Source organism: Bacillus sp. C28GYM-DRY-1 (assembly GCF_030519405.1).
Classification (GTDB): Bacteria; Bacillota; Bacilli; order Bacillales; family Bacillaceae; genus Bacillus; species Bacillus spizizenii_A.
Window position 1 is genome coordinate 1 of sequence record NZ_JAUMKF010000023.1, and the last position, 55,486, is coordinate 55,486.

Annotated in this window: 59 protein-coding genes, 2 tRNA genes and 2 rRNA genes; 1 reads left to right on the top strand and 62 read right to left on the bottom strand. The window is 42.6% G+C overall.

Annotated features, from left to right (window positions below):
- The 48 genes from Q3W56_RS17515 to metG all read right to left on the bottom strand — a co-directional run.
- A 16S ribosomal RNA gene (locus tag Q3W56_RS17515) occupies positions 1–92 on the bottom strand; the annotation flags it as partial.
- A 377-nt stretch (positions 93–469) separates the two neighbouring features.
- Positions 470–1,969: a lysine--tRNA ligase gene (gene lysS, locus Q3W56_RS17520; RefSeq protein WP_019713039.1), complete on the bottom strand. Its 1,500-nt coding sequence runs from the start codon at positions 1,967–1,969 to the stop codon at positions 470–472.
- Positions 1,970–2,060: 91 nt separating this feature from the next.
- Positions 2,061–3,062 carry a tRNA dihydrouridine synthase DusB gene (gene dusB / locus Q3W56_RS17525; RefSeq protein ID WP_302896322.1) on the bottom strand — a complete coding sequence of 334 codons (1,002 nt, stop codon included), beginning with the start codon at positions 3,060–3,062 and terminating at the stop codon, positions 2,061–2,063.
- Between the two features lie 13 nt (positions 3,063–3,075).
- Positions 3,076–3,294 carry a helix-turn-helix domain-containing protein gene (locus tag Q3W56_RS17530; RefSeq protein ID WP_003218406.1) on the bottom strand — a complete coding sequence of 73 codons (219 nt, stop codon included), beginning with the start codon at positions 3,292–3,294 and terminating at the stop codon, positions 3,076–3,078.
- On the bottom strand, positions 3,246–3,749 hold the full coding sequence (gene folK / locus Q3W56_RS17535; RefSeq protein ID WP_302896323.1) for a 2-amino-4-hydroxy-6-hydroxymethyldihydropteridine diphosphokinase: 504 nt from the start codon (positions 3,747–3,749) through the stop codon (positions 3,246–3,248). Before folK ends, Q3W56_RS17530 begins: the two co-directional genes overlap by 49 nt.
- Positions 3,746–4,108, bottom strand: a complete 363-nt coding sequence (gene folB / locus Q3W56_RS17540) for a dihydroneopterin aldolase (RefSeq protein ID WP_166854513.1) — start codon at positions 4,106–4,108, stop codon at positions 3,746–3,748. The genes folK and folB overlap by 4 nt, the downstream gene beginning before the upstream one ends.
- On the bottom strand, positions 4,101–4,958 hold the full coding sequence (gene folP / locus Q3W56_RS17545) for a dihydropteroate synthase (protein ID WP_302896324.1): 858 nt from the start codon (positions 4,956–4,958) through the stop codon (positions 4,101–4,103). The genes folB and folP overlap by 8 nt, the downstream gene beginning before the upstream one ends.
- Positions 4,940–5,830: an aminodeoxychorismate lyase gene (gene pabC / locus Q3W56_RS17550; protein ID WP_302896346.1), complete on the bottom strand. Its 891-nt coding sequence runs from the start codon at positions 5,828–5,830 to the stop codon at positions 4,940–4,942. Before pabC ends, folP begins: the two co-directional genes overlap by 19 nt.
- The gene (pabA, locus tag Q3W56_RS17555) at positions 5,830–6,414 is read right to left on the bottom strand and encodes an aminodeoxychorismate/anthranilate synthase component II (RefSeq protein ID WP_302896325.1); all 585 of its coding nucleotides are present in this window, start codon (positions 6,412–6,414) and stop codon (positions 5,830–5,832) included. The genes pabC and pabA overlap by 1 nt, the downstream gene beginning before the upstream one ends.
- Before the next feature lie 13 nt (positions 6,415–6,427).
- Positions 6,428–7,837: an anthranilate synthase component I family protein gene (locus Q3W56_RS17560; protein ID WP_019713031.1), complete on the bottom strand. Its 1,410-nt coding sequence runs from the start codon at positions 7,835–7,837 to the stop codon at positions 6,428–6,430.
- 160 nt (positions 7,838–7,997) lie between these two features.
- Positions 7,998–8,924 (bottom strand): cysteine synthase A, encoded by a 927-nt coding sequence (gene cysK, locus Q3W56_RS17565; RefSeq protein ID WP_019713030.1) that lies wholly within the window; start codon positions 8,922–8,924, stop codon positions 7,998–8,000.
- Between the two features lie 75 nt (positions 8,925–8,999).
- Positions 9,000–9,893, bottom strand: coding sequence for a peptidyl-prolyl cis-trans isomerase (locus Q3W56_RS17570; protein WP_302896326.1), 894 nt, complete (start codon positions 9,891–9,893; stop codon positions 9,000–9,002).
- A 48-nt stretch (positions 9,894–9,941) separates the two neighbouring features.
- Positions 9,942–10,817, bottom strand: coding sequence for a redox-regulated molecular chaperone HslO (hslO, locus tag Q3W56_RS17575; protein WP_019713028.1), 876 nt, complete (start codon positions 10,815–10,817; stop codon positions 9,942–9,944).
- Between the two features lie 11 nt (positions 10,818–10,828).
- Complete coding sequence (locus Q3W56_RS17580) at positions 10,829–11,605, bottom strand: type III pantothenate kinase (RefSeq protein ID WP_019713027.1); 777 nt, start codon at positions 11,603–11,605, stop codon at positions 10,829–10,831.
- A gap of 192 nt (positions 11,606–11,797) precedes the next feature.
- Positions 11,798–13,711: an ATP-dependent zinc metalloprotease FtsH gene (gene ftsH / locus Q3W56_RS17585; RefSeq protein WP_019713026.1), complete on the bottom strand. Its 1,914-nt coding sequence runs from the start codon at positions 13,709–13,711 to the stop codon at positions 11,798–11,800.
- Positions 13,712–13,808: 97 nt separating this feature from the next.
- Entirely contained in the window at positions 13,809–14,351 is a 543-nt protein-coding gene (hpt, locus tag Q3W56_RS17590) for a hypoxanthine phosphoribosyltransferase (protein WP_019713025.1), read from the bottom strand.
- Entirely contained in the window at positions 14,348–15,766 is a 1,419-nt protein-coding gene (tilS, locus tag Q3W56_RS17595; RefSeq protein WP_019713024.1) for a tRNA lysidine(34) synthetase TilS, read from the bottom strand. The genes hpt and tilS overlap by 4 nt, the downstream gene beginning before the upstream one ends.
- Before the next feature lie 103 nt (positions 15,767–15,869).
- Positions 15,870–16,886 (bottom strand): serine/threonine protein kinase PrkT, encoded by a 1,017-nt coding sequence (prkT, locus tag Q3W56_RS17600; protein WP_302896327.1) that lies wholly within the window; start codon positions 16,884–16,886, stop codon positions 15,870–15,872.
- Positions 16,852–17,589: a vWA domain-containing protein gene (locus Q3W56_RS17605; RefSeq protein WP_019713022.1), complete on the bottom strand. Its 738-nt coding sequence runs from the start codon at positions 17,587–17,589 to the stop codon at positions 16,852–16,854. Before Q3W56_RS17605 ends, prkT begins: the two co-directional genes overlap by 35 nt.
- An 84-nt stretch (positions 17,590–17,673) precedes the next feature.
- A complete protein-coding gene (gene spoIIE / locus Q3W56_RS17610) occupies positions 17,674–20,157 on the bottom strand; it encodes a stage II sporulation protein E (RefSeq protein WP_302896328.1) in 2,484 nt (827 codons plus the stop codon).
- A gap of 200 nt (positions 20,158–20,357) precedes the next feature.
- Positions 20,358–20,429, bottom strand: a tRNA-Glu gene (locus tag Q3W56_RS17615).
- A 9-nt stretch (positions 20,430–20,438) separates the two neighbouring features.
- Positions 20,439–20,515 (bottom strand) — tRNA-Met (locus Q3W56_RS17620).
- A gap of 170 nt (positions 20,516–20,685) precedes the next feature.
- On the bottom strand, positions 20,686–21,072 hold the full coding sequence (locus Q3W56_RS17625; protein ID WP_003218379.1) for a S1 domain-containing RNA-binding protein: 387 nt from the start codon (positions 21,070–21,072) through the stop codon (positions 20,686–20,688).
- Between the two features lie 80 nt (positions 21,073–21,152).
- Positions 21,153–21,530: a cell division protein DivIC gene (divIC, locus tag Q3W56_RS17630; RefSeq protein WP_302896329.1), complete on the bottom strand. Its 378-nt coding sequence runs from the start codon at positions 21,528–21,530 to the stop codon at positions 21,153–21,155.
- Positions 21,531–21,547: 17 nt separating this feature from the next.
- Positions 21,548–22,183, bottom strand: a complete 636-nt coding sequence (yabQ, locus tag Q3W56_RS17635) for a spore cortex biosynthesis protein YabQ (RefSeq protein WP_302896330.1) — start codon at positions 22,181–22,183, stop codon at positions 21,548–21,550.
- A complete protein-coding gene (gene yabP, locus Q3W56_RS17640; protein ID WP_302896331.1) occupies positions 22,180–22,482 on the bottom strand; it encodes a sporulation protein YabP in 303 nt (100 codons plus the stop codon). Before yabP ends, yabQ begins: the two co-directional genes overlap by 4 nt.
- 78 nt (positions 22,483–22,560) lie before the next feature.
- Entirely contained in the window at positions 22,561–22,821 is a 261-nt protein-coding gene (locus Q3W56_RS17645) for an RNA-binding S4 domain-containing protein (RefSeq protein WP_003218370.1), read from the bottom strand.
- 2 nt (positions 22,822–22,823) lie between these two features.
- Positions 22,824–24,293, bottom strand: a complete 1,470-nt coding sequence (gene yabN / locus Q3W56_RS17650) for a bifunctional methyltransferase/pyrophosphohydrolase YabN (protein ID WP_302896332.1) — start codon at positions 24,291–24,293, stop codon at positions 22,824–22,826.
- Complete coding sequence (locus tag Q3W56_RS17655) at positions 24,283–25,881, bottom strand: putative polysaccharide biosynthesis protein (protein ID WP_302896333.1); 1,599 nt, start codon at positions 25,879–25,881, stop codon at positions 24,283–24,285. The genes yabN and Q3W56_RS17655 overlap by 11 nt, the downstream gene beginning before the upstream one ends.
- A 180-nt stretch (positions 25,882–26,061) precedes the next feature.
- The gene (gene spoVT / locus Q3W56_RS17660; RefSeq protein ID WP_302896334.1) at positions 26,062–26,598 is read right to left on the bottom strand and encodes a stage V sporulation protein T; all 537 of its coding nucleotides are present in this window, start codon (positions 26,596–26,598) and stop codon (positions 26,062–26,064) included.
- A 135-nt stretch (positions 26,599–26,733) separates the two neighbouring features.
- On the bottom strand, positions 26,734–30,267 hold the full coding sequence (gene mfd, locus Q3W56_RS17665) for a transcription-repair coupling factor (RefSeq protein WP_302896335.1): 3,534 nt from the start codon (positions 30,265–30,267) through the stop codon (positions 26,734–26,736).
- Positions 30,268–30,336: 69 nt separating this feature from the next.
- Positions 30,337–30,567, bottom strand: coding sequence for an anti-sigma-F factor Fin (fin, locus tag Q3W56_RS17670; RefSeq protein ID WP_003218360.1), 231 nt, complete (start codon positions 30,565–30,567; stop codon positions 30,337–30,339).
- Positions 30,568–30,626: 59 nt separating this feature from the next.
- Positions 30,627–31,193 carry an aminoacyl-tRNA hydrolase gene (gene pth / locus Q3W56_RS17675; protein ID WP_014112304.1) on the bottom strand — a complete coding sequence of 189 codons (567 nt, stop codon included), beginning with the start codon at positions 31,191–31,193 and terminating at the stop codon, positions 30,627–30,629.
- A gap of 107 nt (positions 31,194–31,300) precedes the next feature.
- Complete coding sequence (locus tag Q3W56_RS17680) at positions 31,301–31,918, bottom strand: 50S ribosomal protein L25/general stress protein Ctc (RefSeq protein ID WP_302896336.1); 618 nt, start codon at positions 31,916–31,918, stop codon at positions 31,301–31,303.
- Between the two features lie 84 nt (positions 31,919–32,002).
- Positions 32,003–32,956, bottom strand: a complete 954-nt coding sequence (locus Q3W56_RS17685) for a ribose-phosphate diphosphokinase (RefSeq protein WP_064814082.1) — start codon at positions 32,954–32,956, stop codon at positions 32,003–32,005.
- Between the two features lie 23 nt (positions 32,957–32,979).
- Positions 32,980–34,350 (bottom strand): bifunctional UDP-N-acetylglucosamine diphosphorylase/glucosamine-1-phosphate N-acetyltransferase GlmU, encoded by a 1,371-nt coding sequence (glmU, locus tag Q3W56_RS17690; protein WP_019713012.1) that lies wholly within the window; start codon positions 34,348–34,350, stop codon positions 32,980–32,982.
- A 192-nt stretch (positions 34,351–34,542) separates the two neighbouring features.
- Entirely contained in the window at positions 34,543–34,836 is a 294-nt protein-coding gene (gene spoVG, locus Q3W56_RS17695; RefSeq protein ID WP_003218346.1) for a septation regulator SpoVG, read from the bottom strand.
- Between the two features lie 196 nt (positions 34,837–35,032).
- Entirely contained in the window at positions 35,033–35,410 is a 378-nt protein-coding gene (ridA, locus tag Q3W56_RS17700) for a 2-iminobutanoate/2-iminopropanoate deaminase (RefSeq protein WP_019713010.1), read from the bottom strand.
- Positions 35,407–36,264, bottom strand: coding sequence for a pur operon repressor (gene purR / locus Q3W56_RS17705; RefSeq protein ID WP_019713009.1), 858 nt, complete (start codon positions 36,262–36,264; stop codon positions 35,407–35,409). The genes ridA and purR overlap by 4 nt, the downstream gene beginning before the upstream one ends.
- Positions 36,265–36,319: 55 nt before the next feature.
- Positions 36,320–37,189: a 4-(cytidine 5'-diphospho)-2-C-methyl-D-erythritol kinase gene (ispE, locus tag Q3W56_RS17710; protein WP_029316960.1), complete on the bottom strand. Its 870-nt coding sequence runs from the start codon at positions 37,187–37,189 to the stop codon at positions 36,320–36,322.
- Between the two features lie 147 nt (positions 37,190–37,336).
- Positions 37,337–37,522, bottom strand: coding sequence for a small, acid-soluble spore protein, alpha/beta type (locus Q3W56_RS17715; RefSeq protein WP_003218333.1), 186 nt, complete (start codon positions 37,520–37,522; stop codon positions 37,337–37,339).
- Between the two features lie 160 nt (positions 37,523–37,682).
- A complete protein-coding gene (gene veg / locus Q3W56_RS17720; RefSeq protein ID WP_003218330.1) occupies positions 37,683–37,943 on the bottom strand; it encodes a biofilm formation stimulator Veg in 261 nt (86 codons plus the stop codon).
- Between the two features lie 210 nt (positions 37,944–38,153).
- Positions 38,154–39,026, bottom strand: coding sequence for a sporulation-specific protease PrtG (gene prtG, locus Q3W56_RS17725; RefSeq protein WP_019713007.1), 873 nt, complete (start codon positions 39,024–39,026; stop codon positions 38,154–38,156).
- 160 nt (positions 39,027–39,186) lie between these two features.
- Complete coding sequence (gene rsmA, locus Q3W56_RS17730) at positions 39,187–40,065, bottom strand: 16S rRNA (adenine(1518)-N(6)/adenine(1519)-N(6))-dimethyltransferase RsmA (protein ID WP_019713006.1); 879 nt, start codon at positions 40,063–40,065, stop codon at positions 39,187–39,189.
- Entirely contained in the window at positions 40,058–40,618 is a 561-nt protein-coding gene (gene rnmV / locus Q3W56_RS17735; RefSeq protein WP_302896337.1) for a ribonuclease M5, read from the bottom strand. The genes rsmA and rnmV overlap by 8 nt, the downstream gene beginning before the upstream one ends.
- A 144-nt stretch (positions 40,619–40,762) precedes the next feature.
- Positions 40,763–41,986, bottom strand: coding sequence for a G5 and 3D domain-containing protein (locus Q3W56_RS17740; protein ID WP_302896338.1), 1,224 nt, complete (start codon positions 41,984–41,986; stop codon positions 40,763–40,765).
- Between the two features lie 245 nt (positions 41,987–42,231).
- A complete protein-coding gene (locus tag Q3W56_RS17745; protein WP_302896339.1) occupies positions 42,232–42,999 on the bottom strand; it encodes a TatD family hydrolase in 768 nt (255 codons plus the stop codon).
- A 78-nt stretch (positions 43,000–43,077) separates the two neighbouring features.
- Positions 43,078–45,072 (bottom strand): methionine--tRNA ligase, encoded by a 1,995-nt coding sequence (gene metG / locus Q3W56_RS17750; RefSeq protein WP_302896340.1) that lies wholly within the window; start codon positions 45,070–45,072, stop codon positions 43,078–43,080.
- 500 nt (positions 45,073–45,572) lie between these two features.
- Here metG and abrB point away from each other — a divergent pair, with 500 nt between their 5' ends.
- Positions 45,573–45,857, top strand: a complete 285-nt coding sequence (gene abrB, locus Q3W56_RS17755; RefSeq protein WP_003218316.1) for a transition state genes transcriptional regulator AbrB — start codon at positions 45,573–45,575, stop codon at positions 45,855–45,857.
- A gap of 48 nt (positions 45,858–45,905) precedes the next feature.
- Here the strand turns inward: abrB and rsmI are convergent, their stop codons facing one another.
- The 14 genes from rsmI to rrf form a co-directional block, all read right to left on the bottom strand.
- Positions 45,906–46,784 (bottom strand): 16S rRNA (cytidine(1402)-2'-O)-methyltransferase, encoded by an 879-nt coding sequence (gene rsmI / locus Q3W56_RS17760; protein ID WP_302896341.1) that lies wholly within the window; start codon positions 46,782–46,784, stop codon positions 45,906–45,908.
- Positions 46,759–47,058 carry a GIY-YIG nuclease family protein gene (locus tag Q3W56_RS17765; protein WP_268399231.1) on the bottom strand — a complete coding sequence of 100 codons (300 nt, stop codon included), beginning with the start codon at positions 47,056–47,058 and terminating at the stop codon, positions 46,759–46,761. Before Q3W56_RS17765 ends, rsmI begins: the two co-directional genes overlap by 26 nt.
- Positions 47,045–47,788, bottom strand: a complete 744-nt coding sequence (locus tag Q3W56_RS17770) for a tRNA1(Val) (adenine(37)-N6)-methyltransferase (RefSeq protein WP_268399232.1) — start codon at positions 47,786–47,788, stop codon at positions 47,045–47,047. Before Q3W56_RS17770 ends, Q3W56_RS17765 begins: the two co-directional genes overlap by 14 nt.
- Before the next feature lie 59 nt (positions 47,789–47,847).
- Positions 47,848–48,207: a replication initiation-control protein YabA gene (gene yabA, locus Q3W56_RS17775; protein ID WP_003218308.1), complete on the bottom strand. Its 360-nt coding sequence runs from the start codon at positions 48,205–48,207 to the stop codon at positions 47,848–47,850.
- A gap of 14 nt (positions 48,208–48,221) precedes the next feature.
- On the bottom strand, positions 48,222–49,049 hold the full coding sequence (gene ricT, locus Q3W56_RS17780; RefSeq protein WP_019712998.1) for a competence/sporulation regulator complex protein RicT: 828 nt from the start codon (positions 49,047–49,049) through the stop codon (positions 48,222–48,224).
- 2 nt (positions 49,050–49,051) lie between these two features.
- On the bottom strand, positions 49,052–50,041 hold the full coding sequence (gene holB, locus Q3W56_RS17785) for a DNA polymerase III subunit delta' (RefSeq protein WP_019712997.1): 990 nt from the start codon (positions 50,039–50,041) through the stop codon (positions 49,052–49,054).
- 11 nt (positions 50,042–50,052) lie between these two features.
- Positions 50,053–50,493 carry a YaaR family protein gene (locus Q3W56_RS17790; RefSeq protein ID WP_302896342.1) on the bottom strand — a complete coding sequence of 147 codons (441 nt, stop codon included), beginning with the start codon at positions 50,491–50,493 and terminating at the stop codon, positions 50,053–50,055.
- A gap of 12 nt (positions 50,494–50,505) precedes the next feature.
- Positions 50,506–50,835: a cyclic di-AMP receptor DarA gene (gene darA, locus Q3W56_RS17795; protein ID WP_019712995.1), complete on the bottom strand. Its 330-nt coding sequence runs from the start codon at positions 50,833–50,835 to the stop codon at positions 50,506–50,508.
- A 74-nt stretch (positions 50,836–50,909) separates the two neighbouring features.
- Complete coding sequence (gene tmk, locus Q3W56_RS17800; protein ID WP_268399236.1) at positions 50,910–51,548, bottom strand: dTMP kinase; 639 nt, start codon at positions 51,546–51,548, stop codon at positions 50,910–50,912.
- Entirely contained in the window at positions 51,545–52,984 is a 1,440-nt protein-coding gene (locus tag Q3W56_RS17805) for an aminotransferase class I/II-fold pyridoxal phosphate-dependent enzyme (protein WP_302896343.1), read from the bottom strand. The genes tmk and Q3W56_RS17805 overlap by 4 nt, the downstream gene beginning before the upstream one ends.
- Positions 52,985–53,065: 81 nt before the next feature.
- Entirely contained in the window at positions 53,066–54,223 is a 1,158-nt protein-coding gene (locus tag Q3W56_RS17810) for a toxic anion resistance protein (RefSeq protein ID WP_302896344.1), read from the bottom strand.
- A gap of 18 nt (positions 54,224–54,241) precedes the next feature.
- Positions 54,242–54,856, bottom strand: coding sequence for a 5-bromo-4-chloroindolyl phosphate hydrolysis family protein (locus Q3W56_RS17815; protein ID WP_302896345.1), 615 nt, complete (start codon positions 54,854–54,856; stop codon positions 54,242–54,244).
- Between the two features lie 132 nt (positions 54,857–54,988).
- Positions 54,989–55,183 (bottom strand): anti-sigma-G factor, encoded by a 195-nt coding sequence (csfB, locus tag Q3W56_RS17820; protein ID WP_003218290.1) that lies wholly within the window; start codon positions 55,181–55,183, stop codon positions 54,989–54,991.
- 178 nt (positions 55,184–55,361) lie between these two features.
- Positions 55,362–55,477: ribosomal RNA gene (gene rrf / locus Q3W56_RS17825) — 5S ribosomal RNA — on the bottom strand.
- Positions 55,478–55,486 lie beyond the last annotated feature (9 nt).

Genomic DNA, 55,486 nt, shown 5'->3' on the forward strand with positions numbered 1-55,486 from the left:
TCAGGGAGCAAGCTCCCATCTGTCCGCTCGACTTGCATGTATTAGGCACGCCGCCAGCGTTCGTCCTGAGCCAGGATCAAACTCTCCGATAAAATGGATCACAGGTTAAGTTCACCGCATCCTGCGGCGACACCTGTGTGACCTGCGTCATGCAGGCCTTAGTTTGACTGACTACGCACATCGCTGTGCGATTTTTATAAAAAATGAATTAACAGGTACGTTTTGTCTTGTTTAGTTTTCAAAGATCATTTTATCCACTTCGTTCAAGCGACTTTATTATTATAACTCGTTGACTCAGTGAAGTCAATAACTTTTTTTGAAGTTCTTTTTTCGTTATCGCCTTGTTTAGCGGCAACGAATAATAATATACCACCTTGCAAATAATAGTGCAATAGTTTTTTTGAAGAAATACTTAGGAATTTAAAAAGAGCGGCATCCCTTCATAGAGAAAGGATGCCGCTCTTCTTTATTAGCGTTGTCTCATCTGTGGGAATAACAATACATCGCGAATAGAAGGAGCATTGGTCAGCAGCATAACAAGACGGTCGATACCGATGCCTAAACCTCCTGTTGGCGGCATACCGTACTCCAAAGCTTCAACAAAGTCTTCATCCATTAGATGAGCTTCATCGTTACCAGCTTCACGCTCTTTTAATTGCGCTTCAAAGCGTTCTCTTTGATCAATTGGATCATTTAGCTCTGTAAACGCGTTTGCATGTTCACGGCCTACGATAAACAGTTCAAAACGATCTGTAAAGCGCGGGTCCTCTGGGTTTTTCTTAGCTAGAGGAGAGATTTCTACAGGATGTCCGTAAATAAACGTTGGCTGAATAAGAGTTTCTTCAATTTTTTGTTCGAAGAATTCGTTGATGATATGGCCTACTGTCATGGAATCTTTAATTTCTACGCCATGTTCTTTTGCATATTCACGAGCCTGCTCAACAGTAACCTCTTCCCAGAAATCAACGCCAGTCGCTTCTTTGACCGCGTCAACCATATGGATTCTTTTCCACTCAGGTTTAAGGTCGATTTGTTCTTCGCCGTATTGGATCGTAGTTGTTCCAAGCACTTCTTGAGCGATATGAGCGACAAGGTTTTCAGTTAAGCTCATGATATCTTTATAGTCCGCATACGCTTCATATAACTCAATCATCGTGAATTCAGGATTATGGCGTGTAGAGACACCTTCATTACGGAACACACGGCCAATTTCATATACTTTTTCTAATCCGCCGACAATTAGGCGTTTTAGGTGCAATTCGATTGCAATACGCATGTAAAGTGGAATATCTAACGCATTGTGGTGAGTGATAAACGGACGTGCAGAAGCTCCTCCAGGAATGCTGTGCATTGTCGGTGTTTCTACTTCTAAGTATCCGTGATCATCAAGGTATCTTCTCATAGCTTGAATGATCTTGCTTCGTGCGATGAACGTATGTTTGCTGTCTGGATTTACGATAAGATCCAGGTAGCGCTGGCGGTAGCGCTGCTCAACATCTTTCAAACCATGGTATTTGTCAGGAAGCGGACGAAGCGCTTTTGTCAGCAATTCAAAAGAAGTTGCTTTAACAGACAATTCGCCTACATTTGTTTTGAAGACTTTACCGGTTACACCGATAAGATCACCGAGGTCAGAAGACTTGAAGATTTCATATTGGGCGTCACCGACACTGTCTTTTCTTACGTAGATTTGGATTTGGCCTTCTAAGTCCTGAAGATGTGCAAATCCGGCTTTTCCTTTGCCGCGTTTTGTCATCATACGGCCTGCAATTGTGACTTCAATCGCTTTTTCTTCTAACTCTTCTTTGGTTAGATCTTGATATGCTGAAATAACTTCCTGAGACTGATGAGTTCTTTCAAACCGTGCGCCGAACGGATCGATGCCGTTATCTCTCAACTGGTTCATTTTATCGCGTCTGACTTGCAGCTGGTCGTTTAATTCTTCATGGTTATGCTCTTCTTGACTCATTGTTATCACTCCATTACAGATATTGTTTCATGAAAAAAGCAGAAAAACTGCCAGCGCAAAACTGGCAGTGAGCAGCAAATAGAGGTGAGTATTATCCTACTTTTGCGTTTTGAAGCTCTTTTGCCTCAACTTCAACAGTAAATGCATCTAAAAGCTGCACAAACTCTTCTCTTGTCTCGCAATGATTGATTTCATTACGAACATTCGCATTGCCTCTTACGCCTTTCAGATACCATGCAGCGTGCTTTCTCATTTCTCTTACCGCTACGTTTTCACCTTTTAAGTTAATCAGGCGGTCAAGATGCAGTTTGCATACCGCCATTTTTTCACGTACTTGCGGCTCTTCTTTTAATTCACCTGTTTCAAGGTACTGAACAGTACGGTAAATCATCCACGGATTGCCCAATGCAGCGCGTCCGATCATCACACCGTCTACTCCTGTTTCATCGAGCATACGCTTAGCATCCTGTGGCGTCTTAACATCGCCGTTTCCGATAACCGGAATCGAAACTGATTGTTTTACTTCTTTGATGATGTCCCAGTTTGCCGTTCCTTCGTACATCTGCACTCTTGTACGGCCGTGAAGCGCAACTGCTTTTCCGCCCGCACGCTCTACAGCCTTTGCATTTTCCACTGCAAAAATGTGGTCTTCATCCCAGCCCATTCTCATTTTCACTGTGACTGGTTTTTCAACGTAATCCACTACTGCAGAAACCATTTCGTAAATCTTATCAGGATCGAGAAGCCATTTGGCGCCCGCATCACACTTTGTAATCTTTGGTACAGGACATCCCATATTTATATCAATAATATCCGCAGTTGTGTTTTGATCTACAAACTTCGCCGCTTCCACAAGGGTTTCCTTTTTCCCTCCAAAGATTTGAAGGCTGAGCGGTTTTTCACGTTCATCAATGTAAAGCATACCCATGGTTCTTGCATTGTTGTAAAGGATCGCTTTGTCACTGACCATTTCAGCACATACCAATCCAGCTCCGAATTCCTTTACAGTCAATCTGAATGCTGAGTTGCAGACGCCAGCCATAGGAGCAAGAACAACCCTGTTTTTCAGTTGAATATCACCGATTTTAAACATTTTTGACCTCCCTTCATTCGTTATCTTTTTCTGGCGGCGCCAATTCGTCCGCGCTTATATTTAAAACATCTGCTGCACCTTGAATGATGGCAGCTGACGGCAATCGGTTTCCGCGTTCAATTTCGCCGAGAATAGAAACTGATATACCTAACGCTTTTGCAAATCCTTCTTGAGTATAACCTTTCAGCTTTCTGAATGCACGAATTCGTCTACCCCAGATTTCTGCTTCCATACTCTTACACCTTCTTGGTCTGTTTCCGCGCTTGTTGCCCCTTTTTCAACCTGCGGGCAAATCTCCGCAAGCGGCGCAAGGACAAACAAACGCTCATACATTCTCGGATGCGGAACAATTAGTTGCTCTGTTTCAATATTTTCACGATTAAACAGCAAAATGTCAAGGTCTGCCGTCCGCGGTCCCCATCTTACTTCCCTTGTTCTTCCTAATTCATTTTCTATATGCTGCGTCAGCTCAAGGAGTTCAAAAGGGTTCAGCGACGTCTTGATTTCCACAGCCATATTCAAAAATTCATCTTGATCTTCGTACCCGACTGGGGCAGTCTCGTAAATGGACGACACTTTCGTAACTGTCACCCCATCATGCTGATGCAGCAATGCCACAGCTTGCCTTAAATATGTTTCTCTATCTCCAATGTTGGATCCAAGTGCGATATAAGCTATGTTGTTCATGACTTTTTTCTCGTGATTTCAATTGCTACTGATTTATAGTGTCCGGGAATTGGCGGATCTGGCTTAATCACTTTCACAGTACATTGCTGCACCGGCTGAAATTTCTTGAGTACAGTGTCGGCAATACGTTCCGCCAGCGTTTCCACCAATTTCACGGGCTCGCCTTCTACGATATCTTTACATACATGATAGAGCTCAGCATAGTTAATCGTGTGCTCAAGGTCATCTGTTTGTCCGGCTTTGCTTAAATCCAGCTCAGCGGTTAAATCAACTTTAAAGCGCTGCCCCAGCTTGTTTTCTTCTTTAAACACACCGTGGTATCCGTAAAACTCCATTCCTTCTACAAAGACTTTATCCATAGTGAACCCCTCCCTTATTCAACATCGCATCCATCATTTTCGCCATTCTGGCAATTTGTTTCACGTCATGGACCCTGACAATGTCACAGCCTTTTTGAATGCCGAGACACACGGTCGCCCCTGTGCCCTCAGCCCGCTCCTCAGGCGGAAGATCCAGAACTCGCCCGATAAATCTTTTTCGGGAGGTAGCCAGAAGAACCGGATACCCCAGCCCGCTCAAAATCTCGAGTTTGTTCATCACTGCCAAATTATCATGATAGGTTTTCGCAAAACCGATACCTGGATCAAGGATAATATTCCTCTCCTCTACTCCGGCCTCAACAGCGATTTTTACACTTTCCATTAAGTCCGACAGCATATCCGGCAATAAGTCATTGTAATTTCTCTCAGGGCGGTTATGCATGAGAACAATTGGAACATTGTGTTCGGCTGCAACGGAAGCCATCTTCAGATCATGTTTCGCTCCCCAAATATCATTGATGATGGATGCGCCGGCTTTAACAGCTTCATCTGCGACAGAAGCCTTGTACGTATCTATAGAAATCGCCACGCCCAGTTCTTTTGTGATCCGCTCAATCACCGGAATCACTCTGGACATTTCCTCATCCTCTGAGACATATTCAGCGCCAGGCCTTGTCGATTCTCCTCCGATGTCAATGATATGGGCACCGTCATTGATCATCTCTCTCGCGTGCAGGAGCGCCTTGTCCAAGCTGTCATATTTTCCGCCGTCCGAGAAAGAGTCAGGCGTTACGTTTAAAATCCCCATCACCAATGTCTTCTCTTTATACGATAAAGCGCTGGGCTTGGTGTGGATTACTTGTGTTTGGTCTATCGTTTGTTGCGCCATTCTCTTCCTCCCTTTTCATGTTTTTCATGAATCATGTTCTTTATTTCTTTTTTGTATAGCGATTGAAGAGCAGAGGCTGCTTCTCCGCTTCGGCCCGCATAGTCTACTTCTTCTATTTTAGTAAACGGGATGATCTCAAGAACCGAGTTCGTCATCCACGCCTCGTCAGCTGTCAAAAGAGCTTCCAGCTCATATCGGCCCGTTTTGAGTTCAAGTCCCATCTTCTTCGCATTTTCTAAGACAAAACGTCTCGTGACACCGTCGAGAATACCGGTATCAAGCGATGGAGTATAGATGCAGCTGTCTTTTCTCCAGAAAACATTTGATATGATGCCCTCCGCTACAGCTCCATCCTCCGTTAAGAAAATCCCTTCAACAAGGGGATCATTACCGATTTCCCGCTTCGCATACATATTATTTAAATAATGATGAGATTTTAACCGGAACGACCCCTCTGGTGTGTTTCTCCGAACCGATAAAACCTTTCCTGTTTTTTGCAAAGGAAGGCTTTCTGGTTTCAGTTCGTTCATATAGCATAAAACAGTTGGCTTATCGTAAGCTTGGGCAGCAAATCCTTTATCGCTGATTCCGGCTGATATGTCCAGCCTGACGCGGGCATTGCCATCCTTGATCTTATTCAGCCGAAGCAGCTTGTCCAGCATCTCAAGAATCTCATGCTTTGAAACAGTATATTCGATTTGCAGATCCTTAAGTGCGCGTTTAAGCCTTTCTATATGCCAATCAAGCAAAAATGGATAGCCTTCGTAGAGCCTGAAGGTTTCAAAAACACCGATCCCATATAAAAATCCATGGTCAAAAGGAGAAAGAACTGCATCTTTCTCCTCTATATACCGACCGTTAACATATATCATCACGCAATAACTTCCTTGCGGTATGTCTCAATGAAATTTCTGAGCATTTCTTTCCCAAAGGAGGTCATAATAGACTCTGGGTGAAATTGCACGCCCTCAATCGGGAGGTCATTGTGGCGAATGGCCATGATTTCTCCTTCTTTCGTTTGTGCTGTTACTGTAAAACAACTTGGCAGCGTCTCAGATTTTACGATCAGCGAGTGGTAACGAGTCGCGACAAGGGGATTTTTCAAGCCTTCGAAGATTGTCTTGCCGTCATGCTCGATATCCGAAGTTTTCCCGTGCATAAGCCGTTCAGCCCTAATCACGTCGCCGCCAAACACTTGTGCGATGGACTGATGTCCGAGGCATACACCAAAAATGGGGACTTTTCCTGCGAAATGTTTAATTGCTTCAAGGCTGATCCCTGCCTCATCAGGACTGCACGGTCCAGGTGAAATCATCAAAAAATCCGGGGACATCTCTTCGATTTCTTCGATCGTGATGTCGTCATTGCGTTTCACAATCAGTTCTTCCCCAAGCTCACCCAAATACTGAACCAAGTTATACGTGAATGAATCGTAGTTATCAATCATTAAAATCATTTCTCCGCTCACCTCATCTAATTTTTGTCTCTTCTTTGCTCAGCTCTAACGCCTTTTGCATCGCAAAAGCTTTTTTGAATGATTCCCTGTACTCGTGCTTTGGAACGGAATCAATCACAACTCCTGCGCCGGACTGCATAAATGCCTGCCCTCCGGTTGCATAGATGGTACGAATGACGATATTAAACTGCAGATCTTGATTGTATCCAAACCATCCTATAGATCCAGTATAAAGCCCGCGGCGTGTCGGCTCAAGTTCTTCTATAATTTCCATCGTTCTGACTTTGGGAGCACCTGTAATGGTTCCTCCGGGAAATACAGCATGGATAATATCTACGGCATCATACCCATCCTGCAGTTCACCTTGGACGTTAGACACAATATGCATCACATGCGAGTATTTTTCAATCTCCATGAATTCGTTCACACGCACAGACCCGTACCGTGATACTCTTCCTAAATCATTTCGCTCAAGATCAACCAGCATGACATGTTCAGCGCGTTCTTTTTCATTGTGGATTAATTCGTTTGCGAGTGCTTCGTCTTCTTCGTCCGTTTTCCCTCTGGAACGGGTGCCCGCAATCGGTCTCGTCTCTAATAGCTTGCCCTTTTTGCTAACAAGCAGTTCAGGCGATCCGCAAATGATTTGGAAATCAGGTGTTTCTAAATAGGCCATATACGGCGAAGGATTTACTTCCCTCAGGGTCTTGTAAATTTGAAAAGGGTGAACTGACAGCGACTGTGACTGCCTAATTGATAGATTGACTTGAAACACATCTCCGCTGGCAATGTATTGTTTGATTTTCTCTACAGCTTGTGAGAATCCATCCTCGGTAAATGGCGCCGCGAAGGAACCGTCTGTTTCATGCTTCATCTCTCGAGGGACAGCAGGAAGCTCAGTCAGCCACATGCGCTCCAACTCGGATAGCTTCACATCAGCAGAATCGTTATCAGTGTCATGAACATGAGTAATCAGCCACAGAGACTCTTCTTGATGGTCATAAACTGCTATATCATCAAAAACAAGAAAATAAATATCGGGTGTTTCCAGATCATCTAATGAGAGCATTTTAAAATTTTCAATGTAACGTGCGTAATCATAGCTGAGAAACCCGATTGCCCCACCTTGAAAATCCGGGAGCTCGTGATCTGTTTCTGTTTCCAGCGTTTTAAACCAGCTGTGGAAGGCACGTAATGGATCGCCTTCTTTAAACAGCATCTCATCCCCATGCTTAATTGTTGTAATTCCGTCTTTTCCTTTTACAGTCGCAATTGGATCAAGACCGGCTATACTGTATCTGCCGCCTCTTGCACTTTCAAGAAGTACATGCTGTTTTCTGGATTGCGCAAGTTTCTCAAATTGTTGTAAGAATGAGACTTTATGAAAAGGTACTTTTTTGCCTGCCGGTCTGCGTTGTGCCATTTATATCATTCCTCTATTTTCTTTTTTGCTTGTTTTTATTGTAAAGCAATCTTGTTAGTGAAAAAAGTGAATTTCTCTTCCAAGAATAACATTCGTCGCAGACATGGCATATATGATGCATAGACATAAAAAAACTCCCGGCGGACCGAGAGTTTGGTTTTTAATCGAATTGATACAGCGGCGTGCTCAGATAACGTTCGCCGTTACTTGGAATGATGGCCAATACTTTTTTGCCTTTTCCGAGTTTTTTCGCTACTTGAAGAGCCGCATAAATTGCCGCGCCTGATGAGATGCCTCCGAGAATTCCTTCTTCACGTGCAGCTCTACGCGCATATTCGAATGCATCTTCATTCTTCACAGGGAAGATTTCATCATATACTTCAGTATTTAAGATGTCCGGTACAAATCCAGCTCCGATTCCCTGAATTTTATGGGGGCCTGGTTTTCCTCCTGATAGCACTGGAGAATCTGACGGTTCAACAGCGTAAATTTTGATGGAAGGGTATGCTTCCTTCAGAACTTCACCCGCTCCAGTAATCGTTCCGCCTGTACCGATTCCGGCTACAAATGCATCAAGCTGATCATCACCGAATTGCTCAACGATTTCTTTACCCGTTGTTTGGCGGTGAATTTCTGGGTTTGAAGGGTTATTAAACTGCTGCGGCACAAAGTATCCGTGCTTCTCGGCAAGCTCTTCAGCTTTCTTAATGGCGCCTTTCATGCCTTCCGCACCAGGAGTCAGCACTAGCTCAGCACCGTATGCGCGAAGAAGGTTGCGGCGCTCCATGCTCATTGTATCAGGCATAACCAAAATAGCTTTTAACCCTTTAGCAGCAGCAACCATCGCAAGCCCGATTCCAGTATTTCCGCTTGTCGGTTCAATGATTGTATCACCGGCTTTTAATTTTCCTTCTTTTTCAGCGGCTTCAATCATGGCTAAACCGATACGGTCTTTTACACTGCTTCCAGGGTTCATGTATTCAAGCTTTAGATATACATCCGCACTGTTTTCATCTGCAAGGCGATTTAATTTAACGATTGGCGTATTCCCAATTAATTCAGTAATGGAGTTTGCTACACGTACCATTCACGACACCTCAATTTCCGACTATTTGTATTGGTATTATGTATATAATCTATCAATTTCAAAATTTTTTGTCAATCACTTAGTACTTTTTCCCCCATAAAACCAAGATACATCGGCTTCTTCCCAAAGCGTTTTGACTGTGGCTTTTTCACCCAGCTGATCCATTGCGATTTGACGTCTGATTTGATCCTTTACTTCATCATATGAGAATGTTCTTGCCTTCAGTTTTTCTTTCAGCTGGATAACGGCAAAACCGTTACTGACCTTAATTGGTTCGTCCGACCATTCATCCTCTTTTAGTGTTTGTGCTTCTTCAATATATGATGACGGAATGTTGTCTGATGCTTCTGTGACAAAACCTAAATCTCCGCCGTATGGTGATGTATATCTGTCTGTAGACCTTTCGGCCGCGACAGCTTCAAAGCTTGAGCCGCCTTCAAGTTCTTTCAGAACTTTTCTCGCTTCTTCTTCATCTTTTACAACGATATGCCGAATTCGATACGAATCATCAAACTGATACAGTTCTTTATTTTTATCATAGAATGATTTCAGTTCTTTGCTTGGGATATCAATATCCCTGGTTAACAATTCTTCAAGAAGGATATTATAACGAATTTGATCTTTCCACTCTTTCTCAGTTGTATGTTCGTCTTCGTAAAAGGAATTGTTGACCGCTTTAATCAACAAAAACTCACGATCAATTTCGTTTTTAGACACTTTGAGGTTGTTCTTTTTGGCTAGCTGCTCAACGACTCGGACATTGATCATATCTTCAAGTGTCGACTTTCCATATCGGTCTTCCATTTCTTTCAGCCATTCTTCTCTTATCACGCTTTTGCCACCGATGGTCGCAATAGACTCACCGGACGGCGATGCGCCTACTTGGGATTTCGTCAGCGTATACGCAACAGAAATACAGCAAACCAACAGCCCTCCTAAAATAATGGTCCAGATTGTTCTTGATTTCAAATCTGTTTTCAGCCCCTTTTTTCAAATTCAAAAAACCCGCTAAAGAGCTTAGCGGGTAGTTTGGTCACGAAGCCCTTCCAGCTCTTCTTTTGTAAATAAGTACTTTTCATTACAAAAATGGCATACTGCTTCGGCTTGTCCATCTTCTTCTATCATATCTTGAATTTCTTTTTTGCCTAGACCTAAAATGGCTGTTTCGAAACGTTCTTTTGAACAAGGACAATGGAATTTAACAGGCATCGTTTCCAAAATCTCAGGTTTCTCGCCTAGGACTTCTTCTAATATTTCTTCTGGTGTCAAACCTTTTTGAATGAGCTTAGAAATTGGCTCTACTTGAGATAGACGCTGTTCAATTTTTGTGATGGTTTCATCATCTGTTCCCGGCATCAGCTGAATAATAAAACCTCCTGCCGCAAGAATGGTATTGTCAGGATTCACGAGCACACCAACGCCCACTGATGAAGGAACCTGTTCAGATGACACAAGATAGTAAGTGAAATCATCACCTAATTCTCCTGAAACAATTTCTACTTGTCCTGTGAAGAACTCGCGCAAACCTAAATCTTTTACAACACTTAACGTTCCGCTAGTTCCAACTGCACGTCTGACATCAAGCTTGCCTTGTTCATTTAAATCAAAATGAACTTGCGGGTTAGAGACGTATGCTCTGACTTCCCCTTTTGCATTGGCATCAGCTACAATTGCTCCGATCGGGCCTCCACCCTCTACTTTCACTGTCAGCTTATCATCGCCCTTCAGCATAGCGCCGAGCATAAGTGAAGCTGTCATTGTACGGCCCAGTGCAGCGGATGCTGTCGGCCACGTACCATGGCGTCTTTGCCCTTCATTTACCATATCAGTTGTTCTGGCTGCATAAGCGCGAACTTTTCCATCATACGCAAGTGCTTTTACTAAATAATCCATTACAAAACCTCCTATACACTTCCTACGCGGTTTCGTTCATAAATCAATTCCAGCCCTTTTAGGGTTAGGAATGGATCAACGATATCTATACAATCTGATTCATTTGCAATGAGCGGCGCAAGGCCTCCTGTCGCAATGACCTTTGGTTCCTGTTTCGCCTGCCATTTCATTCTCTTGACAATTCCTTCCACTTGACCGACATAGCCAAATAAAATCCCAGATTGCATCGCGCTTACAGTGTTTTTTCCGATAATATTGTCAGGCCGGGTGATTTCGATACGCGGAAGCTTTGCCGCACGCGAATAAAGCGCCTCTGTCGAAATCGTGATGCCAGGAGCAATTGCCCCGCCCATGTATTGTTTGTTTTCATCAATATAGCAGTACGTTGTGGCAGTTCCGAAATCAACAACTATTAATGGATTGCCGTATAAGTGTATCGCAGCAACAGCATTTACGATCCTGTCTGCTCCTACTTCTTTCGGATTGTCATATTTTATATTTAAACCCGTTTTCATACCCGGACCGACAATTTGCGGTTCGATATGAAAGTATTTTGTGCACATTCTTTCTAACGCAAACATGATTGGCGGCACTACTGAAGAAATAATAATGCCATCTATCTGTTCAAACATAAGCCCGGAATGCTCAAATAAGGAGCGTAAAACCATCCCAAACTCATCTTCTGTTTTATGCCTGCTTGTTTCTATACGCCAGTGATATTCTAATTTTCCATCATGATATACACCAAGTACAGTATTGGTGTTCCCCACATCGATAACCAGTAACAACCTCTATCACCACTCTTGAATAGTTTCTCTACTTTACTTTTTACAAACATTCTACAATACCATACACGATCAGCGGCGCATTTGTAAACAAATCGATACCAGAATTGGATGATCGTAAAAGCCGCAGCCGGGCCCCTGATTTACATAAAAAAACTGCCAGCATCAGCCGGCAGTTTTTAGAGAGAAAGCGAACTACTCTTTTGTATCGTCTTGCTTTTCTTCTGTTTTTGTCAGAATGTTTACTTTCACATCATCGTTCTTTTCATCATCAGAGAAATTGCGCTCAGGCAATGTTCCATGATCGACGAGATGTTTGATTTGTTCAGCGTCAAGCGTTTCTACTTTCAGAAGCGTTTGAGCAATCAATTCAAGCTTGTCACGATTTTCAGTCAGAATTTGTTTCGCGCGCTCATAACATTCTTTGATGATGCGCTGAATTTCCTGATCAATTTCGTAAGCGATTTGATCACTGTAGTTCTGTTCGTTGTTGAAGTCACGTCCTAAGAATACTTGACCGCCCTGAGACTGTCCAAATTGTAACGGTCCCAGTTTTTCTGACATACCGAATTCTGTAACCATGCGTCTTGCGATATTCGTCGCACGCTGGAAGTCATTGTGCGCTCCTGTGCTGACTTCGCCGAAAATAATTTCTTCAGCTACACGTCCGCCCAAGAGGCCGACAATTTTATCAAGCAGCTCCGGCTTTGTCTGGAAGTAACGGTCTTCTCTTGGAAGCATAACTGCATAACCGCCAGCCTGGCCCCGGGGAACAATCGTTACTTTATGGACCATATCAGCCTCATCTAAAACGAGTCCGATAACTGTGTGTCCGCCTTCGTGATAAGCCACGATATTGCGTTCTTTCTTGGAGATGACACGGCTCTTCTTAGCAGGTCCGGCAATTACACGGTCCGTCGCTTCGTCAATATCACGCGCATCGATTTTTTTCTTGTTTTGACGAGCCGCCACAAGTGCAGCTTCATTCAATAGATTTTCTAAGTCGGCGCCTGAGAAACCTGGCGTTCTCATAGCAATTGATTTCAGGTTAACCGTTTCATCCAGCGGCTTGTTTCTCGCATGGACTTTCAATACAGCTTCACGGCCAATGACATCTGGGCGGTCCACTGTGATTTGACGGTCAAAACGTCCCGGACGAAGTAAGGCTGGGTCCAAGATGTCCGCACGGTTCGTCGCAGCAATGATGATGATTCCTTCATTGGCGCTGAACCCGTCCATTTCAACAAGCAATTGGTTAAGCGTCTGTTCACGTTCATCGTGTCCTCCGCCGAGACCAGCTCCACGCTGGCGTCCGACTGCGTCAATTTCATCGATGAAGATCAAACAAGGCGCATTCTTTTTCGCATTTTCAAACAAGTCACGCACACGGGAAGCACCGACACCTACAAACATTTCAACGAAATCAGATCCGCTGATGCTAAAGAAAGGTACGCCGGCTTCACCCGCACAAGCTTTTGCCAGCAATGTTTTACCGGTTCCCGGAGGCCCGACTAAAAGCACGCCTTTTGGTATTCTCGCACCAAGCTCAGCAAACTTGCGGGGATCCTTCAGAAATTCAACAACTTCAACGAGTTCTTGCTTTTCTTCGTCAGCCCCTGCAACGTCTTTAAATTTGACGCGTTTCTTTTCCTCTGTATACAACTTCGCCTTGCTCTTACCAAAGTTCATGACACGGCTGCCGCCGCCTTGAGCCTGATTGAGCAGGAAGAAAAACAGAATAAAGATAATGACAAACGGGATGATGGTCGTCAGAAATGTCACCCATCCGCTTGTTTCTTGAGCGGGCTCAACCTTCACATCTGTCTTTTTCAAAGCATTAAATATCTGGTCTGCTCCCTTTCCTTCAGGAACATGAGACAAAAAGTATTGATCTTTGTCGTAGTTTTTCAGCTGCCCTTTTACCTCATAAACACCTCTGACAGGCTGAACCGATACGCTATCAACTTTCCCGTCATCCAGGTTTTTGATAAACGTACTGTACGACATATTTTCTGTTTTCGGATTTGAGGTCTGGAAGTAGCTCACAACCCCGATGACTACTAATAAAATAAGTAAATAAAAAATGGTATTACGGAAGACCCGATTCATTCCTTACCTCCTCCCACAGTAAGCACAACTATGTTCAATAGTACCATAGAAAATCATTCCAATACAAACAATAACCACCTCGGAAGCAGGCTGCCGATCAGCTTTCATAAACTGCCGGTTTTAACACTCCGATGTAAGGCAGATTGCGATAGCGCTCAGCATAATCAAGTCCGTAACCCACTACAAACGCGTCAGGAACTTCGAAGCCTACAAAGTCTGCTTTGATGTCCGCTTTTCTTCCGCTTGGTTTATCCAAAAGGGTAACAATCTTTATTGATTTTGCTTTACGGTATCGGAAGAGCTCTACTAGATAACTTAAGGTTAACCCACTGTCGATAATATCTTCAATAATTAAGATGTCCCGGCCCTCTACAGATGTATCCAAATCTTTAATGATTTTTACTTCTCCAGAAGAAACCGTAGAATTTCCGTAGCTTGATACATCCATGAAATCCATTTCCAAATATGTATCAATATGTTTGATAAGATCCGCCATAAAAGGAAGTGCCCCTTTTAACACACCGATTGCCAACGGAAACGTATCTTGATACTCGCTCGTTAATTCTGCGCCTAACTCTTTTACTTTCTCTTGTATCTCTTCCTCTGAGATCAGTACTTTCTCGATATCATGTTTCATCATGACTTTGCTTGCCCCCTACACTTTTCATGCTGTCTATATTGTAATACAATGCGGTCGCTGTTTGGAATCACAAGATCTTCAAAAATTGATTTTTTCAAGCCCGGTATCCAGATAATTTCACCGCTTGCGTCAGTTACAATCGGCCAGTTGTCTCTTTCTCGGAGAGGCAGTTTCTTATCAATAAATATATCCTTTACCTTTTTCGAGCCATTCATCCCTTTTAGTTTGATCCGGTCTCCAGCTTTTCTCGTCCGAATCGTTAAGGGAAATCGCACTTTTTTTTCACTTGTAATAAAAACAGCATTCCCATGTTCTTCAGGCGAATCCGCACAATGCTTTGCCTCTATCAGAAATCCATTTGGAAGCACTGCCGTTTCATCAGCAGCTCCGCTTATTTGGTATTCAAAGGGAACATTTTTGCACTGCCATTGTTCAAATGTAAACAAACATGTCTGATATGATTTGACCACCTTCAGCCCTTTCGGAAAGTCTAATACTCCTGAAGGACCGCTCTTTTCCACCCAATCAAGAAACTGCTGAATGTGATGAGCTGAAAAGGATGATGGAACGTTTTCATAAAGATAGTTTAATATTAGTTGAACTCCTCTTCTTTGTAAAGGCATCGGGAGGGCAAGCAATTGAGAGGAATTGATTTCAACTGATGTATTAGACTGGCTTGTGATTACTTTATTCATTTCATCTTTCGTTAATGACTGTAGGAATTGCTCATCTTCCGTCAGTGCCTCACTCACTTTCTGAAACCTTTTATGCACATCCGGCGACTCCTGTTTCAAGAACGGGAGCACTGTTTTTCTGAATCTGTTTCTTGTGTAGTCATCTGTGGCGTTGCTTGCATCCGTCCGGTAGCTCAAGCTGTTTTCACGGCAGTAATGAAGGATCTCTTCCTTTGTAATGGTTAAGAACGGCCTGATGATCCGCCCCGTCCCAAAACGTCTGGCCGGTTGCATTCCCGCAAGTCCAGCGCCAAGCGTGCCCTGGGCCAGTTTCATAAGCATCGTTTCAATTTGGTCATCACCATGATGCGCAAGTGCCAGATAGTCCGCTTGATGCTTCAACATGATGTCCTCAAAAAACTGGTAGCGGCAATCACGCGCCGCAGCCTGCTTATTAAGCCCTTTTTCCCGCGCATATGCGGTTACATTGATTTGAGCCGTTTCGCACGCGAGCTGTTCAGCTTTACAATAAGCTTGAACAAAACGCATGTCTTCCTCAGATTCTGCGCCCCTGAACCGATGGTCGACATGAGCTGCTATAATTTTTGCTGAACGGCCGCATAACGTATGCAGTACGTGAAGAAGAGCCATTGAGTCCGGACCGCCGGAAACGCCTACAATGATTGTCGCCCCTTTTAACGTAAGATTGTGTTTGTTTAAAAAATCTTTGACACTTTTCACACTGTCCTCCTCACAATGAGCAGGTTTTTTAAAGATATTCATATCCTATCACTTTCAATCCTTCCAAGCAAAGAAGAAGCATAGGCTTTGCAGTTTGTGCCATTCAGATTAAGAAAAAGATAATATAGGCGAAGTAAAGCGCCAAAACGCTGATCACGATAAGCGTTGTTTCAAATAATCCCCCCGACTTAACCGGCTTCTGTTTAGGAGTATATCGCGTCTTCGTTACTCTTCCTTGGCGCGGTTTTTGCTGTCCTTGACTTGGGGCAGGCTGCGGCGACGCTTTTACAGCTTGTTTTCTCTGTACTGCTTTTTGCCCCGCATCGAGCATATCCTTCTTCATTTCATCTGCGGTTTGATAATCACCGTTTAATGCTGAAAAAAGCACTTTTTTATACTTTTTCAGCAGAGGGTGCCCTTCGATTAGAGACCTAAGCTGTTCCTTGGGCTGGTTTGTTTTCTTGAATTCTTTTTTATGCACACTGTTGATCATAATCATGGCAACTGCAAACAAATCGTAGGATGGTTCTGCTTTTCTTGTTCCATACCCCCAATACCCTCTGTCGTAAAACTCGGTATACTCTTTTATCGCCCGGCCTTCCTTTGTTGTGCCGCCTACATCAATGCAGCGGATTCTTGCGGGCGGACCGGTTACGATCAGATTATCAGGTTTAAGATCGCCGAATATCCATCCTTGCTGGTGAAGCACCGATAAGCTGGATAACAATTGAATCATCAATACCGGTATCCATTCCGCTCCTTTATCACTGACATAATTCAATAGCAGCGGGCCTTTTATGTATTCCATTGCATAAAACGAAACTCTCATATTGGCACTGGGGATATAGGTATCATCCGTATCAAAAAAAGAAGGCCCCATCATAACGGACTGGGCCTTTGAGAAAGATTTTAAGACATTCACTTCAGAAGTAATAGACAAGCTGTCATCGCTCACCTTTAAGGCAACATGTCCATCTGATGCTTCTGCCAAATACACAATTCCATTGGCCCCTTTTCCAAGCTGTTTACGCAATGTATAAGTGTTTCCGTTCCACTTGCCTTTGATTGTTGTACCCGGCTTAAGGTTACATGCCAAACTCGTCAAAGCGTCGTTCATCATCTGCCAGCATGCTCCTTCTTGAGCGGATTTTTTCAAATTGCTGCGTCGCTTCCCGTATCGCCGGACCTGTCGGCGTAATGCCGCCTGTCGAAAGCTTTGCAAAGAGTGTGGAGAGAGATTGCAGCTTTGGTGTCCAGTTCAGCACAAGCTCGGCCTCTTGTTTTTTCCCGGGAAATATACACATCGCAAATTCGTTATTCCCGATTCGGGAATTGAGGCTGACAGACAAATCAATCAGCGCCTCTTTTACTGTAGGAAGCTTAGGCGTCATACTTGCGCTTGTATCAACAAGAACCAAAACCTGAAGATGCACCGTTTCTCCAAGCTCGTCTACCACTTCCATGACTTCGCCGCGTTTTTCGGGAGAAAGCTCCTCCATTTCCACATTCTTTCCGAGAATTTGTTTCAGCTCTTGATTGACTACACCTTGTAAGGTTTGCGTCATTGCTTTTTTTGTTACCATTTGAACGGTTTGTGAAAGCTGAGATGCATAAACGACCTGATGTACGCCGCCTCCGGCAAGCGCAATCCCTTCGACTTCCTTCATTGCCTCAGGGTCAATTTGATTTTCTTCCATTATACCTATGACATTTACCGTAATCCCCTGCTCTTTAGCAAAAGCAGCCATTGCAAGAGGGTCTTCCCCATGATTCGAGCAGCCATCCGTTATCAGCAAAATTTGATTTAAATGTCCGTTATTCACATTCATTCCTCCTGGAGAATACGAGGATTCTCAGATTCATATATTCCCATCTTCGCCAGAAGAAATTTGATTTATACGGAAGCGTTATGAAATTTCTTGTTTGTTTTGAAAGATGGCCGGAACAGGGATGGATGCCCACTTCGGTGTATTGTGGTCAATCCGGACGACAACAACTGTCATATCGTCCTCAATTTGGCCGGATCTCGTGCGGATGACTTCCTCCATGAGCAAATCGGCAATCTCCTGCGGGTCATTTGTTTTTAACCCTTTCATTTTGCGTTTCATCCATAAATCGTGATTTTCTACATGCTTAGGGCCCTCAAATATGCCGTCACTCATCATAATCAAGAGATCACCCGCTTTCAACTGCTCACTCACAACCTCCACATCGAATTCATTAATAATACCGATTGGCAGATTGCTCGCTTGCACTTTCATTACCTGGTCGCCCCGTTTGATAAAGCTAGGCGTCGATCCGACCTTCAAGAATTTACAGCTGGCATCTTGAAGATCGATAATAGAAAGGTCAAGCGTGGAGTATATCTCGTCAGTGGTCCTCAAGGACAGGATGCTGTTGATCGTTTTAATTGCTATTTTTTCATCAATGCCGGATTCAAGGATTTTCTCAAGTAGCTTGATCGTTTCATTGCTTTCGAAGTGCGCCCTTGCGCCATTGCCCATTCCGTCACTGATTGCCGCCGCATATTTTCTGGCTCCTAGCTCCATCATGCTGTAGCTGTCGCCGGAGACAAGACCGCCGCCCTTCGCAGCGTGAGCCGCTCCTGTAGACACCCTGAATGACTTTGTTGATCCAAAGGCGACATGACTGTATCCATTCGGATGCGGAGAGTGCTGTTCGGCTTTCACAAGTATTTGTTCTTCCAGAATGTCAGAAAGCATAGGAGCAATGATTTTTTCACTTTCTCCATGTCCGCTGAAAGGAATGGTCATTTCGATATCGATATTCCCTTGTTCAAGACTATAGATCTCCACATGCTGAATTTCGATTCCAAAATGCTGAAGCGCCTCTATGATTTGCTCTTCCTGCAGAAAGTGCTGTTCCCGCTCTCTTTTTATTTCCCGAGAAAAGTCTGCCATGACCTCAGAAACACCTAAAAGCTGTTCAGCTACAAGGCGCCTGCTGTCCTGCACTTTTTTCTTAAGCGTCAAATGGGCATGATGATAAGCGAGTTCATCCTCAATCAGCTCTTCAACCTGCTTTGATTTAGAGCAATACTGATGAAACTCTTTTTTCAGCCTTCGGTTTGACGCATATTCTTTTTCTTCTGTTTCAAGCATAACTTGTTTCATTAAGTCATATGTTTTATCAAAGTTCTGTACCCAGCACCTGTTTTTCTTGTAGCACGTTTGACAGGAATGCTCCGTGATCTTGCTTAAAAACAAATCAACTTCGCTGTCATCTGTCTGTTCGTCAGATGCTTGGTAAAAGGTTGCAAAGCTTTCGGACAGCGCGTGGAATACATTGGAGAATTGGTCTACCTTTTGAGCAGTGACATCTCTGATTTTCCTGGCATATTGCTGCTGCTCTTGAAGATGCTCCACAGTTCCCGGAATATATCTCGCCACTTTCTTTGTAATCGATTGAGGTGTAAGCAAAAACAGGCCGACTGCAATTAATGACTCATAGAGCGTTGTCATCAGACCAGCAGAGCCTTCACCATATAAAGAAATAAGAAGTGATCCAACGATCAGCCCGATTGCTGCGCCTGCCTTTTTTCCTTCCTTCAGCAAACCGCCTAATAAACCGGAGAAAGCAAGCAGACTCATTTGATAGAGGTTTCCGATATTCGCCAAGCCAAGAATCAGACCGGTCACGACACCAACCGTACAGCCAATGCTAGCTCCGCCAATAAAGGAAAAACTCAATACGACATAACGAGCCAGTATATGTTCTGCCTGCATCCCTTGGTAGGACAAGCCGGCAAGCCCCGTCAAGACGGAAGCAATGAGTATCATAAAGCAAATGATTTCTTCTATTTTTAATGATTGTTTTACTTTTTTTACAGTGAAAACCGGAAGGCTCTGAAGGAAGATCAGCGTCAAAATAAAGGATAGTCCAGCTTCAACGACAGCCATCACATAATCATAGGTTGTAAATGCGCCATTTTGAGCGTAAACGAAACCGGCTCTTGCTGCAGTCATGGAGAAAAACACGACGATCGGGAGTGCTTTCACGCGATCATCGGTGATGAAGGAGGCTACTTTAGAAAATACGAAGAATGCCAGCAATGCTGCTAGTATGAGCAATGAGTGCTTCGGAGAAATGGTCAGCGCACCTGCAAGCACAGCCAGCACCGCATAAAGCGCCTTGTCTCTTCTGATAAGAAGCATCGCTCCAAAGAAAGGAAGTGCGAAAGGAAGCACCTCGGATAATATGAAAGCCCGTCCAAGCAAAAATCCGATGACGACATAAATGAATCCTTTATAGAAAAACAGTGAATGCAAATGATGGGTCACCAGCTTCGTGCCCCTGTTAAAAAAAGATTGGAGTTTCTCCAAGGCTTGTCCCATCATTGGCCCGTTCACTCTTCTTTCTGCTTTTTCCATTCCTCTCATCTCCCACCTGTTATATTCGTTGCCTGTCATTATAGCGAAAGCACAGATAGGATTTTGTCAAAAGAAGGTAACAATACCAAAGAAATCTTCGACGGTTTCTGCCTTGATATTCGTTTATCAAAAGAATTTCTGGAATGTTGTCTAAAAATGAAAAAAATCGGCTTCTGCAAGAGAAACCGATTTTTTTAGGATGACCCGTACGGGATTCGAACCCGTGTTACCGCCGTGAAAGGGCGGTGTCTTAACCGCTTGACCAACGGGCCAAACAAATATGGTAGCGGCGGAGGGGATCGAACCCCCGACCTCACGGGTATGAACCGTACGCTCTAGCCAGCTGAGCTACACCGCCATAATGTTTGGTGCTTCTAAGCACAAGTTATATAATACAAAGGTTTGTCCTTTTCGTCAACAGAAACTTTAATGTTATAATTTTCTGACTTTTATAGCGGGTGAGGATCATAAAAAAAGCATCCGCCGGGATGAACGGATGCTTCATTTTATTTAATAGAAAGCAGCAAGTTATCCTCTTCTTGCTCCGCGCCCTCCACGTTTTGATTCCGTATTGCGTTTTAAAGATGACAAGCGATCTTCGCTGTCTTTTAAAAACTTATTCATTTTCTGTTCAAAAGATTCTTTCGGACGGAAATCATTTCTAGGTCTGGCTTGCGGACGGTCTTTAGCTTTTTTAATAGATAAACCAATTTTCCCGTCTTTTTCAACGTTGATGACTTTCACTTCAACTTGGTCGCCGACTTTTAAGTGATCGTTAATGTCTTTGACATAGTTATCAGCTACCTCACTGATGTGAACGAGACCGGTTGAGCCTCCAGGCAATTCAACAAATGCTCCAAAATTTGTAATACCTGTAATTTTCCCTTGCAACTTGCTGCCAACTTCAATCGACATAAAAAAAGTGCTCCTCCTTAGGCTTATAAAAAGATCGTTTGCTTAATTATACCTAAATAAAAATTTAAGTGTCAACAAGGCTACTTGCTCTTCTTCTCCACATTGAAGATAATTTCTCCGTCTCCAGACATGAATAAGTCCCTTCTGGCAAGCTCTGTGACGTAATCCTCATCTTTCAATTTGGATATTTCTTCTTTTAAATCCGTTTGTTTTGTCTTTAAACTTTTCAGTTCTTTTTCAAGCTGCTCTTTCTTTTCTTCTTTTGCGCTAAGGGAAGATGTTTGGGTCCACAAAGAGCTTGCCAGCACAATTGCCGTCAGGAACACTAGGGCGCCGAATACAGTCAACCGTCTGTACAGCCCTTTGCGTCTTCTTTTCTTCAGCTGGTTCTGCCGCTCTACTTGTTCTTTATAGTCGTTTTGTATTTCAGTTATCGTTCGTTCTCTGGAAAAATTCAAATCAGACGGTCCTCCTTTCATCTCTTCAAAAAACGTGTAATGGTCGTTCTTATGGTTACCAATAGTTTCTTCTTCTTTTTGAGAAATCCTGCACCTTTTTCAAAATAACGTCTAAAAGTTAGACGCATCTTTACAGGAAGAAGTTTCAAACATTGTTTTGCGATAAAACGGATCGGAAAACACAGAACCATGACTGTTTTGTATAGACACGACAAGAGAAAAAAGATTAAGCGGTATATTTTCTTTAAAAAAGATGCCGCTAGCCAGATAATCGCTCCGCATGTCCACACCACAGGACGAAATAACACGTGCTGAATGAGTTTTTTGAAGAATTGATAAACAGAAACAACAAAGTAAATGACGAATTTCAGTATTTTTATATAGATTCGTTTGCAAAGGCTCTGATACGTCGCAAACCCCAGCAGAACCGCTAAAAAGATGTATAGCCTGAATTCTCCCTCATTTACATGTAGCAAGACATAAAAGAAAAGCAGCCCTTGCACAATCCAGAAAAGTATATCATGAATAAATAATAGCCATCTGGCTGTTTTGGCACGAATGACAAAGAGCCGGTATGTATCAAGCGATGCCCCAAGCCAGAGGCCCATACCGGACATCGCCAGCATTGTATAGAATTGTGTCGTTAGCGTCATTTAAACAACTTGCTAAAAAACCCTTTAGCTTTATCCCCTTGTTGTTCGTCTAAGTAAACTAAATCAAATACCCTGCCTTTAATAGAAACAATCCCTTTTTCAACATCTAAATTTTTCATTTGGAGGTTTGCGCCTCTAACTGAGAGCATTCCCATCACCGTTTCCAGCAGGAATTCTTCATTATCAAAGCTCTCCACATGCTTCACTCCAGAAATATCTAAATGCTTCCGGCCTTTCATTGTCACATCATGTTGTTCCGGAACAGACGAAGAATCTTTTTGATCATAATATGAATTCATCTATTCAGCCCCCATATCCTCGATACTTTTAGCATTATTACTGCATTGTATGAGGTGGGGGATTTTTTTAGAACAAGCCTATTCGCCGAGTTTTTCTTCCTTTAGGATTGTATACATGTTTGCAGCTTCTTCTTTTTTCGTCGTGTCTTTTAACTCATTTACTTGAACCGTTACAAGCTTTTGGCCAAAGCGGACCGTTAACTCATCTCCCGGTTTTACGTCAGAGCTTGCTTTGGCCTGGTTTCCATTAATAGCGATCCGTCCCTGGTCAGCTACTTCCTTTGCTAGCGTACGTCGCTTAATCAGCCGTGATACTTTTAGAAATTTATCTAATCTCATATTTACGATCTCCTCTCAGTTTCTTTTGCTTTATTCCACAGTTTGTCCATGTCCTCAAGAGACATATCAGACAGCTCGATACCCTTTCCCTTCGCTGTTTCCTCAATATACGAGAACCGTCTCCGGAATTTGTCATTGGTCATGGCCAGCGCTTCCTCAGGTTCTATTTTGTAAAAGCGAGCTACATTCACAAGTGCAAACAAAATGTCACCAAACTCAGCCTTGAGATTCTGTTCATGAGGATCTTCAGAAACCTCAGAAGAAAATTCCTTCATTTCCTCACTTACCTTTTTCCAAATATCACTGACGTCTTCCCAATCAAAACCAACCTTTGCTGCTCTTTTCTGCAGTTTAGCAGCTTTCGAAAGAGCTGGTAGGGTTTTCGGCACGCTGTCTAATAACGATGCTTCGGATGTGTTTTTTTCGGCTTTTTTTATGTCTTCCCAATTTGCCAAAACATCATTTTCATCCTGAACCTTAACATCTTTAAACACATGGGGATGTCTTCGGACCATTTTTTCACTGATCCCTTTTATGACATCATCAATTGTGAAATAACCTTCATCTTCACCAATTTGCGCGTGAAGTAAGACTTGAAGCAAAACGTCGCCAAGCTCTTCGATCATATGGTCTGTGTCTTCTTCGTCAATTGCTTCGAGGAGTTCATAACACTCTTCAATCATGTATTGTTTTAATGACTGATGCGTCTGCTTTTTATCCCACGGACATCCATTAGGCCCCCGAAGCTCTCTGATAATGCCTCGGAACGCGGAGAATTCGTGATAAAGCAGCTTCTCTTCTTTAATCGGCGGAATATAAACACTTGTTAAGTTATTCAAGGCGACATTACGGTCCAGCTCAAATAAAGGCACTGTCTGGATCCTCTCGTCACGGCTCCCAGCCGCAGTCACGATCACAACCTCATAATCATCAGGCAGCTTCTCCATCAATGTCAGCTTGACTTCAGAAGCGGTCATTTGGTCGTAAACCTGACAAATAATCAGGTGATGCTTGAGCTCAAGCTCATCTGCAGACAACGTGCCGGCATCCACAAATTGAAAACCTTCAATTGGATCGATTTGCAAGGCATTGAATGTGGCATCAAGAAAGCTTTGTCCACCCGCGACTTTCACTTGAACATTTTCCTCTTCCTGCCGCTCTGTCAGCAGCTGCACTGTTTTTTCTGCGACAAAAGGGTGTCCCGGTACAGCATAAACCACGTCCTCACGCTGTGCCTCCTCAAAGAGGATGTCTGCGATTTCCTCATATACCGCATCGAACTGGTCATGTTTCTCATATATATCGTCAAAAAAACAGATGTTCTTCGTTTCTTTTTCAAGCTCCTTAATTAAAGGGTGATCCTTGGTTCTGACATACAGCGTATCTGCCTTCGTCAGCAGTCTATGTATACCAATTGTCAATTGGTCCATGTCTCCGGCACCAAGCCCGACGACTGTAATATTACCCGGCATTTTGTTCTCTCCTTCTTATGATATTGCTTAACTTGCTGCCAAAAGGCACACTGTTCAGCTCTTCATCTGTAAATATTTCCAATTTCATCATACAATAAATAAACACCATGCCACCAATGGCAACAGCAGAAAGACTCTCAATCACAGCCGCTCCTCGTCCTGCTGCAGGGATCAAGAAAGTCCAGAGGCGCATATACGCAAGCAAGACAGCCGACATCAAAAGGGCAGATCCAATGAGCGGAATTAAAATGCCACTGAGCTTATCGAGCCATTCTTTTTGCCGAAGCTGATACAAGTTAAGGCCGGCGACAGCCGCAAAGGAAACCGCTGTTGCAAGTGATGCACCTTCAATCCCATAGTGCGGAACCAAAAGAGTGTTTAACACCCATTTCACTGCAACGCCTGTGCCTACTGCTATCGCAGGAAAAACTGTGTATCCCGCACCCTGCAAAACGGCAGCTGCTGTAACTGCCAAGGATGCAAACAATATAGAGCAGCTGAATACCTGTAACGCAGCTGTCCCTTCTCCATTTTGAAACAGCATGATATTGACCGGCTCAAGAATGCAGATCAATCCAGCCGAGGCCCCTGTGCCCAGGACAAGACATAGTTTTAAAGAAGATGTTACTTTTTCTTTCATGATCTTCAACTCTTTGTTCTTTACGGCCTTAGAAATATAAGGAACGAGTGACGTCGCAATACTTACCGCGAAAACTGAACCGAGCTGCAGCAAGGGCTGTCCCCGATCATATATCCCCTTTAAGCGTTTCGCTTCTTCGCTTGCCTCACCATCCGAGAGCAGAGCATATAAATTCAAAGCATCAACAAGCTGGATAAACAAAAGAAGCAAACTGCTCACACAAATTGTAACCGAATATAAAAGCAGTTTTTTCGTCAATTCTTTTGTAGTTATGACATTTTCTTTTTGCCTTTCCGTTTGGTTGTCTCTTTTCATTTTGAACCAAAAAAATCCGAGTATGAACAACGCAACGAAACTTCCGGCAAGAGACCCGGAAGCGGCTGACGCCCCTGCGGTATAGAGTGAAGCCCCCTGTTTGACGAGCCAAAATGATAAGCCCAAGAGTACCACAACCCGCAGAAACTGCTCTGTCATCTGCGATAAGGCTGACGGGAGCATATCTTGCCGCCCTTGAAAACCGCCTCTAAGCAACGCGACAGGAGGGAACAGCAGAAATGCAAACGCAGTCACTTGAATTAACACGGCGAGATGTGAGTCTCCCATAAAAAGTGCGATTGGAACAGCACCCATATATAAGCAAAGAAATAATAAAACACCGATAACAGACAAAAACAACGCTGATATTTTCAATATGGTGTGATGGCTTTTTTCACTATAATCATTCATCAGTTTTGAAATAATGACCGGAAATCCTGATGTGGACAGCATGACCGCAATACCAAGAAAGGGATATACCTGCTGATATATATAAAATCCAACATCGCCGACAATGTTTTGAAACGGGACTCTGTAAACGGCGCTTAGTATTTTTGAGATGACGCCTGCAAGAATTAAAACAAAAGTCCCCTGCCAAATCCAATGCCGTTTAACGCCTATTGAATCGTCCATCCAAAAGCTCCTTCCCAACGTCAGGGGCAATACGGTTCACGTATTACCGCGGCACAAATAAAAACGAGGTTATTATACCATATCCAACCCTTGGAATCCTTTTTGGGCATGCATGAAAAAAAACAGCTTCCCAAGGAGAGCTGTTCTTTTCAAACCTATTTTCGATAAAAGGAATAAGACCTACTGTTCCATTTGACGAGCCAAAAATCCAGCTGCTGTCTCAACGGCTTTATGCTCTACTTCGCCCATTGTCTGGTCCTTTGAAAAAATCACCACGGCGCCTATCGGATCGCCATTCGCCACAATCGGGCCGACAGTATATGAATTCATATCCTCATCTATACCATTAACAAGCTGTACTGATTTTGCATCACTCTCAAGCACGGAACTGCGCTGATCCATTGTTCTTTCCAGCACTTCGCTGATCGACTTGTTTAAATAATCTTTTTTCGAGCTGCCCGACACGGCAATATATACATCACGGTCACAAATCAGCACTGAATGGCCGAGACTGTCATAAAGCGCGTCTGCATACTCCTTAGCAAAGTCTCCAAGCTCACTGATCGGAGAGTACTTTTTCAAAATCACTTCTCCGTCACGATCTACAAAAATCTCAAGCGGATCGCCTTCCCTGATTCTCAGAGTTCTGCGAATTTCTTTAGGAATGACGACCCGACCTAAGTCATCAATACGACGTACGATACCGGTTGCTTTCATCTCTGGTGCCTCTCTTTCATTTGATGGTATATACATGTGGGAAAGACCTAAAGCAGTTACTTTATGCACCTTCCGCCTCGCTTGAGATTAGTATCCGTCACATCAAATGTAATATACACCAGAGAGTAACAAAATTTACGTGGATGAAATGGTTTGCTTTTTCACACCTTTTAAGCCCTTCAGCATACCCAGCACGGTTTCGAGCCATTCATCGGCACTGCGGCCTTTAGTCTGTATGGAGATTTTGAGTTTTTTGCCTTCCATTCCCAGTCCGATTTGTCTGCCATATTTATTGCCGAGCTCAAACAGCTTCTGTCCGTCAATTTCTGCACTTGCTTCTTCAGAAATCGTCAATCTGACCGCATCTTTATCCTGCTTAATCAACTCAACACGTTCGTGTTTCGCATAAACCTTCATTTCCGCAACAGTAAACAAGTATTCGACCTCTTTTGGATAGTTTCCGAACCGGTCAATCATTTCGTCTTGAAGTTCATTCTTCTCTTCGATTGTAGCCACAGACCTGAAGCGTTTATACATATCAATTTTCTGCTTCCCGTCTTGAATGTAACTTTCAGGAATATACGCATCAAGTTCGACATCAATTTCTGTTTCAAACTGCACCTTCTTCGCTGTATCTCCTTTACGCTCTTCAATGGCCTCCTTCAGCATTTGTGAATAGAGGTCAAATCCGACCGAATCGATGAAGCCGTGCTGCTGGGCGCCAAGAAGATTCCCGGCTCCGCGAATCGTCAAGTCACGCATTGCAATTTTAAAACCGGAACCAAGCTCTGTGAACTCTTTAATAGCCTGCAGCCTTTTTTCAGCCACTTCTGTCAGCACTTTATCCCGGCGGTACGTGAAGTACGCATACGCCACACGGTTAGAACGGCCGACGCGTCCCCGCAGCTGATAAAGCTGAGAAAGACCCATCTTGTCTGCGTCAAATACGATCAGCGTATTAACGTTCGGGATATCTACGCCGGTTTCAATTATGGTTGTGCTGACGAGAACGTCTGATTCTCCCTCAAGGAAATTCAGCATAACGGTTTCTAGTTCGTTTTCTGTCATTTTCCCGTGCGCATACGCCACCTTCGCATCAGGGACAAGCATTGAGATCTCATCCGCTTTCCGCTCAATATCCTCTACCCGGTTGTACAAGAAATAGACCTGTCCTCCGCGTGCAAGCTCACGTTCAATCGCCTCTCTGACAAGGGCGCCGTTGTATTCCACAACATATGTCTGTACAGGGAAGCGGTTTTCCGGCGGTGTCTCGATGACTGAAAGATCCCTTACGCCAAGCATAGACATATGCAGCGTACGCGGAATCGGCGTTGCTGTTAATGTTAATACATCAACATTGGCTTTGATCTGTTTGATCTTTTCTTTATGCGTTACACCGAAACGTTGCTCTTCATCAATGATGAGGAGCCCTAAGTCTTTATACACGACATCTTTTGATAGAAGCCGATGCGTCCCGATAACGATATCTACAGTGCCATTTTTCAATCCTTTGATCGTTTCGTTCGCTTCTTTTCTCGTTCTGAATCTGCTGAGAAGGCCAATATTAATCGGATAGTCCTGGAAGCGTTCAGTAATGGTTTCATAGTGCTGCTGTGCCAAAATCGTTGTTGGAACGAGCAAAGCTACCTGTTTTCCGTCCCCGATGGCCTTAAACGCAGCACGTATGGCAACTTCTGTTTTTCCGTAACCTACATCTCCGCACAACAAGCGGTCCATCGGACGTTCTCTTTCCATGTCCTTTTTGATTTCATGAATGGAACGGAGCTGATCCTCAGTCTCTTGATAAGGGAACGCTGATTCGAATTCGCGCTGCATTTCATGGTCAGGAGAAAACGCATAGCCCTTGCTCGCTTCCCTTTCGGCATACAGCTTAATTAAATCATCAGCAATATCCTGAACGGATGTTTCTACTTTTTTCTTGACCCGTTTCCATTCGCTTCCGCCTAATTTATACAGCTTGGGCTCTTTTCCTTCAGAGCCGACATATTTTTGCACCTGGTCAATTTGTTCAACAGGGACGTAAAGCTTGTCGCTTCCCTGGTAATGTATATTCAAATAGTCTTTATGGATTCCATTGATTTCAAGGGTTTCGATCCCTAAGTACTTTCCGATTCCGTGATTAATATGAACGACATAATCACCGATTTGAAGCTCGGAATAGCTCTTAATGCGCTCAGCATTGGTAAGCTTCTGTTTTCGAGGCTTCTTTTTCACACGGTTTTTGAACAGTTCTTCTTCCGTAATAACGGCAAGCTTCATTAATGGCAGCTCAAACCCCGATTGTAGCTCACCTTCCATGATATAGACCTGTCCCTGAACAAGTGCTTTTTTGCTGTCTGTCATAGCGGCTTCAATATCATAATCAGCCAGAACAGATGATAATTTCTGTGTACGTTCCTTGTTAGCTCCTAAGAATACAACGGTGAAGTTGGATTTTTTAAAACGCTCCATTTCACCCGCGAGTACGTTCATTTGGCCATGGAAACTCTGCATTTGCCTGCTTGATACATTGACGATATTTTGCGGACTCGTATGCTGTACGTGCCGCAAAAATAAGGAATAGTAAAGCAGAGACCGTTTTTGCTCAGATACTATTTTTTGGAAGTTGAACGACAAACTGATATCATGCAAAATTTTCCCTTCCTCAAGAAGGTTTGTAATGAACTCCGCTTCTTCTTTTTGAAGCTGCTCTTCCATCTCATGAATCCTGCTGACTTCATCCAAAATCAGAAGTGTGTTATCAGGTGTATAATCTAGCAAACTAGCAGGCTTTTCATAGAAATATGAGAGATACTTCACCAGCTCCTGATCTGTCTGGCCTTCAGACAGGCGTTCTTTATCATGAGAAATATTCGCATGAAGAATTTCTTTTTGCTTGTCGACCTTTAATTTTTTCAGGCTAGCGGCAAGACCTTTATCGATTTTCTCCAATGCCCGCACTTTTTCTTCAGGTCTGATAATCAATTCCTTGGCAGGACCGACATTGATTGAGGTAAGGGTCTCGATTGACCGCTGATCATCTGAGTTAAAGCTGCGGATTGAATCCACTTCGGTGTCAAAAAGTTCAATTCTTACCGGATGCTCTGAAGTCAGCGGGTAAATGTCAATAATCCCTCCGCGAATACTGAATTCCCCGGGTGCCGACACCATATCAGAACGCTCATATCCTACCTCTACCAGCCGTGATGCAAGCTGATCAGGTTCGATGTCTTGGCCCACTTGAATGAGCATTTGGCTGTTTTTCCAGACCTCTACAGGCGGCAACATTCTTCTGAGTGCAGCTACAGGAGCAACGACAATTGGCGCGTCTCCATTCGTTAATCTATTAATGACATCTAATCGCTGTGCCCGCAATTCAGGGCTTGCGATTGCGATTTCTGATGAAATGAGTTCATTGACGGGGTACAAAAGGACAGACCGATCCTCTAGAAGTGAAGTCAGATCATCCGTTACTTTCTGGGCTTGATACAAGTTATGGGTGATTAGAAAGATAGGCTTATTCGTTTCATTAGCCAGGGCAGCAGTAAAAACAGAACGCGCGGAACCCGACAGACCCGCGAGCAGCTGTTCCTTCAGCCCCTCTTGTAAACCGTTGATGATGGATTTAAAGTCATCGCTTTCTTTAATAAAGGTTTGAATGTTGTCCATACGGCCCCTCCTCTCTATTTCCTGTAAGAACAGAAAAACGCTTTGGTCTAGTGTCTACACCAAAGCTTTTTATTGAATAAATGTGTGATGTTCGTGGTAATGCGGATTTCGATCAAGCGCCTCTTGGCAATCTTCACAGATCGTCGAAACATGGACATCTCCATTTTCTTTATAAGAAATCATATCGTTTCTTTCCTCGTTTGTTAAGTGCTGAAATCCAAGTGAGTCAGTCGATACCAAGGAAGATTCGAGACTGCCTACTTTCACTCCGCAATGACGACAATAATAATGCAAAGCCATACAAGGGACCTCCTGATGAAAAAGTCATTTTGGTGTAGTATGGGCTTTGTTCATTCATTTTATACCTTCGCGTTAAATTCATTCATGACTTCTAAAAACGGTTTGCTCAGAGAAGCTTCACAAGCCTTCACAGACTTATCGATCGCTCCATCAATGTCGGGTGCCTCCTCCTTGGTGAAGGAGCCTAACACATAATCAACGACCTTCATGCCGTTTACAGGCCGGCCGATTCCGATGCGGATGCGGTCAAACTCGGATGTTCCAAGATGCTGGATCAGTGATTTGATGCCATTGTGCCCTCCGGCGCTTCCTTTTGTTCTTAAACGGATCTTGCCAGTCGGAAGATCAAGGTCATCGTATATGACTGTCAAATCTTCGTTATCGACATCATAATAGTCCATTAAAGGCCGCAAACATTCTCCTGATAAATTCATATATGTAAGCGGTTTAACAAGTAGAACCTTTTTGCCGGAAACAAATCCTGTTCCATATAATCCGTTAAATTTATTTTGATTCAGCTCAATATTCCATTCCTTTGCAAGCTGATCTATCACCATAAACCCGACATTATGCCGTGTATTTTCATAGTTCTTCCCCGGGTTTCCGAGACCGGCTATCACAAGCATGGCGTATCCTCCCTTAGTCACATAGTCTCCCGTCTGCATAAGTGGGCTATAATTCTTCTCATTCTAGCACAAAAGACGTAACCGCGGGAGGGTTACGCCTTAAGCTATTATTGTTCTTTGTTTTCACCTTCAGGCTGAGCATCGGCAGATTCCTCTTCATCTATTTCAGCTGTTTCCTGCTGCTGCGGAGGAAGAATAGAAGCCACGACCTCATCTGATTCATGATTAAAGGAGTAGTCAGCGCCAGCAGGCAAATCCGCAATAGTCAGTACTTCATTTACATCGAGGTTTGAAATATCAGCCTGAATCGTTTGCGGAATGGCTTTTGGCTTAGCCTTTACAGTGAGTGCATATAGCGGTTGCTGCAACACTCCTCCGTTTTTCACTCCAATGGCTTCTCCAGTCAGTTGAATCGGAACTTCCACCTCAATGTCTTCTCTCATATTGACCACTTGAAAGTCAGCATGAGTGATTTCATTTTTCAGCGGGTCCGTTTGCAGATCTGTTACCATGACAGAATGTTTTTCTCCGCTGACGTCAAGCGTGATGACTGCATTTTTACCTTCGTCCCTCAACGTTTTGATCAGCTCCACACTGTCTAATGATACAGGTTTGTTTCCCGTGTCTTTCCCATATATGATACCTGGAACATGTCCTGAAGTACGGATATTCCGAAGAGACGAACGAGTAAAGTCCGTTCTTTCTTTTGCCGTTAACGTTGCCATATTCAGCACCATCCTATTATCGTTTTATTGTCCTATTACAAACAATACCCATAACGATAAGGATTTAAACCTCAAAAAATCGGTTTAGCTGAACAGATAGCTAACTGATTGCTGCTCATGAACGCGAATAATCGCTTCAGCCAAAAGCGGTCCGACTGAAAGCTGCTTAAACCGTTCAATTTTCTTTTCTTCAGGAAGCTTGATGCTGTTTGTCACAACAAGCTCTTTAATTGTTGAATTATTAATCCGTTCAACAGCTGGACCTGATAGTACAGGGTGTGTACAGCATGCATATACTTCTTTCGCTCCGTTTTCAACGAGCGCATTAGCAGCAAGTGTAATGGTACCTGCAGTATCGATGATGTCATCGATAAGGATAGCGGTCTTCCCTTCGATATTCCCAACAATATTCATGACTTCCGCCACGTTTGGTCGCGGACGGCGTTTATCGATAATCGCAATCGGTGCTTTTAGTCGGTCAGCCAGTTTGCGGGCGCGTGTCACACCGCCGTGGTCTGGGGAAACAATGACGATATCTTCAAGGTTTTTGCCTTCAAAATATTCTCCTAAAATCGGAACACCCATTAAGTGGTCAATCGGTATATCAAAGAATCCTTGAATTTGCGGCGCATGAAGGTCAAGTGCAATCACACGAGTCGCACCAGCTGTTTCAAGCAGGTTAGCAAAAAGTTTTGCTGTGATTGGCTCACGGGATCTTGCTTTTCTGTCTTGTCGCGCATAACCGTAATAAGGAATCACAATGTTAATTGTTTTTGCAGAAGCGCGTTTTAACGCATCTACCATAATCAAGAGTTCCATAATATGCTCGTTAACAGGGGCACTCGTAGACTGGATGATATAACAATCACATCCGCGAATACTTTCTTCGATATTAATTTGGACTTCCCCGTCACTAAATCTTGTGACAGAACATTTACCTAATTGAACTCCAACTATATCTGCGATTTCTTTTGCAAGCTCTGGATTCGAATTCAAAGAAAAAATCTTTAAATTCTTATCTCCGTATTGATTAGACATGGATAAACCTCCGAATTTTAGGATTATTTTTTATGAATAGTTTTCACATAATCGTCTTTATTTACTTGTCTCGCTCTGGCAATGGCAAGCGCTTTTCCAGGTACATCTTCCGTAACAGTTGAACCTGCTGCCACATAAGCGCCCTCTCCGACTGTGACAGGGGCAACCAAGTTGGAATTACAGCCGATAAACGCGCCATCTTCAATTTTCGTCAAATATTTGTTCTTTCCATCATAATTGACAGTTATTGAACCACAGCCCAAGTTTACGTCTGTGCCTACCTCAGCATCACCGACATAGCTTAAATGAGAAGCCTTGCTTCGGTCTCCGAATTGAGTCTTTTTGATTTCAACAAAGTTTCCGATCTTCACTTCATTCCCAATGGTAGAATCAGGTCTGATGTGAGCAAAAGGTCCTATGTTTACATCATTCCCCACTTTACTGTGATTGACTACCGATTGTTTAATAACCGTACGGCTGCCAATGGAACTATCCATAATCTCCGTATGAGGTCCGATAATCGTATCTTCTCCGATTTGCACCTCACCTTTAATCATAGTTCCGGGGTAAATTACAGTATCGCTTCCGATAACAGCGTCAGGTGAAATATACGTACTCATTGGGTCAATCAGCGTTACGCCATTTTGCATATGCTGTTTATTAATACGCTCTTTCATAAATTGTTCTGCCTGAGAAAGAGCAACTCTATCATTAACTCCGAGCGTCTCTTGGAAATTATCAGTCTGGTAAGCGGCGACAGTTTCGCCTTCGTTTTTAAGAATCTCTATGACATCCGGCAAATAGTACTCGCCTTGAGCATTATCATTAGACACCAGATCAATGGCCCGGAATAGCGCTTCATTATCAAAACAATACGTACCGGTATTAATCTCGGTCACAAGACGTTCTTCCTCAGAGGCGTCCTTATGCTCAACGATTTTTTGAACCGCTCCGTTTTCGCCGCGAATAATGCGGCCGTATCCGGTTGGATCTTCTGCAACCGCAGTTAAAATCGTAGCTTTCGCTTCTCTTTGTGTATGTTCTTTCAGCATCTGTTCCATTGTATCTGCTGTTAAAAGCGGCGTATCTCCGCAAATGACAATCGTGACGCCTTTTTCGTCAGCAAGAAATGGCTGTGCCTGTTTTACAGCATGAGCAGTGCCAAGCTGTTCTGCTTGAAGCGCGTACTCGCTTTTATCACCAAGCTGCTTTTTCACTTCTTCCGCACCATGTCCGACAATCGTGACAAGCTTTGATAAAGATAACTTTAAGGCTTCGTCCACGACGTGCTCAACCATAGGCTTACCGCAAACTGGATGAAGGACTTTATAAAGCTTTGATTTCATTCTCGTTCCTTGTCCAGCAGCTAAAACAACTGCAAACCGCTTATCCATTTATTGGCCTCCAATATCCCTTTTATCCATAGAAAAATATATCCTAAATATCTTCTGATTTCAAGGAGACTTGATGAAGTGCAAGAATTTTCTATTGAGTACAATTAAGTTTGAAAAATCAGAAATAAAAAAGGACCGCCGGCAAAAGGCTTTTGTCAGCCCTTTCAGCAGTCCTTGCTTTTTGGTTATTTTTTAAGAAGCTCCAGCTTCTTCGAATTCTAATGCTTCAGTGTCACCCAGACGATGATACTCATTTAACACGGCATCTTGAATCTTACCTCGCGTGCTTGAATTAATAGGATGAGCAATATCGCGGAACTCTCCATCAGGGGTGCGTTTACTCGGCATCGCAACGAAAAGACCATTGTTTCCATCAATCACACGAATATCATGAACAACAAATTCGTGATCCAGCGTGATGGATGCAATCGCTCTCATGCGACCATCGGTATTCACGCGGCGTAATCTTACGTCAGTAACTTCCACAGTAGTTCACCACCTTTTCCCTATATAAAAGCATTAGTGTATCAATTCCACGATTTTTTCAGAAATCCTGCATGTTTTTAAAATATTTTTTGAAAAAATAGGATATAGTTACACAATTAGGTCATGAAGCTTTCTTTTCGGGCATAAGGTAAATAAAAAAGTGATTCCGGCTCACCCAGAATCACTTTTCTTCTTATTATTTTACCAATGCAATAACTTCGATCTCGACCAGTGCGTCCTTCGGAAGTCTCGCAACTTCAACACAAGATCTCGCCGGTTTGTGAGTGTCAAAATATTGTCCGTACACTTCGTTCACGTCCGCAAACTGTTCCATATCCGCGATAAATACAGTTGCTTTTACAACTGTTTCTAAAGAAGCACCCGCTTCTTCCAGCACCGCTTTTAAGTTGCTGAACACTTGATGAGTCTGCTCCTTAATATCACCGTTCACCATTTCGCCTGAAGGAGTCAAAGGAATTTGGCCTGAGCTGTAAAACATATTGTTTACGATAATCCCTTGTGAGTAAGGCCCGATTGCCGCTGGGGCATGTTTTGTGTGGACTGCTTTTGTCATGATTCCGTCTCTCCATTCTTTAAAAGATTGTCTTTAAAAAAACGCAGAAAATTACCATTCTGAATTTCAATGGACTTCTCTTTCATGTTGATGGTTGAAAGAGTAAGCAGTGACATATATTCATCAACAAGACGTTCATTTACTCCTTCGGCTTCAACCAAGACGCCGATCCCCGCTACATTTGCGTTAAACTCATCCAACAGGTTAATCATACCATTAATAGTACCGCCTGCTTTCATAAAGTCATCTATAATGAGTACGTTTGAACCGGTTTTCATGCTTCTTTTCGCAAGTGACATCGTTTGAATGCGGTTTGAGGAGCCTGAGACGTAATTAATGCTGACTGTGGAGCCTTCTGTTACCTTGTTGTCTTTGCGAACGATGACGACAGGCACATTCAGATAGCTCGCAGCTGCGTACGCCAGAGGGATGCCTTTCGTGGCAACGGTCATGACAACATCAATTTCGCGTTCTGCAAACACTGATGCAAACAGCTTCCCTACCTTGGAGAGTACCGATGGCTTTCCTAAGATATCCGTTAAATATACATAGCCGCCCGGAAGGATACGTTCAGGATTTGCCAGCGACTGTCCAAGTGTCTGCACAAACTCTTCAGCTTCAGCCTGCTTCATTTTCGGAATATATTTGACGCCTCCGGCAGCTCCGGGAACAGTAAGCAAAGTACCGATCCCCTGCTGCTCAAAGGTTTGCTTAATAATTGTTAAATCTTCACTGATCGATGATTTTGCAGATTCATACCGCTCAGAAAAAAAGGTTAGCGGTATTAACTCGTGCGGATGGGTTAACAAATAATTTGTTAAGTCCACCAATCTGCCGCTGCGACGAAACTTCATGAACTTACCCCCAAAATCCGAATATTTTAAGATCAATATAACTTAATATACGGATTTAATCAAGAGCGTTCTGTTCGCCGATCATTCGCACCGCATAAACCTGATCGCAGAAGCCTCTTAATCCGTTATAAATTCTCTGCACCTTCGACTCATACTGAACCAGCCCAAACACTGTCGGGCCGCTCCCGCTCATTAAAACGGCATCTGCACCGAAACGTTTCATCTGGTTTTTTATCATCGCAACTTCTGGATGCATATCAAGCGTAACAGATTCAAGCACATTTCCTAAACGTCTGCACATCTTTTGAAAACTCTTTTCCTCTATAGCCTCAATCATGCCATGTACATCAGGATGCTCTACATCATCCACCTTTAGCTGTCTGTACACTTCAGCAGTTGAAACACCGATTGTCGGCTTCGCTAAAATGACCCAGCAGTGCGGAGGCGTGCTGATGTGTTTAATTTTCTCGCCGCGTCCTGTTGCTAGTGCAGTTCCGCCATAGACACAAAATGAAACGTCGGAGCCAATCTCCGCACCAAGCTCAGCAAGTGTTTCTGCGGAAAGATTTAAATTCCACAGTCTGTTCAACCCTCTAAGGGTCGCCGCTGCATCACTGCTTCCGCCGGCAAGACCGGCTGCCACCGGAATCACCTTCGTAATCATGATGGAAACTCCCTTTTTCACGTTATATCTGTCCTTGATCAGCTTGGCAGCCTGATAAGCTAAGTTTCTTTGGTCATCGGGCACAAAACGGTTGTGGGAGGAAACCCTCACTTCATCCTCTGCCAGCTCCGTCAATTCAATTCGATCTGCTAAATCAATTGTCGTCATAATCATTTCGACTTCATGATAGCCATCCGGGCGTTTTCGGGTGACGTCAAGTGACAGATTGATCTTGGCTGGCGCTTTTTCTAAAATACGCATAGCTTTCACCTACTTCTCCATCTAAACATAAGTATGAACATTGTATCACATTTGAAGTGCAGGATGAACATATCCATATTGCAGCCAATTATGTATTTATATCCAACACAAAAAACCGGGGAACAGTACGTCCCCCGGGTCACATCCTTATCGGTTATTCTGGTTCTGAGCCATTTGCTGTTCGGCGATTTCAATAGCGCGCTTTACCATGTTACCGGCATCGCGGGCCCGAATTTCGCCCCAGCCGCCATTTTTGACTGTGTCATAAAAACCAAGGTCTTTAGCCAGCTCATATTTAAACTCATCTGACATAACTCCACGACGTCTGCCCAAACGAAACAACCCCTTTTTTTAGAAGTGATAGCCATTCGTGCACGTCACGATAATATGTGACTGTTTTATCTTTTGTTAAATCAGATGGAACTCTCATTAAAATTACTGGAAACCAAAAAAGGGCAAAACAAAAAGCAGTAAACAAAAGGTTCACTGCCCGTTAAAATGCCACTGAGCTTGCGGCGTCATCATTAAATGTCAGCTCAACAGTCTCAGTCAAAATATCAGCATAACTGTATGAAACTCTTTCAAACGAGTTCTCGTCTTGATCTAGTTGTATCACAAAAACAGAAGGGTACGTCTCAGCTAAAATGCCCGAGCGCTCAATCGTTTTTCGGCGGCCACCGTTTGCTTTTAACGTCAGCCTCTTACCTAAATTCCCATCAAGCGATCTTTTAATATCGGACAACGTCTTCGCCATTGCATCCACCTCACTACATTTATTGTACAACACGAGCCCATTTTTGTCAAATAAAATTTAAATTATATCAACGTTAATAAGACGTTGTCAATAAAATTATTTTGACAAAATTCTATGATTCCTCAATTATTTTCCGCAAGCTTCGGTAAATTATGTATCATTATGCAAAATAAAAAACCCGCATAGATCTCCTATACAGGTTTTCAGCTGTTAATTAGACTTATAAGGCATTCCAATTCTCAGCACTCCTCTTGTTTCAATACCTCCGAGCCCTTTCTCTCTTGTCAGCGTATTTCGGAGTACTTCCCATACATTGATACGTTCCATAAACGGCGTAAAGCTGATTTTCGCGACGATATATACCGGATCAAGCGCATGAATGTTGACTCTTGATGGTGAACTCGCGAAATTTGCCCCCGCTTTTATGAGTGATTCAAAATGGGATTGGCAGGCCCCCGCAAATATAACAAGCTGATCTAAGTGAGGGGTCTTTTTTCGGGCATTCTGAACCGTCTCAACAAAGTGCTTTGAATGTCTGTACGCGTTCAAATCATCAATGCTGCCCTTTTGCTTCGAGTATGCATCATGCCCTGTTATCACCAGGATGTCAGGTCGATATTTGTCGAGCAATTCTCCAATAGAAGCAGACATTTTCTTTTCATGGCAGTGGATGCCGTAGACCGGCACTCCAATTTTTTTATAGACATTCAAGCATTTTTTGAGATATGCTTCATCACCATCCAGATGAAGCACCTTGCCTGGCATATGAAAATAATGCTCCTCATGCTGATATTGGCTTGTCGCGTAGTACTCCTGCTTTTCTCTGAGCAGCTTATAATCCTGGCGGAGCAATTCGAGCGATTCATTCATTCTGCTCTCATCTTTCTTTTTCCGCATCATCTGCTCATCTTTTTTCACTGCTACCAGATCAGAAAAATCCGAATCAGCAATCAGCCTGACTTCATCACCATGCAAAATAGCAATGGAATTTCCTTTGCTTGTTTGCTCTATCCCTATAATGCGAAACAAAACATCCATTTGATAGGATTTTCTGGCTACCATATCCCCTATTTGAAATTGCACGTTCCTCACTCCACACATAGACTAAGCCTCATCATGAAAGAAAGAGCCTTGAGAAAGCGCCTTTTTTCGCTGAGTCCAAGTTTTTCTTATCATTGAATGAAAGGTCCTTCTCTAGCCTATGTAGCGGCAGTCCATGTGGTGCGCAAAACAAAAAGCCCTTTTAGAAAAGGGCTTTATACAATCCGTTAGACAGCGCGGCGAACTCCTCAATAGACAGAGATTCGCCTCGGCGCTTGCCGTCAATATTTGTTTCTTCCAGCACTTGCTCAATCGTTGATTTTTGTGCTTTTCCTTCAGGCAAATTGTTGACTAAGTTATTAAGCAGCGTTTTACGGCGCTGAGCAAAGCTTGCCTTGATTAATTGAAAGAAAAAGGCTTCGTTCTCCACGTCCACTGCCGGGCCGTCGCGGAGAATCAGCCGAATGACTGCGGAATCAACGTTTGGCTGAGGAACAAACACAGTTTTCGGAACTGTCATCACCGTTTTGGCTTCTGTATAAAATTGCACCGCAATTGAAAGCGAGCCGTACTCCTTAGATGAAGGGTCTGCCGCCATGCGCTCTGCCACTTCTTTTTGCAGCATGACCACAATCCCTTTCAGCGGAAGATGTTCTTCCAGGAGTTTCATGATAATCGGCGTTGTCACGTAATAAGGAAGGTTGGCTACAACCATAATCTCATCACAGTCTTGAAATTGTTCTTCAATGACCGATTTGACATCCGCCTTTAATACGTCCTGATGAATGACAGTGACATTGTCATAAGGAGACAGTGTATCCTTCAGGATAGGCAATAATCGCTGGTCAATCTCGAATGCCACGACCTTTTTCGCCCGCTTGGCAATTTGTTCGGTCAAAGCCCCGATTCCCGGGCCGATTTCTATGACACCAGTTTTCTCCGTCACTTCCGCGTGATCGACAATTCTGTCTAAAATGTTCGTATCAATTAAGAAATTTTGTCCTAAGCTCTTTTTAAAAGAAAAACCGTATTTTTTCAGTATCTCTTTCGTTCTAATTGGTGTCGCAATATCTTTATTCATTCTGTTCCTCCCGCTTAACGGTATCGAGCGCACTCATAAAATCACTTCTTTTAATTTGAAACATTTGCAGCCGTTTTTGAAGCTGTTTGCCATTTGTATAACCGATTTTCAACAGATCACCCAGTCGTTCGCGTCGGCGTTTGGCCGCAGATCCGCCAATCAGTCCAGCATGAATCAAATCCTCAGCTAAAATATCACTCGGCTGCGCTTCCATCTCTTCGTGCACGTTTTCTAAACATGCCCTAATGCTTTCAATCGATGCGTGCTCCACACCAATTCCTCGCTTGTTTTTAGGTTTGGCAAGATGCTTGGGTAAAAATGCATGCTTACAGCCGGGTACAGCCTCTGAAATGGTTTTGCGAATCTTCTCTCCCGGGAAGTCCGGATCCGTTAAAATAATGACGCCTCTCGTCTTCTGGGCTAAACGGATTCGGTCAATCACTTTATCATCAATGGCTGAACCATTTGTTTCAATTGTGTCTGCATCAACAGCCAATTTGATGCGGGCCGTATCGTCACGCCCCTCGACCACAATGATCTCTTTAATTTTCATTATTTCCTCCAAAACAAAATAAAAACTTTTGTATATTTATGAAACTTTTTCTTATGTCGAGCGTCTAATAAGCAGAAAATACACTTTGTCTATTATAACGAAAAAAACAGAGGGCGCAAAACCCTCTGAATAGATAAGTATATATTAATTTAAAATTTTAATTTTGACTGTTTTATTTCCCCATCGGTACGCCGATGATTTCTCTGGGAAAAAGACGTCTATTTTGTTCCCTTTAATCGCTGAACCAGTATCTGCAGCAATGGCATATCCATAGCCCTCAACATGAACTTTCGAGCCTAACGGAATGACATTTGGATCTACAGCGATCACTTTGGCATTCGGATTATTTTTCAAATTGACGCCTGTAGCTGTATGCCCTGAACAACCGCTGCAGCTAGCCGTATAAGCCGTAGATGATACAGTCATGACTTTGCCTGTTGATTCATTGCTGCGGGACACAACTGTTTTTGAATCGCCGGAAGTACTGACCTTTTCAATCTTTGGACTGCTTTGCTTTGTTCCGACAGCAATTACCTTATCTTTGCTTTGTTCAGCTGTTTCTTCTTTTACAAGCTCTCTGGACACTTCTTTGCCGTTTTCTTTGACGACTTCGAAATGTTTTTTAAGCTTGCCTTCTTTTCCTTTTTGGACGACCTTTTCTTCCCCTTTTTCAAGAGAAGCGTCTTCTTGCTTTTTCACATCAAACGCGATTTTCTCTTCAACTACATCGGTGACCTTTTCGATACGAGTAATTATAATATCAGCCTTTCCTTTCGTCAGTTTTGCATCTAACGCAGGCTTGATTTTATCTTCGTCTTTTATGTTCATCTTTTGCTGTTTTAAAAAGTCAGCGACCGTAGTCGAAATCGTCCAGATCTTCTTTTGTTTACCTGCATCATTCACAGTAACCTGGAACGCGGGTTCTATGTTAATCTTCATGTCTTTCGAAACATCTGTATCTATTGCGGGATCAATTTGATCTTGTTCTTTCACTTCAACATCTTGTTCGTCCAGTAATGCACCGACCGTTTTTGCTGTTGACCATAATGTCTTTTCTTCCCCGTTTATTGTAAGCTTCACAGGTTTTGCAGCCTCATACACAACGTCCATATCTGCTGTTATCTTTGTCTGTTTAGCAGGTGTGATCTTGTCTTCGTCTCTGGTCTCTATATCAAGCGTCTCTAAAAGATCACCGACTGTTTTTGCATGTGTGCGTATAAGTTTCTTTTTGCCATTGATAGAAACTGAGACTGATTGTTTTGTCAGCTCATGAGCCGCATACGCAGTCCCGCTTCCTGCCAAAAGGAAACAAGCAGCAACCAGAATGACTTTGCTTTTGCTAAGCTTTACGGAAAACAGCTTTTTCATTTTTTGTGTGATGAAAAACGCCTCCTTCTCCTCGGAGAGATTATATAGAGTATATAAAAGGCTGTCAACCCTCCCCTCTCTTTCTCCAAAAAGCTCAGTGTCTTCTTCATTATCCTGAATTACACTGAGAAACGGAAGAAAGACTTGTCGACAAACCTATCCTATGAGGAGAAGAAAGCATGTAGAACTTTTATAGAAAAACGCTGTAAGGGACAAGCTCTTACAAAACCCGCTAGCGTTTTTTGTCAGTTTATACGAAAAAGTCTTTTTGCATTTTCCGTCGTAACTGATGCAATTTCTTCAAAGGTCATTCCTTTTAATTCAGCGATTTGCTCTGCCACATATTTCACATAGCTTGGCTCATTTCTTTTTCCGCGAAAAGGATGAGGTGTGAGAAACGGGCAGTCAGTTTCAATCAGCAACCGGTCATTCGGGATTTCCTTCACAACTTCCTTCGGCTTCTTCGCATTTTTGAATGTCACCGGTCCCCCAAATGATAAATAAAAATTCATTTTCATGCATTCTCTCGCCACTTCCGCACTTCCTGTAAAGCAGTGCATAATCCCGCCCACAGCTTCTGCGCCTTCCTCTTTCAAAATTGTCACGACATCCTCCGTTGCATCACGGTTGTGAATGATAATAGGAAGGTTGACCTCTTTTGCTAAGGCGATTTGTTTTCTGAACACCTCTTTTTGAACATATTTAGGAGATTTATCCCAATGATAATCCAGTCCCATTTCACCTATTGCTACCACTTTCTCATGAGCAGAAAGCTCTCTTATCCACTCTAAATCTTCCTCTGTCATATCAATTGCGTCAACCGGATGCCAGCCGATGGCTGCATACATAAAATCATATTGCTCAATCATTTCCATCGCACGGCTAATGGTCGGACGGTCAAAACCAACTACAACAATTCGTTCCACTTTTTCAGCTTTTGCCCGTTCAATCACCTCTTCCAAATCAGTATCATATTGTTCTGCATTTAAATGCGCGTGTGTGTCAAATAACATAAGTCAAAAACTCCTTTCTTGTCGAAACACAAAAGGTGTTCGACGAATTGTTACACGTGAAACACCTTTTGTTTATCATTATTTAATTCTTGTGCCTTTTGGTAACGACTGATCGATAGACACGACTTTTAATACGCCGTCTGCTTCGCCTGCAAGGATCATACCTTGAGAAAGCTCTCCTCTCAGTTTAACCGGTTTTAAATTTGTTACACAAACAAGTTTTTTCCCAATAAGTTCTTCAGGCTTATAGTGCTTCGCAATGCCGGAAACAACTTGGCGTTTTTCAAAGCCAAGATCCAGCTGCAGCTTCAATAAACGGTCCGCTTTTTTCACCGGCTCTGCCTGAATGACCTCAGCCACGCAAAGTTCTACATCCATAAATTGATCAATCGTAATTTCAGGTAAACGATCAACCTCTTGCGGCTCTTCTTCTTTTGCTTCTTCCTTAGCTGGCGCCGAGCCCTGCATTTTCCCTTTGATGTAAGCAATTTCTTCTTCTGCCTCTAAACGCGGGAACAACGGCTCGCCTTTTTGTACATTTGTATCTTTCAGCTGGCCGAAAGCTGTAATGCTATCCCAAGCTTTTAAAGCTTCATCAGTAATGCCAAGCTGCTCGAACATTTTTTCTGGTGTCTTCGTTAAGAACGGCTGAAGCAGCACTGCTGAAATACGCAATGATTCAGCAAGGTGATACATAACTGAGTGCAGTTCTTCTTTTTTTGCCGGATCTTTGGCAAGCACCCATGGAGCTGTCTCATCAATGTATTTATTTGTGCGGCTGATTAGCTGCCATAATGTCGAAAGAGCTACCGAGAATTCCATGTTTTCCATTGCTTTCTCGTAAGTCTTCACTGTTTCTTCAGCGACAGAAGTGAGCGTTTGGTCAAATTCCGTCACGGCACCCTTGTAAGAACCGATTTGTCCGTCAAAATACTTATTGATCATCGCAACCGTACGATTCAAAAGGTTTCCTAAATCATTCGCTAAATCATAGTTAATCCGCTCAACAAAACCTTCCGGCGTGAATACACCATCTGATCCGAATGGCACTTCGCGAAGCAGATAATAACGAAGCTCATCTAAACCGTAGCGTTCAATTAATGTAACTGGATCTACAACGTTCCCTTTTGATTTCGACATTTTTCCGTCTTTCATCAAAAGCCAGCCATGCGCAAATACTTGCTTCGGCAACGGCAGATCCAGGGCCATCAGCATAATTGGCCAGTAAATGGTATGGAATCGAACAATTTCCTTACCGACTAAATGAACATCGGCAGGCCAATATTTTTGATAAAGCTCATCATTTTCTGTATCATAACCGAGTGCTGTTAAATAGTTAAATAGCGCGTCAATCCAGACATATACAACGTGTTTTGGATTTTCCGGCACCTTCACACCCCAGTCAAAAGTGGTACGTGATACAGCCAAATCCTCAAGTCCAGGCTTGATAAAGTTGTTAATCATTTCGTTTTTGCGTGATTCCGGCTGAATGAATGTCGGGTTTTCTTCATAGAATTTCAAAAGACGATCCGCATATTTACCCATACGGAAGAAATAAGATTCCTCTTTGATTAATTCAACTGGGTGTCCGCTGTCAGGGCTTTTACCACCGATGACCTCTCCCTTTTCATTTCGCTCAATATCAACCAGCTGCGTTTCCGTGTAGAATGTTTCATCCGGGATACTGTACCAGCCTTCATATTCATCAAGATAGATGTCTCCGTTATCAAGAAGCTTTTGAAACACCTTTTCAATCACAACTTTATGCCGTTTTTCTGTCGTACGGATAAAGTCGTCATTTGAGATTTCAAGCTGCTTCCACAGTTTCTGAATATCTGCCGCTGCACGATCCACATACTCCTGAGGTGTAATGTTTTCCTGTTCAGCTTTTTGCTGAATTTTTTGTCCATGCTCGTCCGTTCCTGTTAAATAGCGAACATCGAATCCTTTTAATCTTTTGTAGCGTGCCATCGCATCTCCCGCGACTGTCGTATATGCATGGCCGATATGTAATTTCCCGCTCGGATAATAAATCGGTGTTGTAATGTAAAATGTATTGTTTTCTTGCGGCATCTTGAAACCTCCCAATCAGAATGTCAAAAAGCTCCCGCCCAAAGGACGAGAGCGGCGATAAGTGCAAATCATATATGAATATTATTTATATTTATCCTTTATCTATGATACCATCTTAGCCTTTAAGATCAAGAATATATACGTATGCCCTGAAAAAGAATAATTAAAATTAAAAATCTTTAATGAAAGTAAAAAAAGTCTGTCGATGTCGAACTTTGTCGTATATAATCAAATGAAATAAAAAACCTTGGTTCGAAAGTCTTGATTTAAAAGGATTTTTAGTAGGATAATAGCTTTATTAGAAGTTTATAAAAAGCTGTTATTTCAGTAGTTTCTGATACATTACTGACTATAAGAACTAAATCTTACAATCAATAGCAAACAAAATGATTGACGATTATTGGAAACCTTGTTATGCTATGAAGGTAAGGATTTTGTCGAATAATGACGAAGAAAAATATAATTTAAACAAATAATCATCTCTTGGGAGGAGAAAGTTTATGAAATCTACTGGTATTGTACGTAAAGTTGATGAGCTAGGACGTGTAGTTATTCCTATCGAATTGCGTCGTACTCTTGGAATTGCAGAAAAAGATGCTCTTGAAATTTATGTTGATGACGAAAAAATCATCCTTAAAAAATATAAACCAAACATGACTTGCCAAGTAACTGGTGAAGTTTCTGATGATAACCTTAAACTTGCAGGCGGTAAATTGGTCCTTAGTAAAGAAGGCGCTGAACAAATCATCAGCGAAATCCAAAACCAGCTTCAAAACCTTAAATAAACATTTCTCATACAAAAAACGTTCTTGTTATGACACAAGAACGTTTTTTTATTGCTGAATATGATAAGCATCATACACTTCACGCTTTGGAACATTGCGATCGACTGCTGCTTTTTTAATAGCTTCTTTAGAAGTAGCGCCTTTCGAGATGTAATGTTCGACATGTTCTTTCGCCGTGAGGTCTTCCCACCATTGTGTTTCCTCATCTGATTCTTCATTTTTACTGCCTTCTACGACGAGACAAAACTCACCGCGTATCTGATCCTCGTTTGCCCATTCAATGACCTCGGTTATCGTGCCTCTGATAAACTCTTCATATTTCTTTGTGAGTTCGCGCGTAACAGCAATTTCCCGATCACCTAATATCTCTGCCATCACTGACAAAGTTTCCTTCAATCTATGGGGTGCTTCATAAAAGATGATCGTTTCCTTCCGTTTTTTAAGACCATCAAGCTCCTTCTTCTTTTCTTTTTTCTGTCTGTTGAGAAAACCGTAAAAGAAGAAAGGCTGCGGTACAATACCTGAAGCGATTAGAGCCGTTAATGCAGCATTGGCTCCCGGCAGCGGAACAACATAACCGCCTATCTCTGTAAAATCCTTCACGATTTCCGCCCCCGGATCAGAAATCGTCGGCAGCCCGGCATCACTGACAAGAGCAATGTTTTTTCCCGACTTCAGCCATTCTATAATTTTATGGCCGCTGCTCTCTTTATTATGTTCGTGATAACTAACGAGCGGTGTTTCAATTTCATATACATGACAAAGTTTCTTCGTTTGTCTTGTATCTTCCGCAGCAATCGCATCCACTGATTTCAGTGTGTCGATCGCCCGAAATGTCATATCTTCTAAATTTCCAATTGGGGTTGGGACCAAATAAAGAATCCCCATGTCCGACTTTCCATTAAAGCTCATTTGGCGCCTTAACATATACAGCCTCCTTGCTGTTCCGCTTTTCTTCTATATATAGCTCTTTTTTCTTTCGGGTTAGTTTTTTGAAATAATATTCCGCCTGCATGGCTTCCCGCTTTGTTGTGAAAACTTCGGCAAAAATCAATTCAACCGGACGCCTTGCTTTTGTATATTTTGCGCCCTTTCCGTCATTGTGTGTTTTTACCCGTTTCTGCAGATCGTTGGTATACCCAGCATACCAGCTATTGTCCCTGCACTGCACGACGTAGAAGAAATGGTTATTTGTCTCCATATAAAATGGTTCTGATCTCTTTCGTATATTCATTTTGTTCGTCATAAACGAATAAAGGGGGAAGAACTTTCAAATCCGGACGCCCGCCTTTAATGCCTTCAACCAAAATGGTATTGGCTTCTTTCCCTTGCTTCGGATAAACAAATTGCACACGCTTCGGCTCAATTTGGTAAGCTTTCATCAGTTCAAAAATCTCCAGAAGCCGTCCCGGCCTGTGAACAAGGGCTGCCTTTCCTCCTTGCTTGAGCAGCTTGCTGCTGACTGAAATGACATCTTCCAGTGTACAGTGAATTTCATGTCTTGCGATTCTAAGATGCTCATTCATGTTTTGTTCAGTTTGTTTCGGCGTTTTAAAATATGGGGGATTGCAGGTGACAACATCATATCGATTATGTCCCAACTGCTCCGGCATATTTTTCAGATCATCATGTATGATCTCAATCTGCTCCTGCAGCTTATTATACTCAACACTGCGAACAGCCATATCATGGAGTCTTTCTTGAATTTCAACTCCAAGTATGTCTGCTTTTGATCTTGTACTGAGCAGCAGCGGCACAATGCCATTGCCAGTGCATAAATCAACAATTTTTCCTTTTTGAATCGGAACGTAGGCAAATTTGGACAGAAGCACAGCATCCAATGAAAATGCAAACACCGTTGGACTTTGTATGATTTTCATGTCCTCTGCCAGCAAATAATCTAATCTTTCATCATCACGTAATGAAACCATCTTCTTATCCTTTCAAGTACCTTTGAAAAAGGCTCCCGTCTTATGCGGAAGCCTTGTCCTTATTTTTTATTTAAGAATGACAGACAGAAAAGACAATCTTCTTTTCGAACACTTCCATAGTGAACATTGCAGATATGAAATCCTTCTTGATACAGCCGTGCCAGATTATCATATCCTTCCCCTATATCAGTTTGCTCTGTTTTCTGTGTTTTTGATTCTTTTTTATCAGCTTTGAACTTCTCAATCTGCTGCGTCGTATCGTCCAGCCTTTTGCGCAAATGCTTATTTTCAAGCTGTAAATGATGATTTTCCTCAATCATCTCACCGATATGCTGCTTCAAATCCCCCAGCTGCCGGTACAGTGAACCAATTTGTTCTTCTAAGTTAATGACTGTATCAAATAACTCTTTTTTATCCAAGGTTCCACACCTCGTTAATCTGTGGTTTGTGCGGATACGACGCCCTCTTCCAAGAGCTCTTCCCAAGTATATTCTATCACTTTTTCACGGTTTATCAGTTCCACCTGAAGCACCCGTTCCAGAATATTAAGTCCAACGACCTTTGCGGGGCCGTTTGCTGTCGTAATCATTTCTCCTATATCCGGAAGCTGTTCTTTTGCCGTCTCATACTCATCATTCTCATATTTTAGACAGCACATCAAGCGGCCGCAAAGACCTGAAATCTTCGTAGGATTTAAAGACAAGTTCTGATCCTTGGCCATTTTAATGGAAACGGGTTCAAAATCACCAAGGAACGTAGAACAGCAAAGCATTCTTCCGCAAGGACCGATTCCTCCGAGCATTTTCGCCTCATCCCTTACTCCGATTTGGCGAAGTTCAATTCTTGTTTTAAAGATAGAAGCCAAATCTTTTACAAGCTCTCTAAAGTCTACTCGGCCGTCAGCAGTGAAGTAAAAAATAACTTTATTGCGATCAAACGTGAATTCAACATCGACCAGCTTCATATCTAAGCCATGTTCAGTCACTTTCTTTTGGCAGATGTCAAAAGCTGATAAAGCTTCCTGTTTATTTTCTTCTACGATAAGAAGGTCGCGTTCGTCAGCCACTCGTATCACTTTACGAAGGGGCAGCACGACATCATGCTCATCCACCTGTTTATTTGCAATCACGACCTGGCCATATTCAACGCCTCTGACAGTTTCTACAATTACGCAGCTGTCCTTTTCTATATGAAATCCATTCGGATCAAAATAATATATTTTACCCGCTTTCTTAAAGCGGACACCAATTACATTGTACAAGCTTATCCCTCCTGCAACATTAACACCAAGTGCTCCATTAATCCTTGTACATTCACATTGGAATGAAGCCGTTTCTTTGCTTCTAAAACAGCAAGTATCTGATTCGTAACGCTTTGTTGTGTTGATTGTAGCGCATGCTGTTTTATTGATTGGAATAAGTCTTGATAAATCAATTTATCTTCATTTCCTATTTGGATGGACAACACATCCCGATATATCAATAAGAGCATATCAAGACCCATTTCTTGATGGGTTTTTTCTTTGAAAAAGGGCATCCATTGATCTTGAATAAAGAAAAAAGCATGTCCTTTCCGCTGGTGTAGGACTTCATACAATTTTATCACTTTCGCTCTAGACTCTGCAAACTCATCATTTCGACTTAATTCGACTGCTTCTGCTACATTGTTGGTCATGTTGGCCAGAAGTCTTGCCATATGAGGCAAAACGTCCTGTTCCATCAGTCTTTCTTCAATTGCTTTCGGCTGCAAAGGCTGAAAAGGAAGGGTTTGGCATCTTGAAATGATAGTGTCCAATAACCTTTGGGGCTGCTCAGTGATGAGGATGGCCATTGTATCTTTATTCGGTTCTTCTAAAAATTTCAGCAGGCTGTTTGCCGCATTTGCTGTCATTTGATCTGCGTGCGAAATAATATACAGCTTTTTATGAGATTCAAGCCCTGTCTTAGAAAACTCTTCTTGCAACGCTTGAATTTGCGCCTTTTTGATCGATAAACCATCTGGCTGAACAAGATGAAGATCAGGATGGTTCCCTGACTCTATCCGTTTACAGTTTCGGCAGTTCTCGCAAGGCTCCGCGCCGTCCTCGAGGCAAAAAAAGCTTTTCGCAAGAAGCAACGCGGCATCAAGCTTGCCTGTTCCTTTTTTCCCCTCAAACAAATAAGCGTGTGATAGTCTGTCTTTCTCAATACTATTATATAAAAGCTTCATCACTCTGGGCTGAAGCTCGTTCATTTCCTTCCAAGATATTGCCATTGTATCACTCTCTATGTGTAAAGGTTAATCAATAAACCTTTTATTTCGCCAATACGATCCAGTAAATCAATTGCCGGTTTTTCCTGATCCATCATCTCTTCTGTAAGCTGTACCAATGTGTCATCTATTTCCTTCACAAGCCCCAGCGTTTTGCTGTTTCCATACAGGTCAAAGCTTTTCGATGTTTCATGTGAAAGGCCGCTGTCTACAGCTTCTTTGACAAAACGCTTCACAAGTCCTTTAAATCTCGCTAAGTCCTTAAAATTCCGGGATTTCGTCAGTCTTTTTCCAAACGCTTCTATATCCGATAGCAGCCTGGTAAGCTGATCGAATTTCAATTTGCTGCTTTGGTTTTCCATCGATGTTTTAAACGATGCTGTGATCTCAGATGTTTTCACAGAAGGAAGCTGTTTATTATCTAAAAATGTACGTATATCTTTATTAATTTTCACAGTTTCAAATCCTTAAAATTGATGAAATTCATCGACTGGAAGGACAAATACTGTCGCTCCGCCAACTTCAACTTCTACTGGATAAGGGACATATGAATCAGCATTTCCGCCCATTGGAGATACAGGAGCAATCATCTGGTCACGTTTCTGTCCGTTTTCTTTAATGAGATTCAATGCTTTATCGACTCGTATATCCTCGACACCAATCATAAACGTTGTGTTGCCTGATTTAAGAAATCCTCCTGTCGTCGCAAGCTTTGTAACTCTAAAGTTGTGATCCGTTAAGGTTTTCAAAAGTCGGTTGCTGTCCTGATCTTGTACAACTGCCACTATCAATTTCATCTGTGAAGGCCTCCTTTAGATTGGAAACAACAATGATCTCGTTTACATTATTATATCAACTATTGGGAAACAGGTCACAATTGAATTTTTTTCAACGCTTCATTAACCACTTTTAGGGCGTCCTGAACGACTAGGTCTTTGGATTGGCTGGCATCAACTGAGTGAAATCTTTTCGGGAATCGCTTCATCAGCTCTTGGTAACCTTCCCGTACCTTTGTATGGAAGCTTAATTTTTCTAAATCGAGCCTGTTTTTCTCCCGCGAGCCGTTTGCGTGAATACGTTTCAGGCCTTCTTCCGGATCAATTGAAAAATACACCGTTACATTGGGCATCATATCTCCGATGGCAAACTCATTAATTGACAGAACCTCATCAATCCCAAGCCCTCTTGCATATCCCTGGTACGCGAGCGAACTGTCTATGAATCTGTCACAAAGAACAACATGCCCCTGTTCTAAAGCAGGTCTTACTTTTTCAACTAAATGCTGGCGTCTTGCAGCCGCATATAAGAGAGCTTCTGTTCTTGGATCCATTAATGTGTTGTTTTCATTCAGAATAACCTCTCGAATTTGTTCTGCAATATCTATGCCGCCTGGCTCTCGAGTTGCTGTGACCTGAAGGCCCTCTGCTATCAGTATGTTTTTGATTTCGCGCAGAACAGTCGTTTTCCCCGCACCTTCAGGACCTTCGAATGTAATAAATAAACCGCTCATGATTTCCCCTCTTCTATATAAACAAGTAGTTGTTTCTCTTTGATTTTCATATTCCCTTGAACATGCGTTTTCATGCTGATCAAGCGGCTGAGCTTTTCCACGCTTTCTTTTGTAATTCTTTCTCCCGCCATGATCATCGGGATACCCGGAGGATAAGGGATGATATCCTCTGCATTCAGCCGGCCTGCTGCTTCATCAAAGTCCACATATTCTTTCTTGAACGTTCGTAAGACCTTTTTTTGATAAGGCAAGACAGTAACTGGCTGAGCTACCCATTCTGCAGAAACAAACATCTGATCCAGAGGCGTTTTTTCAATCTCTTCATCAATGCTTTTAATCGTTTCAGCGTTTATTCTGCGCTTTCCTCCCAATGGAAGAACGAGCAGTACTTGATTTTCATCAGCAAGCTCAGTGAATATGTTGGCACGCTCTAATATGTTTTGCAGCGTATACCCCGAATGGCCCCGTTTTGAACGAATGGTGAGCTTTAGCGGGTCTGTTATCATCCGCGAATCAGCCGGTTCTACAGATTCTGCATTAGTAAGTAAATCAAACGTTTGTTTAAGTGATTGTATTTGCTGCAGAATGTCAGAAAGCTTTCGTTCTTCTATAATATGCTGCACATAAGCGCGGGCAATGTCTAATGAAGCCATGATCGGATAAGACGGGCTGCTGCTTTGTAAACGGACTAGATACTCTGCAACCCGATTCCGATCGATTCTGCTGCTGTTGAGGTGCAAATAAGAACCCATCGTCATGGCAGGCAGCGTTTTATGAGCCGATTGAACAACGATATCTGCTCCCATTTTCAAAGCTGAGTCTGGAAAAGGCTCCCCCAAAACAAAATGTGCACCATGCGCTTCATCCACCAAAACAGGAATCTCATAATGATGCGCCTCTGAAATGACTTCGGTCAAATCAGCACTATGCCCGTAATATGTCGGATTGGTCAGCACCAAACCTTTTGCATCTGGATATGCTGCCAGGGCTTTTTTAATTGTATCAAGCGGAACATGCGTAGGGACATGCATCGCTTCATCAATGTCAGGTGCGAGATAAACCGGCTCAGCACCAGCCAAATCAACAGCATGAAATACAGACTTATGACAGTTTCTTTGAACCAGAATTGTTTCACCCGGTTCACAAACAGATAAAATCATCGCTAAATTCCCAACAGTCGTACCATTCACCAGGAAAAAACTTTCCGCCGATCCATATAATTGACTGACAAGCTCTTGAGCCTCTTTAATCACCCCAGAAGGATGATGGAGATCGTCCAGTCCTGCCAGCTCTGTTACATCAATGGTGAGAAGCGGATCGAATATCGACTTAGCGTCATCAAAAAAGACATCTCCATTGTGATGTCCCGGAACATGAAATGAATGAGAATTTCTTCTCGCATGTTGAATCAATGCTTTATATAAAGGTGTGTTCATTAAAACAATCCTTTGATTATGTCTTCTTATACTTTATTATATCGTGCCTCTGACAGAACTTAAAGCTAGACTTACTGGTAACTACCTTTCCTTTATTGAAAGCAGTTTTTGCTTCAGATCGCCTTCCATCATCATAAGCTCTTCTTCTGCCTGACGGCGTTTGATTCGTCCTTCTTCTTGTATGGTCAGCGTTTCTTCAAGCGTGCTGATTAAGCTTTCCTGCACCTTCTTTAAAGTATCAATATCAACAAGGCCTCGTTCATTTGCCCGAACGGTTTCAATTGTATTGGTTTTCAAAAGCTCCGCATTTTTCAGCAAAAGCTCGTTGGTTGTGTCAGATACTTTCTGTTGCGCGTCCACTGCATTACGCTGCCGTAAAAGCGTCAGCGCAATTGCTACTTGATTTTTCCAAAGTGGAATTGCTGTCACAATGGATGACTGGATTTTTTCAGCTAATGCTTGGTTTGTGTTCTGAATCAGCCTGATTTGCGGAGCACTTTGAATTGTGATTTGCCTGCTCAGCAGCAGATCGTGCACCCTTTTATCTAACCGGTCAGCAAATTGAATCAAATCGTTCACTTCCTGAACAGCCATTTGGTTATGTTCACTTGATTCGGCCTGTTGCTTCAGTGCAGGAATGGTTTTTGTTTTTAATTCTTCCAGCTTCAGTTCCCCCGCAGCAATATAAACATTCAGCGCTGTGAAATACTCTTTGTTTTTTTCATATAACTGCTCTAACAGCTTATTGTCACTGATTAAAGCATTTTTAGAGTGCTCCAGTTTCAAGCTGATTCTGTCTATCTGTACGCTGGTCTTTTGATATTTAGACAGCACCTCCTGAAGAGAATTCGATACTCTTCCAAACATGCGTGCCAAAAAACCCTTTTTCTTAGACTGAAGATCATCTGGATTTACTTGATCCAGCTTTTTCATCAGCTCTCCAAGAATTTCACCGATCTCTCCGACGTCCTTTTTTTGAACATGATCAATCATGGTATGAGAAAAATTCAGCAGTTTAGACTGAGCTTGTGAACCGTATAAGACAATACTTTGCATATTTTTATGATCGATTTGCCCAGCGAGCTGAATTGCTTTTTTCTTATTTTCCTCGGGAAGAACATCAACAAGGCGTACTTGCTTTTTCTCTGCTTCTACAGTCTCCGCCTTAGGTATCTCTATATCACCAAAAGGATCTGCCAATAATTCATCTATATGAAGGTCGCTTTGATCTCGGTTCATTGCCCTTACCCTCTTCCATTATTTCTTTAATGAATGCTTTGCTGCATCCAATTCAAAATGCAGTTCATCAATTTCATCACCCATTACTTGAGTTAAATCTTCTTCTAAACGCTTGGTCAATTCAGCAAGAGTGATACGAGTCTCACTCAACGACATCGACAGTTCTTTGCTTTTTTTCGGATGAGATGACAGAAAGGCATGTTTCTCTGTCAATTCAACAACCGAATCGAGAGTTTGGTAAAAAAAGCGCTCAGCCTGATAAAACCGCTTTGGCTCTTTTTTAGTGATAATGTAAATTCTTCTGACAAGTCTCAGGATTTCTGCATTTTGTTTAAATATTTGAATGCTTTTTGCTTGAAACAAGGCTTTCCGAAGACGTATGATCTTCTGCCTTGCTTCCTGGAGGTTTTTCTTAATGTAGGCATATTCTCTTCCTGTCAGTGCGTGCTTTTTCAGAAATAGGCGTCTCGCATTCCAAATGCCAGCTGTATATACGAATGCTCCCGAAGCGATCCCATAAACAAAAGATAGGAAAAGCGACTGATTTAAACCGAAAAAGCATATTACCCCTATGAAAACAAAAGTCGCACTGCCTGTTAAACTCCATATTAAAAAGTGAAGAAATCTCTGCATGAGATCATCGACTCCTGTGTTTATACTCAGTTTTAATATTATTATCTACTACGTTCTATACCTAAACAAGTTTCATCTTCTTTTTATGAACCCATTCTTTATGAAAGAGTACAAAAAAAGACCTTTTCAGGTCTAAGAATATAATGGCGGTGTATGAATGCTCTTTAATTTTTTTACGTAAAAGGCATAGTCAGGATCGGAAGTTGATGTAGAAATTACTTTTCTCTCACAATCTAAGCATATGAATTTCGAATAAAGATGAATACCTCTATTCTTCTCTTGATCACAAATCACACATGTATGATTAGGTTTAACAGTTTCATCCATCGTCCCCACCTCCGTACAATTAGCCTTCCCTTAAACCGGATATTGTATACACTATTTAGATCTTTTTGAAACTTGAAATCAGTATATGACCTATATAAGCTGTCGGTGTTTGTATTTGTTTGATTTTATTGACCTTAAATAAACAAAAAACCCAGCTCAATGAGCTGGGTTTAACCTTGCTTGGCGGCGTCCTACTCTCACAGGGGGAAACCCCCGACTACCATCGGCGCTGAAGAGCTTAACTTCCGTGTTCGGCATGGGAACGGGTGTGACCTCTTCGCTATCGCCACCAAACAAATGCCT

What these genes read in the sequence shown, in the direction of transcription:
- Q3W56_RS17655 (WP_302896333.1), bottom strand. Translation starts at nt 25,881, where the DNA reads ATGGACGATTCAATAGGCGTTAAACGGCATTGGATTTGGCAGGGGACT.
- Q3W56_RS17560 (WP_019713031.1), bottom strand. Translation starts at nt 7,837, where the DNA reads ATGGCACAACGCAGACCGGCAGGCAAAAAAGTACCTTTTCATAAAGTC.
- folK (WP_302896323.1), bottom strand. Translation starts at nt 3,749, where the DNA reads ATGAACAACATAGCTTATATCGCACTTGGATCCAACATTGGAGATAGA.
- lysS (WP_019713039.1), bottom strand. Translation starts at nt 1,969, where the DNA reads ATGAGTCAAGAAGAGCATAACCATGAAGAATTAAACGACCAGCTGCAA.
- Q3W56_RS17530 (WP_003218406.1), bottom strand. Translation starts at nt 3,294, where the DNA reads ATGGAAGCAGAAATCTGGGGTAGACGAATTCGTGCATTCAGAAAGCTG.
- veg (WP_003218330.1), bottom strand. Translation starts at nt 37,943, where the DNA reads ATGGCGAAGACGTTGTCCGATATTAAAAGATCGCTTGATGGGAATTTA.
- Q3W56_RS17680 (WP_302896336.1), bottom strand. Translation starts at nt 31,918, where the DNA reads ATGGCAACGTTAACGGCAAAAGAAAGAACGGACTTTACTCGTTCGTCT.
- pth (WP_014112304.1), bottom strand. Translation starts at nt 31,193, where the DNA reads ATGCTTGTGATAGCCGGTCTCGGAAACCCGGGGAAGAACTATGAAAAT.
- rnmV (WP_302896337.1), bottom strand. Translation starts at nt 40,618, where the DNA reads ATGAAAATTAAAGAGATCATTGTGGTCGAGGGGCGTGACGATACGGCC.
- rsmI (WP_302896341.1), bottom strand. Translation starts at nt 46,784, where the DNA reads ATGTTAAGGCGCCAAATGAGCTTTAATGGAAAGTCGGACATGGGGATT.
- Q3W56_RS17685 (WP_064814082.1), bottom strand. Translation starts at nt 32,956, where the DNA reads ATGTCTAATCAATACGGAGATAAGAATTTAAAGATTTTTTCTTTGAAT.
- csfB (WP_003218290.1), bottom strand. Translation starts at nt 55,183, where the DNA reads ATGGATGAAACTGTTAAACCTAATCATACATGTGTGATTTGTGATCAA.
- pabA (WP_302896325.1), bottom strand. Translation starts at nt 6,414, where the DNA reads ATGATTTTAATGATTGATAACTACGATTCATTCACGTATAACTTGGTT.
- hslO (WP_019713028.1), bottom strand. Translation starts at nt 10,817, where the DNA reads ATGGATTATTTAGTAAAAGCACTTGCGTATGATGGAAAAGTTCGCGCT.
- yabP (WP_302896331.1), bottom strand. Translation starts at nt 22,482, where the DNA reads ATGAATTCATATTATGATCAAAAAGATTCTTCGTCTGTTCCGGAACAA.
- tmk (WP_268399236.1), bottom strand. Translation starts at nt 51,548, where the DNA reads ATGAGCGGTTTATTTATTACATTCGAAGGTCCTGAAGGTGCGGGGAAA.
- Q3W56_RS17770 (WP_268399232.1), bottom strand. Translation starts at nt 47,788, where the DNA reads ATGGTTTCATTACGTGATGATGAAAGATTAGATTATTTGCTGGCAGAG.
- spoVT (WP_302896334.1), bottom strand. Translation starts at nt 26,598, where the DNA reads ATGAAAGCAACCGGTATCGTACGTCGTATTGATGACTTAGGTCGGGTC.
- Q3W56_RS17645 (WP_003218370.1), bottom strand. Translation starts at nt 22,821, where the DNA reads ATGAGATTAGATAAATTTCTAAAAGTATCACGGCTGATTAAGCGACGT.
- Q3W56_RS17740 (WP_302896338.1), bottom strand. Translation starts at nt 41,986, where the DNA reads ATGAAAAAGCTGTTTTCCGTAAAGCTTAGCAAAAGCAAAGTCATTCTG.
- Q3W56_RS17810 (WP_302896344.1), bottom strand. Translation starts at nt 54,223, where the DNA reads ATGAACCGAGATCAAAGCGACCTTCATATAGATGAATTATTGGCAGAT.
- glmU (WP_019713012.1), bottom strand. Translation starts at nt 34,350, where the DNA reads ATGGATAAGCGGTTTGCAGTTGTTTTAGCTGCTGGACAAGGAACGAGA.
- yabQ (WP_302896330.1), bottom strand. Translation starts at nt 22,183, where the DNA reads ATGACGCTAACGACACAATTCTATACAATGCTGGCGATGTCCGGTATG.
- dusB (WP_302896322.1), bottom strand. Translation starts at nt 3,062, where the DNA reads ATGTTTAAAATCGGTGATATTCAACTGAAAAACAGGGTTGTTCTTGCT.
- Q3W56_RS17765 (WP_268399231.1), bottom strand. Translation starts at nt 47,058, where the DNA reads ATGGAGACAAATAACCATTTCTTCTACGTCGTGCAGTGCAGGGACAAT.
- holB (WP_019712997.1), bottom strand. Translation starts at nt 50,041, where the DNA reads ATGGCAATATCTTGGAAGGAAATGAACGAGCTTCAGCCCAGAGTGATG.
- Q3W56_RS17805 (WP_302896343.1), bottom strand. Translation starts at nt 52,984, where the DNA reads ATGAACACACCTTTATATAAAGCATTGATTCAACATGCGAGAAGAAAT.
- Q3W56_RS17815 (WP_302896345.1), bottom strand. Translation starts at nt 54,856, where the DNA reads ATGCAGAGATTTCTTCACTTTTTAATATGGAGTTTAACAGGCAGTGCG.
- Q3W56_RS17625 (WP_003218379.1), bottom strand. Translation starts at nt 21,072, where the DNA reads ATGTCGATTGAAGTTGGCAGCAAGTTGCAAGGGAAAATTACAGGTATT.
- folP (WP_302896324.1), bottom strand. Translation starts at nt 4,958, where the DNA reads ATGGCGCAACAAACGATAGACCAAACACAAGTAATCCACACCAAGCCC.
- Q3W56_RS17745 (WP_302896339.1), bottom strand. Translation starts at nt 42,999, where the DNA reads ATGTTATTTGACACACACGCGCATTTAAATGCAGAACAATATGATACT.
- abrB (WP_003218316.1), top strand. Translation starts at nt 45,573, where the DNA reads ATGAAATCTACTGGTATTGTACGTAAAGTTGATGAGCTAGGACGTGTA.
- ridA (WP_019713010.1), bottom strand. Translation starts at nt 35,410, where the DNA reads ATGACAAAAGCAGTCCACACAAAACATGCCCCAGCGGCAATCGGGCCT.
- metG (WP_302896340.1), bottom strand. Translation starts at nt 45,072, where the DNA reads ATGCCGCAAGAAAACAATACATTTTACATTACAACACCGATTTATTAT.
- hpt (WP_019713025.1), bottom strand. Translation starts at nt 14,351, where the DNA reads ATGATGAAACATGATATCGAGAAAGTACTGATCTCAGAGGAAGAGATA.
- purR (WP_019713009.1), bottom strand. Translation starts at nt 36,264, where the DNA reads ATGAAGTTTCGTCGCAGCGGCAGATTGGTGGACTTAACAAATTATTTG.
- ftsH (WP_019713026.1), bottom strand. Translation starts at nt 13,711, where the DNA reads ATGAATCGGGTCTTCCGTAATACCATTTTTTATTTACTTATTTTATTA.
- fin (WP_003218360.1), bottom strand. Translation starts at nt 30,567, where the DNA reads ATGGCTTTGCATTATTATTGTCGTCATTGCGGAGTGAAAGTAGGCAGT.
- mfd (WP_302896335.1), bottom strand. Translation starts at nt 30,267, where the DNA reads ATGGACAACATTCAAACCTTTATTAAAGAAAGCGATGACTTTAAATCC.
- spoIIE (WP_302896328.1), bottom strand. Translation starts at nt 20,157, where the DNA reads ATGGAAAAAGCAGAAAGAAGAGTGAACGGGCCAATGATGGGACAAGCC.
- yabN (WP_302896332.1), bottom strand. Translation starts at nt 24,293, where the DNA reads ATGCCGGGTAATATTACAGTCGTCGGGCTTGGTGCCGGAGACATGGAC.
- pabC (WP_302896346.1), bottom strand. Translation starts at nt 5,830, where the DNA reads ATGATATATGTTAACGGTCGGTATATAGAGGAGAAAGATGCAGTTCTT.
- darA (WP_019712995.1), bottom strand. Translation starts at nt 50,835, where the DNA reads ATGAAATTGATAGTGGCAGTTGTACAAGATCAGGACAGCAACCGACTT.
- prkT (WP_302896327.1), bottom strand. Translation starts at nt 16,886, where the DNA reads ATGATGAACGACGCTTTGACGAGTTTGGCATGTAACCTTAAGCCGGGT.
- folB (WP_166854513.1), bottom strand. Translation starts at nt 4,108, where the DNA reads ATGGATAAAGTCTTTGTAGAAGGAATGGAGTTTTACGGATACCACGGT.
- ispE (WP_029316960.1), bottom strand. Translation starts at nt 37,189, where the DNA reads ATGCGTATTTTAGAAAAAGCGCCAGCCAAGATCAATCTGTCACTTGAC.
- cysK (WP_019713030.1), bottom strand. Translation starts at nt 8,924, where the DNA reads ATGGTACGTGTAGCAAACTCCATTACTGAATTAATTGGGAATACGCCA.
- rsmA (WP_019713006.1), bottom strand. Translation starts at nt 40,065, where the DNA reads ATGAATAAAGATATTGCGACACCAATTAGAACGAAAGAGATACTGAAA.